We start from the raw sequence: 57,671 nt of genomic DNA on the forward strand, positions 1-57,671 counted from the left end.
ACAAAGAAAATTGACGTTCAAACATTTAACGGAGATATTGATACGTATTTAAAAGGAGAGCGCATTGAAAAAGTATTTTTCAAAACGACTACAGGGAGCATTACGCTCTATACGCCGCCCCACCTCTCCGTCGATGGAGATTTGAAATCTAACTTTGGCAATTTTACATGTACACTTCCTGAGATGGAAATAATAGATGAGAAAAAAGAAACGGTGATGAAACAACTTCGTTTCAAAGCCAATGTCGCTTCGCCTAAAGGCTATAAATTGTTAGCGGAATCCAAAACGGGCTCAATTGTTATAAAATAGAAAACGCTTGTTTTAGTAAAAAAGAAAAGGAGATGATTAACGTGCGAAAGTTGTATCGTTCGCGAACAAATCGCAAGCTTGCGGGTGTGATCGGCGGTATTTCTCAGTATATCGGACTAGACGCTTCGCTACTGCGCGTATTGTTCATCATCAGTTTATTTTTTACAGTAGGTACCCCAGTTATTTTATATATGATTTTTGTGTTTTTAGTTCCAAATGAAGAAGGAGATTTCTAAAAATGTTATTGCGTGGAATCATTAGTATTTTAATCAATGCCCTCGTATTAATCGTAATTGCAGGTTACATTGACACCTTTCACTTGGAATCAGTCAGTGCAGCTATTATCGCGAGCTTGATTCTATCGATTTTGAATGTGTTTGTTAAGCCGATTTTAATTTTACTCACCCTGCCGGTGACGTTTCTTACGCTTGGCCTATTCCTATTCGTCATTAATGCCATTACGCTGATGATTACACAAAGTGTTATGGGAGATTCTTTTAATATTGACGGGTTTGGTACAGCGCTTTTAGCCTCAGTAATCATGTCGCTTCTAAATGCGCTTATTCAACGAGTGATTGTTGAACCGCTTCAAAATAGAAAATAACTTTCTTGCAATATTTAATTTTCTAAAAAAAGATGGGGAGGCGATGCAGCCTATGCCATCTTTTTTTCTTTTCTTTCCGTATTAATGATAAAATAAAGTGGCTAGTAGAACCAAACGCGACATAAAAGCTAGAGTTGGATATACTGTAGACATGAACAGGTATATGACTGTTTATAAAAGGAGGATGCACGGTGGTTAAAGTACGTACAAAAGACATCATTGAAAAATTTAAATTAGAGCTTATTAGCGGAGAAGAAGGAATCGACCGCCCTATTTCAACGAGTGATATTTCACGTCCAGGTATTGAAATGGCAGGTTATTTTACATATTACCCAGCAGAACGTATCCAGCTGTTAGGTAAAACAGAACTATCATTTTTTAAACAGTTAGATGAAGAACAAAAAAAAGTTCGAATGGAAAAAATGTGTACAGATATTACGCCGGCTATCATTGTTTCGCGCGAAATGGATGTACCGAAAGAACTTATCGAAGCTTCGGAGCGTGAATCAGTTCCCGTGCTGCGTTCAAGCTTTAAAACAACGCGACTTTCCAGCCATTTAACGAATTTTCTTGAAAGCCGGCTAGCACCTACTACTGCCCTGCACGGCGTATTAGTTGATATATACGGAATTGGTGTATTAATCATGGGGAAAAGCGGCGTTGGTAAAAGTGAAACAGCTCTAGAGCTTGTTAAGAGGGGCCATCGCCTAGTAGCCGATGACTGTGTGGAAATCCGTCAAGAAGATCAAGACACGCTTGTAGGAAATGCGCCTGGCTTAATCGAGCATTTGCTTGAAATTCGAGGACTAGGGATCATCAATGTGATGACACTATTCGGCGCAGGAGCTGTACGAAGCTATAAGAGAATTTCACTTGTTATTCAGTTAGAGACATGGGATCAGCAGAAACATTATGATCGCCTTGGTTTAGAAGAAGATAAAATGAAAATTATTGATACAGACGTTACAAAGATTACATTGCCAGTACGTCCGGGACGAAACTTAGCTGTTATCATTGAAGTGGCAGCAATGAACTTCCGCTTAAAGCGTATGGGTATTAACGCAGCAGAACAATTTTCTGCACGTCTAACAGATGTAATTGAAGAAGGAGACCGCGAAGATTTATAAGAAAGGGTGTTAACTTGTGGAAGCAACTATTCAGCCGTTAGATCGCGTTTTCCTTGAAATTGGCCCTCTAACGGTCTACTGGTACGGTGTAATTATCGGTGTAGGTGTTCTGTTAGGTCTTTATATTGCGACAAGAGAAAGCGTAAGAAGGGGCTTATCAAAAGATACATTTGTTGATCTTATTTTATTTGCTGTGCCAATAGCTATTATTTGTGCACGAATTTATTATGTATCCTTTGAATGGGGATACTATTCAAAGCATTTAAATGAAATACCTCAGATTTGGCAAGGTGGTATCGCCATTCATGGTGGCTTAATAGGAGGCGTATTAACTGCCGTTGTGTATTCAAAAGTAAAAAAGATTTCATTTTGGAAGTTGGCTGATATTGCTGCGCCTAGTTTAATCCTTGGCCAAGCCATTGGGCGCTGGGGGAACTTTATGAATCAAGAGGCACATGGGGGGCCGGTTACCCGTGCTTTTTTAGAAGGGTTGCACCTTCCAAATTTTATTATTAACCAAATGTATATTAACGGTACATATTATCACCCTACGTTTTTATACGAATCATTATGGGATCTTGCTGGATTTATCCTGTTGATGGTACTTCGCCGCACCAGTCTGCGAAAAGGAGAAATTTTCTTATCTTATTTAATCTGGTACTCAGTTGGACGCTTCTTTGTAGAAGGGCTTCGCACGGATAGCTTAATGCTGACGCATACACTCAGAATCGCTCAAGTTGTTTCACTTGCACTGATTGTCATAGCCATTATTTTAATTATTATCCGCCGCGTGACGGGAATGAGTAAACAGAAATACTTAGAGAATGAAGAAGCACAATCTAAGGCGTAAATGAAGAAAAGCTACAAGGTTTACACAAACCTGATTTGACGCAAGGGAAGGAAATGAATGATGACGATTAATACGGTTTTGTTTGATTTAGACGGTACGTTAATTGATACAAATGAATTAATTATTGCCTCATTTACTCATACGCTTAATCACTATTATCCTAAACAATATACTCGTGAAGATATTTTACAGTTCATGGGCCCGCCTTTATACGACACGTTTGTAGAAATGGATAAAACGAAAGTAAACGAAATGATTGAGATGTATCGCACGCATAATCTAGCTAATCATGATTTGCTTGTTAAAGAATTTGAAGGCGTACTTGAAACAGTTAAATGGCTGCATGAGCAGAAGTATAAACTAGGTATTGTCACAACAAAGCAAAGAAATACGGTCATGATGGGGCTTAAGTTAACAAAGCTAGATCAGTTCTTTGATACGATTGTTGCAATTGAAGATGTAACAAATGCAAAGCCGCATCCTGAGCCGGTAGAAAAAGCACTGAAGCTGCTCGATGCTAAACCTGAAGAAGCGCTAATGGTGGGAGATAATCATCACGACATCGTTTCTGGCCAAAGAGCTTATACGAAAACAGCTGGAGTTGCTTGGAGTGCAAAAGGAAGAGATCATATCGCTTCTTATAACCCCGATATTATTTTAGAAAATATGACGGATTTAATTGATATATTAAAAGGAGAACGTCAGTGAGAAAAACGACGCGCTATCCGGTTAAAGGAGCTAACTCCCTTTGGCATGTCTATAAGACCGTGCCTTTTTGGAAAGTAGTGCGCAACTTCCTTATCATTCAATGCGCTCGTTATACGCCTTTTCTTTCAATGAAAAACTGGCTGTATAAAGCGTGCTTAGGGATGAAGGTAGGACCCCAAACATCCTTTGCCCTTATGGTGATGCTCGATATTATGTTTCCTGAAAAAATACAAGTAGGACGCAATACCGTCATTGGATACAATACAACTATTCTCGCTCATGAATATCTGATAACGGAATATCGTCTTGGAGATGTCATCATTGGGGATGAAGTGATGATTGGAGCAAATAGCACCATCCTTCCAGGTGTAACAATCGGCAACGAAGCGGTTGTAGCGGCTGGAACGGTGGTTCATAAAGATGTAGCACCCGGTTTCTTTGTTGGAGGTAACCCTATGCGTGTCATCTATACAAAAGAAGAAATGGAAAAGCGCAGGGAAGCAGAACCTAAAGCCACAACTTAGCAAGAACTAAGCTGTGGTTTTTTTTGTAAATTTGAACAGCTGGCGGTTGACGGCTGACTTTATCGGGTGTAAACTATCAATAACTTTAATTTGTTATTTCGCTAATACATTAGTGTGATAAAGTGAAACCAACCTATCAATGGTTCCTTAATAGATAAAATCAAGCTTAAAGGACGTGTCGGAATGTCAAAGTTATTTATGTTTGAAAAACCCCTTGGAATGAGAGATACCCTGCCGGCTCTTTTTGAAAGAAAAAAACAAGTTCGCAGTCAGCTGGCAGATGAAATCAGCAGCTGGGGCTATCAATATATGGCAACGCCTACTGTGGAATACTACGAGACGGTAGGAAGCGCATCAGCTATTTTAGATCAACAATTGTTTAAACTTTTAGATAAAGAAGGGCATACGCTTGTGCTACGACCGGATGTAACAACGCCATTTGCACGTGTGGCCGCTTCAAAACTTTTAAATAATTCTCCTTTGCGCTTAGCTTATGAAGCAAATGTATTCCGAGCTCAGCAGCGTGAGGGTGGCCGCCCGGCGGAGTTTGAACAAATAGGCGTTGAGCTAATTGGAGATGCTACGATGAGCAGCGATGCTGAAGTCATTGCTCTCATGATTGGTGCATTAAAAAGAGCGGGACTTAAATCATTTAAAGTCGCAATTGGCCACATCGGGTTCGTTAATTCGCTTTTTTTAGAAATTGTCGGAAATGAAGAACGTGCTAACGTGCTTCGCCGCTTTTTATATGAGAAAAATTACGTGGGCTATCGTAATCATGTAAAAGATTTGAATCTATCTTCTATTGATAAACAGCGTCTCCTTCAGCTGCTTAACCTGCGCGGAGATGAAAAGAAGATTGAAGAAGCGGTTGAACTAGTTGAAAACGAAGCTGGTAAAAAAGCAGCCGGTGATTTGAAAAAGCTATGGAATATGCTTGATGCGTACGGTGTAACGGATGAAATTAAAATTGATTTTAACTTAGTCAGTCATATGAGCTATTACACAGGTATTTTATTTGAAGTCTTTGCTGAAAACGTTGGTTTCCATATCGGTAATGGAGGACGTTATGACCAGCTTCTTGAAAAATTTGCGTCTAAAACACCAGCTACAGGATTTGGAATTCAGCTCGACCGCTTAATTGAAGCGCTGGGTGAAGAAGGATATGAGCCTTCAGCAGTATACGGCATATTATATAGCCAGGAGCGTTTAGATGAGGCGTTAGCTTTAGCTGCTGAACAGCGCAAGCAAGGATATCGGGTAGTGACTCAGGAAATTGCAGGCGTTGATGATGTTGATGTATTTACTGCACAGTTTGAAGAAGTCACGTTTCTAATTGGAAAACGAGGCAAGGGGGGACAATAATGAGTGAACTATTAACAATTGCAATGCCAAAAGGACGTATTTTTGAAGAAGCAGCTGAACTTTTACGTCAAGCAGACTTTCAATTGCCGCCAGAATTTGACGATTCGCGCAAGCTGATTGTAGACATTCCTGAAGAGAACATGCGCTTTATTTTAGCGAAACCAATGGACGTTACTACTTATGTAGAATACGGAGTAGCGGATCTTGGCATTGCAGGTAAAGACGTAATGTTAGAAGAAGAACGAGATGTCTATGAGCTGTTGGATTTAAATATTAGTAAATGTCACCTGGCCGTTGCCGGTTTGCCTAATGCTAAAAAATCAGAAATTGCTCAAAAAGTGGCAACTAAATATCCAAATGTAGCATCTACTTATTTCAGGGAGCAAGGAGAGCAAGTAGAAATTATTAAATTGAATGGTTCCATTGAATTAGCGCCTTTAATCGGCCTGGCTGATCGGATCGTTGATATTGTATCAACGGGACAAACACTAAAAGAGAACGGACTTGTTGAATTGGAGCACATTGAAGATATTACATCGCGTTTGATTGTGAACCCTGTGAGCTATCGTTTAAAAGACGAACGAATTGATGATTTAGTGAATCGTTTAGCCCAAGTGGTTCAACCTGTATAAAAGAGGTGACATACATTGAAAATTACACGTGTAACAGAACAAGTGAGCTTAAAGCGTACGATTGATCAAGGGACGAGTGCTCAAAGAGAAATTGTCGTAAATATTTTAAAGCAGGTGCAAGAGCAAAAAGACGAAGCTTTAAAAAGGTATACAGCCCAATTTGACGGCGTTGAGCTTTCTTCTTTACTTGTGACAGAACAAGAAAAGAAGCGTGCTTACGAGCTGGTTGATGCAGATATGCTGTCAATCATTCGTGAAGCGGCTGACAACATTCGTGATTACCACGAAAGAATGGTCGAGCAGTCTTGGATGACAACAAAAGAAGACGGCACCATTTTAGGGCAGAAAGTAACGCCTTTAGATGCAGTAGGTGTTTATGTACCGGGAGGCCTTGCGGCGTATCCTTCTTCCGTTTTAATGAATGTTATTCCTGCTCAAGTGGCAGGGGTAAAACGTATTGTGATGGTTTCACCTCCAGGAAAAGACGGCGCGCTACCTGCTGGAGTAGTAGTAGCAGCGAATGAACTTGGGGTCAAAGAGATTTATAAAGTAGGGGGAGCTCAGGCAGTAGGAGCGCTTGCCTACGGAACAGAAACAATTCAACCCGTCGATAAAATTGTAGGGCCTGGTAATATCTTTGTTGCATTAGCGAAAAGAGAAGTATATGGCTTAGTAGACATTGACTCAATTGCTGGACCTAGTGAAATTGTCGTACTAGCAGACGATACGGCTAAGCCGAACGAAGTGGCCGCTGATTTATTGTCTCAAGCAGAACATGACAAATTAGCTTCAAGTATTTTAGTTACGCCTTCTATGAAGTTAGCCGAAACTGTTAAAGAAGAAGTGGAAAGAAAAGTAGAATCTTTACCGCGTAAAGAAATTGCAAGACCTTCTATTGATAACCATGGCGCTATTTATGTGACCGGGTCATTAGAAGAAGCGATTGAAGCTGTTAATCAATTAGCTCCCGAGCATTTAGAAATTATGACTGAAAGTCCGCTTGAACTTTTAGGTTCCATTCGTCATGCCGGTGCTATTTTTCTAGGAAGATATAGCTCAGAACCTGTTGGTGATTATTTCGCTGGACCAAACCATGTTCTTCCAACAAATGGGACAGCAAAATTCTCAAGTCCTTTATCAGTTGATTCATTTGTGAAGAAGTCTAGTATTATTTCATACAGCCAACAAGCCCTGCAGAAAAATGTCTCGAAAATTGCAGCGTTTGCTCGTTTAGAAGGGCTAGAAGCACATGCAAGGGCAGTTGAAGAACGCTTTAAAAAATAAGGTGGAGATTAAAAGAAAAGAGTAGAAATGTGCTTTTCTTTACTTATTACATGTACAGTTGAAAGGAGTTTCACAATGAGAGAGTCAAGTATTAAACGTACAACAAACGAAACGGATATTGCATTAGCGATTGGAATCGATGGAGAAGGAAAAGCGAACATTGATACAGGCGTTCCTTTTTTAAATCATATGCTCGATTTGTTTACAAAACACGGACAGTTTAACCTCGATGTAAAAGCAGATGGAGACACGGAGATTGATGATCACCATACAACGGAAGATATCGGTATTTGCCTTGGTCAAACGTTCAAAGAAGCGCTCGGTGATAAAAAAGGAATTAAACGCTATGGAAATGCTTTTGTACCAATGGATGACGCGTTGGCTCAAGTCGTAGTAGATTTAAGCAATCGTCCTCATTTTGAATTTAAAGGTGACATTCCCGCGTCGCGCGTCGGTACATTTGATACAGAGCTTGTGTATGAATTTTTATGGAAATTTGCATTGGAATCTCGCATGAATGTACATGTAATCGTACACTACGGTAAAAATACACACCACATTATTGAAGCGGTATTTAAGGCATTAGCACGTGCTTTAGACGAGGCGGCAACCATTGATCCGCGTGTTAAAGGTGTGCCTTCGACGAAAGGGATGTTGTAAATGATTGGGATTATTGACTATGGGATGGGAAACTTGTACAGCGTAAGTAAAGCTCTTGAACGATTAAACTATGACTATATTATCTCCGCAGATCCTGCAGAACTAAGAAAGGCAAAAGGGTTGATTCTTCCTGGAGTTGGAGCATTTAAAGATGCGATGGAACAGCTGAATCAAACAAAGCTGACGGACTTTATTAAAGAAGAAGTAGCAAAAGGAATGCCTTTGCTTGGAATTTGTTTAGGTATGCAGCTTTTATTTGAAGAAAGCGATGAGAACGGCGTAACAAAAGGGCTGGAACTGTTAAAAGGGAGAGTAGAACGCATTCCCGGCATTACTGCCGAAGGACAGACATATAAAGTTCCGCATATGGGCTGGAACTCTTTAGAGTTTCACCAGCAGTCTGCTCTGCTTGATGGAATCAGTGAAGGTCACGTGTACTTTGTTCACTCTTATTACGTAAAAACAAATGACCAAGACGTGCTTTTAGCAACAAGTCCTTATGATGTTGAAGTTCCAGCAGTTGTTGGAAAAGAAAACGTATTTGGCACTCAATTCCACCCTGAAAAAAGCAGTGCAATCGGAATGCACATGCTGCAAAATTATGCAAACTTCGTAGAGAAAAGGAGCCCATCGTATGAGCAAATTTGAAATATATCCAGCCATTGATATGCGCGGAGGAAAATGCGTCCGTTTGCTTCAAGGAGATTACACAAAAGAAACAGTATACGGAGATTCTCCGGTAGATATGGCCACACAATTCGCAAGTGAAGGCGCTCAGTGGATTCACATGGTTGATTTGGACGGGGCAAAAGCGGCTAAGCGCGTGAATGATGAATTTGTGCTAGGCGTGAAAAAGAAATTAGATGTACGTGTGCAAATTGGAGGAGGCATTCGCTCAGAAGCTGACGTTGCTTACTATTTAGAAAGCGGAATTGACCGCGTTATTTTAGGAAGTGCAGCTATTTCTAATCCTGAATTTGTGAAAAAAATGCTGAAGGAATATGGTGCGCGTATTGCTATTGGTATTGATGCACGTGATGGCTATGTTGCGACAGAAGGCTGGGTGGAAACATCTACAATCAAAGCAACAGAACTAGGAAAAGAATTGGCTAATGCTGGCGCGGAAACATTTATTTTCACGGATATCTCTACGGATGGTATGCTGTCCGGTCCTAATGTGGAAGGAATTGTTGAAATGGCTAAGGCTACTGGAAAAGGTGTGATTGCATCAGGGGGAGTTAGTAAACTTGCTGATCTAGATGCACTAAAGAAATATGAAGCTGACGGCGTTATTGGTGCGATTGTAGGGAAAGCACTTTATACAAATAAGTTTACAGTAGCTGAAGCACTTCAAGAGGTGAAAGCGTAATGATTACAAAACGAATCATTCCTTGTTTAGATGTAAAGGACGGCCGTGTGGTAAAAGGAGTTCAGTTTGTGGAACTTCGAGATGCAGGAGATCCTGTAGAGTTGGCGAAATTTTACGATGAGGAAGGCGCAGACGAATTAGTCTTTTTAGATATTTCTGCTTCTCATGAAGGACGCAAAACGATGGTACATGTTGTAGAAGAAGTAGCATCTCAGCTAGCGATTCCTTTTACGGTGGGCGGAGGAATTAATGCATTAGAAGATATGAAGAGAATGCTTCGTGCTGGTGCAGACAAAGTGTCATTAAATACAGCGGCCGTACTCAATCCAGCACTGATTACAGAAGGTTCCGACTTTTTTGGAGCTCAGTGTATTGTGGTAGCAATCGATGCTAAGTACGATGAAAGCTTACAATCATGGCGAGTCTATACACACGGAGGCCGCAACGCGACGGACTGGGAAGTAATCGACTGGGCAAGAGAAGCAGTGAAGCGCGGTGCCGGTGAGATCTTGTTAACGAGTATGGATAAAGACGGTGAAAAGTCAGGGTTTGATTTAGCGTTAACCAAAGCAGTCAGTCAAGCGGTGAGCGTTCCTGTTATTGCTTCTGGCGGCGCGGGAAATGGTCAAGATTTTGTCGATGCGTTTGAAAAAGGAGAAGCTGACGCGGCTTTGGCGGCTTCGATCTTTCACTATAAAGAAACATCTGTAAAAGAAATTAAAAGCTATGCAAAACAACAAGGAGTGAGCATTCGATGACGATTGAAAACATTAAATTCAACAGTGATGGACTTGTGCCAGCTATTGTACAAGATGCTGTGAGCAAAGAAGTTTTAACATTGGCTTATATGAACGAAGAATCACTTCAAAAATCAATTAATACACGTGAAACATGGTTTTACAGCCGTTCTCGACAAGAATTGTGGCACAAGGGCGCAACCTCTGGGAACACACAAAAAATTGTGAGCATGGCATATGACTGTGATGCTGATTCTCTTGTTGTAAAAGTGGAGCCTCAAGGTCCTGCTTGTCATACGGGGACTTACAGCTGTTTTAATGAAACAATTCTTGGCGAAAATAAACAAAACGATAATCGGTTTGCTATTATTAATGAGCTAGAAGAAGTAATCGCTAAGCGTGAAGCTGAAATGCCAGAAGGAGCTTATACGACGTACTTATTCGATAAAGGCGTAGATAAAATCCTCAAAAAAGTAGGAGAAGAAGCTGGTGAAGTAATTATTGCAGCAAAAAATCGTGACCATGATGAGCTGAAGTGGGAAGTTGCAGATTTACTTTACCACGTACTTGTTTTACTTCGTGAGCAAAAGTTGCCTTTAGACGATGTCTTATCAGTATTAAAGGAACGTCACTCTAGCTAATAGCTATATAGTGAAAGGAGAGAAGGAGTTGTCTCATTTTAGATAAAAGAGGCAAAACCTTCTCTTATTTGCGTCAAGAAACGACTGCTTGCAGGCTCCTTTTTTGAATAGAGGTATTAAACTTCTTGGCAAATGTGATATACTACGAACGTCGAAATTATCAACTTATTTGGAGGGCTTAATGGAAAAACACTCAAAAGTAATTCAAAAAATGGCACAAGTAATTCCATTTTCGCAAACGGGTGACTTCTATTTCGAAAAAGCGCTGCAGGCGTTTGAAGAAGAGGAGTCAGATAAAGCGCTCAAGTATTTAACGCGTGCAAACAAAGAAAATGCCCGTAATCCACAGCTTCTTACAGAAGTTGGAGTAGCTTTAACGGAGCGGGGGGATTATCAAGATGCCAACGAGCTTTTTCTCCATGTGATTCATCATATGGACGATACATTAGGAAGCTGTTACTACTACATAGCTAACAGCTATGCGCATCTTGGACTGTTTGAAGAATCAAAAAAATACGCGATGTATTACATTGAGCATTTTCCAAATGGTGACCTCTTTCGATCGGCTACAGATCTGTTAGATTTACTATCAATTGATGTGGATGAAGAAGATGAAGAGCCTAAAAATCAGCTAGGCGACATGCTGATTATAAAACAAGAACAAGCAAAAAGACTGCTTGAAGCAACGAATTTTGAAGAAGCAGTGGATTTGTTAACTGAAATAATTGATGAGTATCCAGAATTCTGGTCTGCATATAATAATTTAGCGTTAGCTTATTTTTATTTAAATAAAATTGATGAGGCAATGGATTTGCTGAATGAAGTATTGGAGAAAAACCCTGGAAATCTTCATGCGTTATGTAATCAGCTGATTTTCTATTATTATTGCCATAAGCATAAAGAAGTTGAAGAGCTTACAGACGGGCTTAGCCGCGTTTATCCGATGTCATTTGAACACCGCTATAAGCTTGGAGCGACATTTGCGTTGATTGGTCAATACAAACTATCATACAGATGGTTAAAAAAGCTTTATACGCAAGGTTTTCAAGGAGACAACTCATTTCATTATTGGCTTTCATACGCCTCTTACTATACTGGACATGAAGCCTTCGCTAAAGAAATGTGGAAGCTGGCATTGGAAGAAGTTCCTGATAAAGAAGGAGAGGAGCCTTGGCGCATCAGTCAAAAAGCTGCGAAGGTTTTTCAATCGAAAGTGGATGTTACAGCGAAAAAGAAGTGTGCAACAAAAAATGTTCACGATCAGCTTTACAGCTTGTATATGGCAAAAAAGCTTCCTGAACAGCAGCGTCTGCTTCTTTTAGAAGAAATCAAGTCGTCCATACATATGAGTACACTTTTGGATGAAGTATATACGTATGTATGGCAGGATAAACAACATGTGATTTTTGAGGTGGCAGATGTTATTGAACTGGAGATGGAGTCGCAGACTGAAAGTGATGCCCAGGATCTTTTAAGCTTTTGGTTTTATGTATATGTACAGGTATATAAACAATCCTATGATTTTCAGCATGTGAACGTAAATGCATGGGCTGCAGCCGTCACATATATATGGGCGAAAGAAAAAAGCCAGGCTATTACTCAAGCCGATGCGGCAAAACAATATTCCATTTCCGCTGCAACAGTTAGAAAGTACAGTAAAATTGTGAATACGTTATTAAATTGAGCAAAAAAATAGACGATAATAGGAAGAACATATTAGGATAGTGGTAACGAAATAATTATCCATAAATTTGGAATCAACTACGAAGGAATTTCCTAAAAGGAGTGTAAAGCAATGACAGAAGAAAAAATTTATGATGTCATTATTATTGGAGCAGGTCCAGCAGGTATGACTGCTGCTGTATATACATCTCGTGCAGATTTATCAACACTAATGATTGAACGCGGAATTCCAGGCGGTCAAATGGCTAATACGGAAGATGTAGAAAACTATCCAGGTTATGATCATATCCTTGGTCCTGACCTTTCTAACAAAATGTTTGAGCATGCAAAAAAATTCGGTGCGGAATATGCGTACGGTGATATTAAAGAAATCATCGACGGAGAAGAATACAAGACAGTTCGTGCAGGCAGCAAAGAATATAAAACACGTTCAGTGATCGTTGCTACTGGTGCTGAATATAAAAAATTAGGCGCGCCAGGAGAAAAAGAACTAGGCGGCCGCGGCGTATCTTATTGTGCTGTATGTGACGGCGCATTCTTTAAAGGTAAAGAGCTAGTCGTTGTAGGCGGTGGAGACTCTGCGGTTGAAGAAGGCGTATATTTAACACGCTTCGCAACAAAAGTAACAATTATTCACCGACGCGATGAGCTTCGCGCGCAGAAAATCCTACAGCAGCGTGCATTTGACCACGAAAAAGTTGATTTTATTTGGAATACAACGGTCAAAGAAGTAAATGAAAAAGACGGTAAAGTAGGCAGCGTAACGTTAGTAGACACAAAAACAGGTGAAGAGCGCGAGTTCGGTGCGGACGGCGTATTCATTTATGTTGGAATGGTTCCACTAACAAAACCATTTGAAAGCCTAAACATCACGAATAAAGAAGGATATATTGAAACGAACGAGCAAATGGAAACAAAAGTACCAGGTGTGTTCGCAGCTGGAGACGTTCGTGAAAAGGCTCTTCGTCAAATTGTAACAGCTACAGGTGATGGCAGCATTGCTGCTCAAGCGGCTCAGCACTATGTAGAAGAGTTAAAAGAAAAGTTAAAAGCTATTCAGCAATAAGGCTGAAATCAATCTTTTACAAAACGTAATTCCGTTTTAACTGTTCTGTAACACCTGTGAAACATTGATGGGGTACTATATAGATAGTAATTGACCCCCTTTTATAAAATATATGTATGTCGGGCATAGGACGTGTTCCTATGCCTCTTTTTTGTGACTATAACAGATTGAATTTACGTATATAACAGCAATGTTTTATTTTCAGAAAATTTAGTAATAGTTAGTTCATCTCCGTTGTGAGAGAAGTTTGTTTCGTAGTATAATAAAAGAAAATGTCAGTATACATATGATGAGGTGGAAAACATGCAAAGGGTCACAAATTGTGTATTAATGAAAGACGATAAAGTATTGTTGCTTCAAAAGCCACGAAGAAACTGGTGGGTGGCCCCTGGTGGGAAAATGGAGCAAGGAGAATCTGTAAAAGACTCTGTTGTAAGAGAATTTCGTGAAGAAACAGGAATTTATTTAAAAAATCCCACTGTAAAAGGTATCTTTACTTTTACGATGAAAGAAAACGATCAAATTTCATCTGAGTGGATGATGTTTACTTTTTTTGCTACAGATTTTGATGGGACAAATGTGCTAGAATCAGAAGAAGGCAAACTCGGATGGCATAATTTGAGTGAAGTAAGTGAATTGCCGATGGCACCGGGAGATCATCACATTATCGATTATGTAGCAAAAGGGTCGGGTGTTATTTATGGCAACTTTACGTATACAACGGATTTCGAGTTATTATCTTATCGAATTGATCCTTGTTAATGATGAATAGACATGTATGCATAGATTGAGGGGGATGGAAAATGAGTACTGGGTCTGTAAGCGATATTCAATTAGTGATTATTACTGGAATGTCAGGTGCAGGAAAAACAGTAGCAATTCAGAGTTTTGAAGATTTAGGGTTCTTTTGTGTAGATAATTTACCCCCTACATTGCTACCGAAATTTTTAGAACTCATGAAAGAGTCAGGGAATAAAATGAATAAAGTTGCTCTTGTTATGGATTTGCGAGGCAGAGAGTTTTTTGAAAGCCTATTTGAAGCATTGGATAACATGAGTGAAACAACGTGGGTCACGCCACAAATTTTATTTTTAGATGCAAAAGATTCTGTACTGGTGACGCGCTACAAAGAAACGAGACGTTCGCATCCGCTAGCTCCTTCGGGTTTACCGTTAGAAGGAATTGGTATGGAACGGGAGCTGCTTGAGGAGTTAAAAGGAAGAGCTCAGCTTATTTATGAGACATCAGAGTTAAAGCCAAGAGAGCTTAGAGAAAAGATTTTAACTCAGTTTTCTTCTCACGCTTCACAAGTTTTTACTGTTAATGTGATGTCATTTGGTTTTAAATACGGGGTGCCTATTGACGCTGATTTAGTCTTTGATGTGCGCTTTTTGCCAAACCCTCACTACATTGACCATATGCGTCCCAAAACAGGGCTTGAAGAAGAGGTTTCTTCTTACGTATTAAAATGGACGGAAACTCAAAAGTTCATTGAAAAAGTAGTAGACCTACTGTCGTTTATGCTTCCACAGTACAAGCGAGAAGGTAAAAGCCAGCTGGTCATCGCTATAGGGTGTACAGGCGGACAGCATCGCTCCGTCACATTAGCTGAATATTTAGGTCACCATTTCCAGAATGAATACAAAACTCATATTTCTCATCGTGACATTGAGAGGAGAAAGGAAAATCATAGATGAGCAGTGAACAGCTTCCAAAAGTTGTCGTCATTGGGGGAGGAACGGGTTTACCAGTGCTGTTAAGAGGGTTGAAGGAATACCCTCTTGATCTTACAGCCATCGTAACCGTAGCAGACGACGGGGGAAGTTCTGGCCGATTGCGCGATGAACTTGAAATCCCTGCTCCTGGTGATATTCGAAATGTGCTAGTTGCTTTATCTGATGTAGAGCCACTAGTTGAAGAGCTTTTTCAGCATCGATTTGATACAGGAAATGAGCTTACAGGCCATTCTCTTGGCAATTTGTTGCTTGCAGCTATGACGTCTATTACTGGCGATTTTGTGCATGCTATACGAGAAATGAGCAAAGTACTAAACGTCAGAGGGAAAGTGCTTCCGGCAGCTAATCAAAGTGTTGTGCTGCATGCGGAGATGCAAGATGGATCCATCGTAACAGGTGAATCTAAAATTCCAGAAGTTAATAAAAAAATTAATAAAGTATTTTTATCGCCTGCCGATGTGAAACCGCTTGTCGAGACAATAAAAGCTATTCGACGCGCTGATTTAATTGTATTGGGGCCCGGAAGTCTTTATACAAGTATTTTGCCGAATTTACTGGTGCACGATATTTGTAATGAGCTTTGTTCGACAAAAGCAAAGAAAGTGTACGTATGTAACGTGATGACGCAGCCGGGTGAGACATTGGGTTTTAAGGCAAGTGATCATATTAAAGCGCTTTACAACCATATGCCGTGTGCGTTTTTAGATGCGATTATCGTCAATAATGCACCTATTCCAGCACCTTTAAAAAAGAAATATCAAGTAGAGCAGGCTCAGCCTGTGGAATATGACCGTGAAGTATTGCTAAAATTAGGTTTAGAAGTGATTGAAGATCAAATTATTCAGTATGACGGCAGCGTAATTAGGCATGATACAAAAAAAGTAGCAAAGCTTGTGTATTCTATGCTGACATCGCTGCAAGGTAAAGCGAATACGGGTGTTTAACACTATTTCCGTATGTAGATTGGAGGTGAAGTTATGTCATTTGCATCAGAAACAAAAAAAGAGTTAACGAATTTAGAAGTCAAAGATTGCTGTGCAAAAGCAGAGCTCTCTGCATTAATTCGAATGAATGGTTCACTTTCTTTTTCGAATAAAAAATTCACAGTTGATGTTCAAACTGAAAACGCAGCGATTGCTCGACGCATTTATGTCTTGCTCAAGAAAAATTATGATGTGTCAGTAGAACTGCTTGTGCGTAAGAAAATGCGGCTGAAGAAAAACAATGTGTATATTGTTCGATTAGTAGAGAAAACGAGAATGCTTTTGGAAGACTTGAAAATTGTAGAAGAAGGATTCACTTTTACACATCGTATTTCACCAGAGCTAGTACAAAAGAAATGCTGTAAGCGATCCTACTTAAGAGGCGCATTTTTAGCCGGCGGCTCTATTAATAACCCGGAGACATCATCGTACCATCTTGAAATCTTTTCATTGTATGAAGAGCACAACGAAGCTTTATGCAATTTAATGAACGAATTTCAACTGAATAGTAAAACATTAGAACGGAAAAAAGGCTATATTAACTATTTGAAAGAAGCTGAGAAAATTACGGAGTTTCTAAATATTATTGGAGCCCATAACGCTCTTTTACGGTTTGAGGATGTAAGAATCGTCCGAGATATGCGAAATTCCGTTAATCGCTTAGTTAATTGTGAAACAGCTAACTTAAATAAAACGATCGGAGCGGCCATTCGTCAAGTGGAAAACATTCGTTATATTGATGAAACAGCCGGATTAGATATCTTACCAGAAAAGCTAAGAGAAATTGCTCGTTTGCGTGTGGAATATCAAGACGTTACGTTAAAAGAGCTTGGCGAGATGGTATCTGGAGGTCAAATTAGCAAATCGGGCATTAACCATCGGCTGCGTAAAATTGACCAAATAGCAGACAAGCTTCGCGCCGGTCAGCCAGTCACATAAGGGGAATTGCAAGGGGGAGGATTTTATCATGGAAAAACAAGTAGAAGTGAAATTAAAAACGGGATTACAAGCTCGTGTTGCGGCACTATTCGTGCAAGAAGCAACTCGTTTTACATCTGATGTGTACTTGAAGAAAGATGAGAAAGTAGTCAACGCTAAAAGTATCATGGGGTTAATGAGCTTAGCGATTAATAATGGTTCTCTTATTACGCTCATTGTTGAAGGGGTAGATGAAAAAGAAGCAATGGATGCGTTAGTCGCTTACGTAGAGAACGATGCATAAAAAAGCCTTTCCCAAAGTGGGAAAGGCTTTTTTCTTATTTAGGGTCGTTTTCTAATACTTTGTCAATTAGACCGTATTCTAAAGCGCGTTCAGCAGTCATGAAATTATCACGATCTGTATCACGTTGTAGCACCTCTAACGGTTGACCTGTACGCTCAGCTAAAATTGAATTTAGTTTTTCACGTAAGAATAGAATACGTTTTGCCGCAATTTCGATTTCAGTAGCTTGTCCTTGAGCACCACCAAGAGGTTGATGAATCATTACTTCGCTGTTTGGAAGAGCAAAACGTTTGCCCTTTTCACCAGCAGCCAGTAAGAAAGCACCCATTGATGCAGCCATACCGATACAAATTGTAGAAACTTTTGGCTTAATGAATTGCATCGTATCATAGATAGCCATTCCAGCTGTAATAGAGCCACCTGGGCTGTTGATATAAAGTGAGATATCTTTTTCTGGGTCTTCAGCAGCTAAGAATAGAAGCTGAGAAACGATTGAGTTAGCTACGTTATCGTCAATAGCACTACCTAAAATAATAATGCGGTCTTTTAATAAACGTGAATAAATGTCATAAGCACGTTCACCACGGTTTGTTTGTTCAATAACTGTAGGAATTAAGTTCATATTAAATTCCTCCTTAACAAGAATAATTTGTTATGTACCTATAATACACGTATGGTCAATAAAGGTCAAACAAAAGAACCTCTACTACACATATTCGCTTAAAAGGCTATGTATTCCTCTTTGACATTATTAAAATTTTTCCCCCTTCTAAAAAAAATAAACGTAGTATCCTATTGAAAAGAGAAGTTTTCTCTCCTATAATGGAAGTTGTGACAAATATGCCCTCGTAGTGTAGTGGATAGCACAAGAGATTCCGGTTCTCTTAGGGTGGGTTCGAATCCTGTCGAGGGCGTCTTAAAACGTTGCGGATTACGCAACGTTTTTTATTTTGAGTAAAAAGGCTCACCTTCTCAAAAAATAATATTTATTTTCCTCCTATAACCCTTTATACGCGTAAGGAAGCAAGAAATTAATTCCATTGTACCGGTTGCGGAATTTGTCAGAATACTATAAAACAGTATATAAGGAAAAGAAACACGGAGGAGGAATAAATATGAAATATATGAACAAACTTTTCATTGTCAGTGCATCGGTAGCACTATTGCTGTCTGCATGCGGGACGAACGAAGATTCTGCTCAGCCGAAGTCTAATGATCAAGCAGAAAATGTTCAGCAGGATACAGCTTCTAAATCTGATCAAACATCAGGTGCTGCAAAAGAAGAGTCGAAAAAAGATGGGGATTCTTCTGAGGTCTCAGCCAAACCTTCAGGAAGTCAATCATCAACTAGCGAAACAGCGAAAGATGGACAGTCAACGTCTTCTTCAGAAACAAAGCTAACAAAAAGTCCAGAACAAGATTATTCTATTCAAGTAATGGACGGTTATAAACTAACGGGTGAAGAACCAGGAAAAGATGCGTTAGTATTAACTTCAGATGATTCTCAATTTATGCGTATTGAAATGCTTTCATCAGAAGCATCGCTGGACGACGCTGCTCAATCTGTTAAACAAACGGCAACAGCAGTTAATAAAAATGCAGCAGAGAAAAAGAATCTTGAAGAAAATGGAATCTTCAAAGATTCTGTCTGGTATGAAGCCACGTCTGGCGATCATACGGTAAACGCCGTGTTAGTTAAAGGAAAGAAACCAATGAAGCTAACCATCTTTACGAAAAATGACGAAGAAAACTTAGACAAGTTTATGCAAATGGCACAAACTATTGAATAAGCAATTCTTCTATATAGTATACACATGCAGAAAATTCGACATGACGGAGAAAACGTCATGTCGGATTATTACTCGGATCATGTGGTTGGTGCGAATTATAATGAAAAGTTATAAAGGTGTATAGCTCTATTACTTTTTTGATGGCTAGTAATTAAAAATAGGATGAACCGCTTCGTTAACAAAGGTTGACGGAGATTTTTTGATGAAAAAATTACATATAAAAAATAGTTACATGCTCTTTGAAAGCGTTTTTATAGTAAAATAGATGAAGGGGAGGGGAGAAATAATGGAGATTGGATTATTTCAGCAGCAGTCGTTAAAGCTGACGATGTCAAAAGAATTATCGCAAGCTATTTCTCTTTTACAATATTCATCGATGGATATTGTAGCGTTTTTACATGAGCAGGCGCTTCAAAATCCGCTTATAGATTTTTCAGAGCTGCCCGTCTATACATCTCACAATCAAAAAAATCATGCAACTTCTGATTCAACAGATTATATGAGCAGTATACCAGCTCCTAAAGAAACGCTGTACGAACATTTAATGAATCAATCCGCATTATTAAAATTAGATGAATGTGAGCAGGCAGCCGTTGAGTTTGTTATTCATAGTCTGGATGATGCTGGCTATTTGCACGATGAGTTAATTATACTTGCTAACCAGCTTGGCCAAGGTCAAGAGCAGGTTGAAAAGGCTCTTCAACTTGTGCAGCAGATGGATCCGGCAGGAGTAGGGGCGAGAAGTTTACAAGAGTGCTTAATGCTTCAATTAAAAAGAAGTAATCAATGGACAGAAAAAATAGAGCAAATTTTGACACATCACTTTGAGGAATTTGCGTATAAAAAATGGATGAAAATCTCAAAATTATGTCAAATCTCACTTGAAGCTCTTCAACAATTACATGAACAGATTAAAAAATTAAATCCTCGTCCTGGATCATTTTATATGAAGTCCAATGAACGATTCATTGTACCGGATTTTATTGTAAAAATTGAAGATGGAAATGTCGTTGCTTATGCAAATGAGGATTTGGAACCTCGTCTTTCAGTGAATGAACAATACAAACTTCAGCTGAAAAATAGGCAGAACCAAGAAATGTTTTCTTATTTGCAAGAGAAATATCGTGAATTTCAATGGATTATGAAAAGTTTACACACACGCAAAGACACATTAAACGCATTAATGAATACCTTACTCGTTGAACAAGAAGCATTTTTTAAAAAGGGTCCTTCGTATTTGAAGCCGTTAACAATGAAGGAAGTAGCAGAACAAACGTCTGTGCATGAATCAACGATTAGCCGTGCTACTCGGCACAAATATATTCAAACGCCTTTTGGCACCTTTTCAATGAAATCTTTTTTCTCAACTAGTATTCAACTGGGCAACAACGAAGCGACTTCTACAACTCACGTAAAGGAACTGCTTAAAAAGCTAGTATCAGAAGAAAACAAACAGCGTCCGCTTTCAGATCAGCAGTTGGCTAACGTCTTGCAAAGCAATTATAACGTTACTATTTCAAGAAGAACGGTAGCCAAATATCGAGACCAATTAAATGTTCTGCCATCCAGTCAACGAAAACTTTTTGTCACGCAGTAAAGGAGTGAGAATGTGGAAGTCATACTGTATACAAAAAACGGCTGTCACTTATGCGATGATGCAAAGAAGCTGCTTGCAGAGATGCAGTCTGAGTTTCCCTTTCAGCTTATTGAACGGGATATTTACAAAAACGATGAGTGGTTGGAAAAGTATCACCTTGCGATTCCTGTAGTAGAAATGGACGGAGAAGAAGTGGAATATGGAAAAATAACGGGTATTCCGTTAAGAAAACGCTTACTTTTAAAAATAGGCAACACATGAGTTGAATAAAGGATTCACTCCTGTTAGAATAGATTTTGTAGCAGGGTGAATTTTTTTTACGCAAGGTGGGACATAATATGTCTATACGGGACAAAATATGTCCAGCGAGTTTATGCCTTAAGGGGATTTTAACATGCGTTCTTTAATAGAAGTACAACGAAAATTATTACCTGAACTTCTCTCAGTTATGCAAAAGCGCTATCAAATCTTGCAATACATACGTTTAATGCAGCCGATTGGTCGCAGAAACTTAGCTGTAAGCCTTGGGCTCACAGAGCGTGTGTTACGAAGCGAAGTAACATTCTTAAAAGAACAAGATTTGATTGACATTTACCCTAGTGGGATGACGCTTACAAACGAGGGAGAACTACTTCTAGCTGAATTAGAAGAAGTAATGAAGGAAGTTTCAGGACTTCGATTATTGGAAACAACATTAAAAGAGGCGTTTTCTTTATCAGAAGTTGTTGTTGTATCTGGAGATAGTGATCAGTCTCCTTGGGTCAAAAATGAAATGGGTCGAGCATCTGTTTCGTGTATCAAGGAGCGCCTTGTTGGTGAAAAAAATACCGTTGCTGTTACAGGTGGTACAACGCTTGCCGCCGTTGCCGAAATGATGACACCTGATTCAAAACACCCTGATGTACTTTTTGTACCTGCTCGCGGAGGGCTAGGTGAAAATGTACAAAACCAAGCAAATACGATTTGTGCTAAGATGGCTGAAAAGTCCATGAGTCACTATCGCTTGCTTCATGTTCCAGATCAGCTTAGTGATGAAGCATACCGATCCATTATCGGTGAGCCATCTATTAAAGACATGCTTCATTTAATCAAGTCCGCTGGTATGGTTGTTCACGGAATAGGAGACGCTATGACAATGGCAGAACGCCGTAAAACACCACAAGCTGACTTAGAAAAAGTGAAAAATGGACATGCTGTAGGTGAGGCATTTGGATACTATTTTAATCATCAAGGCGAAGTTGTTCATAAAGTTAAAACAGTTGGCATACAACTCGATGATTTAAAGAACAATAAATGTGTTATTGCTGTTGCAGGAGGTTCATCCAAAGCAAAGGCAATTAAAGCGTTTATGCAACAAGCGCATGATTCGATTCTCATTACAGATGAAGGCGCCGCAAAAGAGTTAGTAAGGGATTTTAATTAATCCCTCATATAAAAAAATACTTTTTACATTCAAGGAGGAAATACCCATGGCAGTAAAAATTGGTATTAACGGATTTGGTCGTATCGGCCGTAATGTATTCCGCGCAGCTTTAAAAAATGATAACGTTGAAGTAGTAGCAATTAACGACTTAACAGATGCTAACATGCTTGCTCACCTTCTAAAATATGATTCTGTACACGGAAAATTAGATGCAGAAGTAGTAGTAGATGGTAGCAACTTAGTAGTAAACGGTAAAACAATCGAAATCTCTGCTGAACGTGACCCAGCTCAATTATCTTGGGGCAAACAAGGCGTAGAAATCGTTGTTGAATCTACTGGATTCTTCACAAAACGCGCTGACGCTGCAAAACACTTAGAAGCAGGAGCTAAAAAAGTAATTATCTCTGCTCCAGCATCTGATGAAGACATCACAATCGTAATGGGTGTTAACGAAGACAAATACGATGCAGCTAACCACAACGTAATTTCAAATGCTTCTTGTACGACTAACTGCTTAGCGCCATTTGCTAAAGTGTTAAACGACAAGTTCGGTCTTAAACGTGGAATGATGACAACAGTTCACTCTTACACAAACGACCAACAAATCTTAGACTTACCACACAAAGATTACCGTCGTGCTCGTGCAGCTGCTGAAAACATCATCCCAACTTCAACTGGTGCTGCTAAAGCTGTATCTCTAGTATTACCTGAATTAAAAGGTAAATTAAACGGTGGAGCTATGCGTGTTCCAACTCCAAACGTTTCTTTAGTAGACTTAGTTGCTGAACTTGACAAAGAAGTAACTGTTGAAGATGTAAACAACGCTCTTAAAGAAGCTGCTGAAGGCGATCTTAAAGGCATCCTTGGTTACAGTGAAGAGCCACTAGTATCTGGTGACTACAACGGTAACATCAACTCTTCTACAATCGATGCATTATCTACAATGGTAATGGAAGGTAACATGGTTAAAGTTATCTCTTGGTACGATAACGAGAGCGGATATTCTAACCGTGTAGTAGACCTTGCTCAATACATCGCTGCTAAAGGACTATAAGAATAACTTAAAATTCGCTTCTATTTTATTCAATAAGACAGAAATCGACTAGACTTTCCTTTTTTATTGGATATCTGAAAATAGAACGACTATAATAAGACTTGCTAAGGAAGAGAGGGGCATACCCCCTCTTCCTTGATTTATGTATTGGCTTCTACATGAAAAAGCGTCATAAACAGTTAACTGGAGTTTCACTTTATATAGAAAGGCGCCAATATATAAAATGAAATGTCCGTTGGTTTGTGGATTGATGATTACATAGAAGCCTACTTGCTTAGTACCATAAATACTTAAGGAGGCCTTTTAACGATGAACAAAAAAACGTTGAAAGACATCGATGTAAAAGGAAAGCGAGTATTTTGTCGCGTAGACTTTAACGTACCAATGAAAGACGGAAAAGTAACAGACGAAACTCGTATTCGTGCAGCTGTTCCTACTATTCAATATTTAGTAGAACAAGGTGCAAAAGTAATTTTAGCTAGCCATCTTGGACGTCCAAAGGGCGAAGTTGTTGAAGAATTACGTCTAAATGCTGTTGCAGAACGTTTACAAGCTCTTCTTGGTAAAGACGTTGCAAAAGCTGACGAAGCTTTTGGTGAAGAAGTAAAGAAAACAATCGACGGCATGAGCGAAGGCGATGTTTTAGTACTTGAAAACGTACGTTTTTACCCAGGCGAAGAGAAAAACGATCCTGAATTAGCAAAAGCGTTTGCTGAATTAGCAGATGTATACGTAAACGATGCATTCGGTGCAGCTCACCGTGCGCATGCTTCAACAGAAGGAATTGCTCAACACATTCCAGCAGTAGCAGGTTTCTTAATGGAAAAAGAGCTTGATGTGCTTTCAAAAGCATTATCGAACCCAGAACGTCCATTTACTGCAATCGTTGGTGGAGCAAAAGTTAAAGACAAGATCGGTGTAATTGACCACTTACTTGATAAAGTAGATAACTTAATCATCGGTGGAGGACTTTCTTACACATTTATTAAGGCACTAGGCCATGAAGTAGGTAAATCACTTCTTGAAGAAGACAAGATTGAACTTGCAAAATCTTTCATGGAAAAAGCTAAGAAAAACGGAGTAAACTTCTACATGCCAGTGGACGTGGTAGTAGCAGATGACTTCTCAAATGATGCTAATATTCAAGTTGTATCAATTGAAGACATTCCAAGCGATTGGGAAGGCTTAGATGCAGGACCGAAAACGCGTGAAATCTATGCTGACGTAATCAAAAACTCTAAGTTAGTTATTTGGAACGGACCAATGGGTGTGTTTGAATTAGACGCATTTGCTAACGGAACAAAAGCAGTAGCAGAAGCTTTAGCAGAAGCAACTGACACATATTCAGTAATTGGCGGAGGAGACTCTGCAGCAGCTGTTGAAAAATTCAACCTAGCTGATAAAATGAGCCATATTTCTACAGGTGGCGGTGCGTCACTAGAGTTTATGGAAGGTAAAGAACTTCCAGGCGTAGTTGCACTAAACGATAAGTAAGTTTATGTTTCAGTAAGACGGAGGACCGACCTGACGACTGATAATATAAATAATTATCAAGCAGCGAAGAAGGATGGCCAAGAGATAAAAGGGACCGAATCACTTTTAACAGCACCCTCTTGGACATCTAACGCGTGAAGGGAAAACCCACAATAAACAAAGGACGGTGTTACACATGCGTAAACCAATTATTGCAGGAAACTGGAAAATGAACAAAGTACTTTCTGAAGCAACTAGCTTTGTTGAAGAAGTAAAAGGAGCAGTACCATCTCCTGAAAGCGTAGATTCAGTAGTATGTGCACCTGCACTATTTTTAGATCGCTTAGTAGAAGCGACTAAAGGCACAGACTTAAAAATTGGTGCACAAAACATGCATTTCGAAGAAAACGGTGCGTTCACTGGAGAAGTGAGCCCTGTTGCATTAGCAGACCTAGGTGTGAACTACGTAATTTTAGGACACTCTGAACGTCGTGAAATGTTTGCTGAAACGGACGAAACAGTAAACCAAAAAACAATTGCTGCATTCAAACACGGTTTAACACCAATCGTTTGCTGCGGTGAAACAAACGAAGAGTATGAACAAGACCAAACAAAAACAGTTGTAGCTAATCAAGTACAAAAAGCATTAGCTGGTCTAACTGATGAGCAAGTAAAACAAACGGTTATCGCATATGAGCCAATCTGGGCAATCGGTACAGGTAAATCTTCAACTGCTGAAGGTGCAAACGAAGTTTGTGCATACATCCGTAGCGTTGTTGCAGAACAATTCTCTCAAGATGTTGCAGATGCTGTACGTATTCAATACGGCGGTAGCGTAAAACCTGCTAATATTAAAGAATATATGTCTCAATCAGACATTGACGGAGCTTTAGTAGGTGGAGCAAGCTTAGAAGCAGATTCTTTCTTACAGCTTTTGGAGGCTGGTAAGTAATGAGTAAAAAGCCAGTAGCATTAATCATCTTAGATGGTTTTGCATTACGCGATGAAGATAAAGGTAATGCGGTAACACATGCAAAAAAACCAAACTTCGACCGTTTCTGGAACGAGTATCCTCATGCTACACTTCAGGCGTCTGGAGAAGCTGTAGGCTTACCAGAAGGCCAAATGGGTAACTCTGAAGTAGGTCACTTAAACATCGGCGCAGGCCGAATTGTGTACCAAAGCTTAACTCGTGTAAACGTAGCAATTCGTGAAGGCGAGTTTGAACAAAACGAAACGCTTGTAGCAGCTGTAAAGCACGCAAAAGAAAAGGGTACAAACCTTCATCTTTTCGGACTTTTATCTGATGGCGGTGTACACAGTCATATCGAACATCTTTATGCATTATTGCGTCTAGCTAAGAGTGAAGGCTTAGAAAAAGTCTACATTCATGGCTTCTTAGATGGTCGTGACGTAGCACCTCAATCTGCTGAAACGTATTTAAAAGAACTTAATGAAAAAATTGAAGATTACGGCGTTGGTGAAATTGCAACACTTTCAGGACGTTACTACTCAATGGACCGCGACAAACGCTGGGAGCGCGTAGAGAAATCATACCGCGCAATGGTGTACGGTGAAGGTCCATCATATACAAGCGCTGAAGAGTGCGTAAAAGATTCATATGAAAATGGAATCTATGACGAATTCGTTTTACCTTCTGTTATTACAAAAGAAGACGGATCGCCAGTTGCGACAATTCAAGACGAAGATGCAGTCATTTTCTACAACTTCCGTCCTGATCGCGCAATTCAAATTTCAAATACGTTCGCAAACGAAGATTTCCGCTCATTTGATCGCGGTGAAAAACATCCGAAAAACTTACATTTTGTATGTCTAACTCACTTCAGCGAAACAGTTGACGGATATGTAGCCTTTAAGCCAATTAACTTAGATAATACGCTTGGTGAAGTATTATCTCAAAATAACTTAAAGCAGCTTCGTATTGCTGAAACGGAAAAATATCCTCACGTAACGTTCTTTATGAGCGGTGGACGTGAAGCAGAGTTTCCTGGTGAAACACGTATCTTAATCGATTCACCAAAAGTAGCAACATATGACTTGAAACCTGAGATGAGTGCTTATGAAGTGACGGACGCGTTGCTTGCAGAAATCGAGGGCGACAAGCAGGACGCTATTTTATTAAACTTTGCAAACCCTGATATGGTAGGTCATTCAGGTATGTTAGAACCAACGGTAAAAGCGATTGAAACAGTAGATGAGTGCTTAGGCAAAATTGTAGATGCAATTTTAGCTAAAGGCGGTACAGCAATTATCACAGCAGACCATGGTAATGCTGATGAAGTGATTACACTTGAAGGTAATCCAATGACGGCTCATACAACGAATCCTGTTCCAGTAATTGTAACAAAACAAGGCTTAGAGCTTCGTGAAGACGGTATTCTAGGGGATCTAGCTCCTACAATGCTTACTCTTCTAGATGTAGCACAGCCAAAAGAAATGACAGGTAAAACATTAATTAAATAATTAATTATAAAGGAGAGTTTTAAAATGCCAACAATTCTTGACATTTATGCACGCGAAGTATTAGATTCTCGCGGTAACCCAACAGTTGAAGTGGAAGTATATACTGAATCAGGCGCTTTCGGACGCGCAATCGTACCAAGTGGTGCTTCTACTGGTGAACACGAAGCAGTAGAATTACGCGATGGTGACAAATCTCGCTACCTAGGTAAAGGTGTATTAAAAGCAGTAGAAAACGTAAACGAAATTATCGCTCCTGAATTAGTAGGTATGGACGCAACTGATCAAATCGGTATCGACCGCCTTATGATTGAGCTAGATGGTACGGAAAACAAAGGTAAATTAGGTGCTAACGCTATCCTTGGTGTATCTATGGCAGTAGCTCACGCAGCAGCTGACTTCGTAGGTCTTCCATTATATCGTTACCTTGGTGGATTCAACGCGAAGCAATTACCAACTCCAATGATGAACATCATCAACGGTGGTTCTCATGCTGATAACAACGTTGATTTCCAAGAGTTCATGATTTTACCTGTAGGAGCTCCTACATTCAAAGAAGCAATCCGTATGGGTGCTGAAGTATTCCACGCGTTAAAATCTGTTTTATCTGCAAAAGGCTTAAACACAGCTGTAGGTGACGAAGGTGGATTCGCTCCAAACCTTGGTTCTAACCGTGAAGCATTAGAAGTAATTGTTGAAGCAATCGAAAAAGCTGGCTACAAAGCTGGTCAAGACATCCAATTAGGTATGGACGTTGCTTCTTCTGAATTCTTCAACAAAGAAACTGGTAAATATGACTTAGCAGGCGAAGGCCGTACAGGCGTAACTTCTGCTGAAATGGTAGATTTCTACGAGCAGTTAGTTAACGAATTCCCAATCGTTTCAATCGAAGACGGTTTAGACGAAAATGACTGGGATGGTCACAAGTTATTAACTGAGCGCATTGGCGGAAAAGTACAGCTTGTTGGTGACGATTTATTCGTAACAAACACGAAAAAACTTTCTCAAGGTATCGAACAAGGCGTAGGTAACTCTATCCTTATCAAAGTTAACCAAATCGGTACATTAACTGAAACGTTCGAAGCTATTGAAATGGCTAAACGTGCTGGTTACACAGCAGTAGTTTCTCACCGTTCTGGTGAAACTGAAGATGCAACAATCGCTGATATCGCTGTTGCAACGAATGCTGGCCAAATCAAAACTGGTTCTATGAGCCGTACAGACCGTATTGCGAAATACAACCAATTACTACGCATCGAAGACGAGCTAGGTGTTCTAGCTGTATACGATGGCGCTAAATCTTTCTACAACTTAAAAAAATAAGTTGAAATCATAAAAAACGGATGACGATTGTCATCCGTTTTTTTATGTTAAAATCCAGTGTATTTCGCTGTCATTACTTGTATGAGAGGGTTTTTTATGATAAATTAGCCTTAGCGTAGTGCGCGTACTTTATCCCCGGTAATGCCAATCAGAAGGGATGAAGAAACCCCGCTGATTGACTATTACTTGGTGTAGGAGGTGTGTCTTAGTGCATACATTGCTGATTACTTTGCTAGTGATTGTTTCAATTGCATTGATTGTTGTGGTCGTTTTACAATCAAGCAAAACTACTGGATTATCTGGAGCTATTTCCGGTGGAGCTGAAACGTTATTTGGAAAACAAAAAGCACGTGGAATTGACTTAGTTTTACACCGTTTGACAGTAGTGTTATCTATCTTATTCTTTGCGTTAACACTTGCTGTATCTTATTTCAAACTTTAATATGTTACTGGATAGACTGCCACCTAATGCATACGTACTTGGTGTATACCAACTTATGTATGCATTAGGTGGCTTTTTTAATGGGCGTGTTGAATACTTTAATTTCATTTTTAAGTAATGATATAATATAGCTTTAGAAAAAAGTACTAAATATAGTATAAAAGCGTAAAAGTTGACGGACACATCTCTTGTTATGTGATGATCGTCACATAAATACATGTTTTTTTCTAGTATGACTGCAGATATTATAACTAAAAGGAGTTAAATGAGATATGAAAATTGCACAACCAAAGCCATTTACATTTGAAGGCGGCGAAAAAGCTGTTTTATTACTTCACGGTTTTACCGGAAATTCTGCTGATGTTCGTATGTTAGGTCGTTTTTTAGAGAAAAAAGGATACACATGCCACGCACCTCACTATAAAGGACATGGTGTAGCGCCTGAAGAGCTTGTTCATACTGGTCCCGAAGATTGGTGGAAAGATGTCATGGAAGGCTATGAGTTTTTGAAAAGCAAAGGCCATGAAAGTATTGCCGCTGTAGGTCTTTCACTAGGTGGCGTATTTTCACTGAAATTAGGTTACACTGTACCTATAAAGGGTATTGTGCCTATGTGCGCGCCTATGTATATAAAGAGTGAAGAAGTCATGTATGAAGGTGTTTTAGCGTATGCACGCGAATATAAAAAGCGTGAAGGTAAATCATCTGAACAAATTGAACAAGAAATGGAAGAGTTCAAACAAACACCAATGAACACATTAAAGTCTTTACAGGAATTAATCGCTGAAGTGCGAAATTCAGTTGATATGATTTATGCACCGACATTTGTTGTACAAGGTCGTCATGATCATATGATTAATACAGACAGCGCCAATATTATTTATAATAGCGTCGAGTCTCCTACAAAAGATATAAAATGGTACGAAGAATCTGGTCATACCATTACCTTTGATAAAGAGCGTGATCAGCTTCACGAGGATGTATATGCATTTTTGGAATCACTTGATTGGTAATAGAGATAATACGAATAAAGAAAAAGGAGGGACATGATGTGAAAGAAGAAAATCAGCCCTATATGAATGAAATACTGGATTTTATGAAAAGGGATAATTACAAACCTTTGACTGTCCAAGAGCTTGCAAAAGAATTTAATACTGAGGATGCAGAGTCATTCAAAGAGTTTGTTAAGGCACTTGTTATTATGGAAGAGAAGGGTTTAATTATCCGAGCAAGAAATGACCGCTACGGGCTGCCGGAACAAATGAATTTTGTTAAAGGGAAAGTAAGCGGACATGCAAAAGGGTTTGCGTTCGTAGTTCCTGAAGAAAAAGATGCGGGTGATGTATTTATTCCCCCTACTGAAACAAACAATGCTATGCACGGAGATATTGTGCTTGCAAGAGTGTTATCAGAATCATCAGGTGCTCGTCGTGAAGGAACCATTGTAAAAATCTTAGAACGAGGCACCCAGCAAATTGTAGGTACGTATACGCAAAGCAAGAATTTCGGCTTTGTGATTGCGGATGACAAAAAAATTGCAGGTGATATCTTTATTCCCAAAGCAGCAAGAAACGGTGCAGTTGAAGGCCATAAAGTAGTAGTAGAGCTGACAACCTATCCGGAAGGCCGCATGAATGCAGAAGGAAAAGTCGTTCAAATTCTTGGACATAAAAACGATCCGGGGATCGATATCATTTCTGTTATCCATAAGCACGGTCTTCCTCAAGAATTTCCTGCTGACGCTTTAACGCAAGCAATTGATACACCTGAGACAATTGATGAAAAAGATATCGGTAGCCGCCGCGATCTTCGTGATCAAGTTATTGTAACCATTGACGGAGCAGATGCAAAAGATTTGGATGACGCTGTAACGGTTACAGAGCTTGAAAACGGAAACTACAAATTAGGCGTTCATATTGCAGATGTAAGTCACTACGTTAAAGAAGGTTCTCCGATTGATGTAGAAGCGGCAGAGCGCGGAACAAGCGTCTATTTAGTAGACCGAGTTATCCCGATGATTCCTCACCGTTTATCTAACGGAATCTGCTCATTAAATCCAAAAGTTAACCGTTTTACACTTTCTTGTGAGATGGAAATTAATCCACAAGGTGAAGTAGTAAAACATGAGATTTTTGAAAGTGTCATCAAAACGACAGAACGAATGACGTATTCAGATGTGAACAAAATCTTAGTGGATAAAGATGAAGAAGTGTTAGAACGCTACGAGCCAATCGTTCCGATGTTTGAGCGTATGGAAAAGCTGGCAGCTATTCTTCGTAAAAAGAGAATGGATCGCGGTGCCATTGATTTTGATTTCAAAGAAGCAAAAGTATTGGTAGATGATGATGGACATCCTCACGATGTTATTTTGCGTGAACGTTCAGTTGCTGAAAAGCTAATCGAAGAATTTATGCTGGCGGCGAATGAAACAGTAGCAGAACATTTTCACTGGATGAACGTACCGTTTATTTATCGTATTCATGAAGATCCAGATGCAGAGAAGCTTACTCGTTTCTTAGAGTTTATTACAAACTTTGGTTATACAGTGAAAGGGACAGGCAATGATATTCATCCGCGTGCGCTGCAAGATATTTTAGAAGAAGTAAAAGGTACGCCTGAAGAGATGGTTATTTCAACTGTTATGCTTCGTTCGATGAAACAAGCGAAATATGAAGCAGAAAGTTTAGGCCACTTTGGTTTATCAGCTGAATTCTATACGCATTTTACGTCTCCAATCCGTCGTTATCCAGATTTAATCGTTCATCGTCTCATTCGTACGTATTTAATTGAAGGAAAAACAGATCAGCAAACGCAAGAAAAATGGCGCGAGCTTCTGCCTGATGTTGCTGAGCATTCTTCTAATATGGAACGTCGTTCAGTTGACGCTGAGCGAGAAACGGACGATATGAAAAAAGCTGAGTTTATGGCTGATAAAGTTGGGGAAGTATTTAATGGTATTATTAGCTCTGTTACAAACTTTGGAATGTTCGTGGAGCTAGAAAATACGATTGAAGGGTTAGTTCATGTTAGTGACTTAACGGATGACTATTATCGTTACGACGAACGTCATTATGCGATGATTGGAGAAAGAACGGGCAACGTCTTCCGAATTGGAGACGAAATTGAAGTGAAAGTTGCCGATGTGAATAAAGACGAGCGTTCAGTGGACTTTGTTATTGTGGGAATGAAAGAAGGCCGCAAACGCTTATCTAAAGATCGTCCTAAAGTGATTAAGGCAAAACAAAAGTCACGCAAAGATGATAAAGGAAAAGGTCGAGAGGGCAGCCGAAGCAAAAATGAAGAGTGGTCTACTCAAAAACCAAAGAAGAAAAAGAAAAAAAGATTCTTCGAAGGCGCTCCAAATGTTAAGCGCAAAAAGAAAAAGCGCAAATAATCGACAGCAGTGAAGCAGAAGGGTAGTCCTTCTGCTTCAAAACAGCTCTATTAAACGTTTTAGTTGTTGTTTAGATTTCCATACAGTAAAATGATACATAATATCATACATATACGTAAGTACGGCTGAAGGGAAGGAACGTTTTATGCCAAAAGGTGAAGGGAAATTAATTGCACAAAACAAAAAAGCCCGCCACGACTTTTTTATTGAAGAAACATATGAGACGGGTATTGTTCTACAAGGAACGGAAATCAAATCAATTCGTAATGGCCGTGTGAATTTAAAGGACTCTTTTGCTCGTGTGCAAAACGGAGAAGTATTTTTACACAATATGCACGTTAGTCCTTACGAACAAGGAAATCGATACAATCATGAGCCACTTCGTACACGAAAGCTATTGCTGCATAAACGCGAAATCAGCAAGCTAATTGGCTATTCAAAAGAAACAGGTTATTCGCTAGTTCCGTTAAAAGTGTATTTGAAAAATGGATACGCAAAGGTTTTACTAGGGCTTGGTAAGGGTAAAAAGAAATATGATAAGCGTGAAGACTTAAAGCGCAAAGAAGCCAAGCGTGATATCGAACGAGCATTTCGTGATCGTCAAAAGATGTAAAGTTACAAAATCTTACAATTGCAAAATACTCATTTTGTGATATAATAAATATTGTTATCAGTTAGATTTCATTCTGCACACTGAAGTCGCTATCTGATGTAAGAGTTTTTCTTACACATTCCGACTCCCTTTTATATGGGGACGTTACGGATTCGACAGGGGTAGTTCGAGCTTAGGTTGCGAGTCGAGGAGATGGCCTCGTTAAAACATCAACGCCAATAATAACTGGCAAATCTAACAATAACTTCGCTTTAGCTGCATAATAGTAGCTTAGCGGTTCCTCCCTCCATCGCCCATGTGGTAGGGTAAGGGACTCACTTTAAGTGGGCTACGCCGGAGTTCGCCGTCTGAGGACGAAGGAAGAGAACAATCAGACTAGCGACTGGGACGCCTGTTGGTAGGCAGAACAGCTCGCGAATTATCAATATGCCAACTACACTCGTAGACGCTTAAGTGGCGATATTTCTGGACGTGGGTTCGACTCCCACCGTCTCCACCAAATACATATTTTTGGTGGCTTACCTTACTTATAACAGGAGCTAATCAAATGTATGATCTGCATTTGATTAGCTCCTTTTTAATTTATGATGGATGTAAAATTGAAAAAGCGGTACAAAAGTAAAAGGATGCCTCTTACACACAGAGGCATCCTTTTACTTTTGTTTAAGCTGAACAAAAAGCAGCATAAGAAAGGAGAGAAAGACGATCGAGATAACCCATAGCCAAGCGAGATTCATGTTTCCAGAGTCAATCGCGACGTAGATAGCGGTAGGAACAGTTTGAGTTTCACCTGGAATATTGCCAGCAAACATTAAAGTGGCTCCAAATTCTCCGAGTGCCCTTGCCAGACTCAATACACCTCCTGTTACGATAGCTTTAGAAGCTAAAGGAATGGAAATAAAGAAAAAGACTTTCCATTCGCTTGCACCATCTACTCGAGCTGCGTCTTCAATTTCATGATCAACGCCTTGGAAGCCCGTTTTGGCAGATTGATACATAAGGGGAAACGCAACGACAACGGATGCAATAACAGCTGCCCACCAAGTAAAAATAACGGGTTGTTGAAAGACCCATTCAATTGCTCGGCCGAGCAGGCTGTGTTTTCCGAATATGACAATCAATAAAAATCCAACAACGGACGGAGGTAGGACCAACGGTAGCATCAATGCCGTTTCAACCATCACTTTTCCCTTAAAATGTTTCCTAGATAACAGTTTTCCTATAACAGTCCCTAGAATAATCACGACAAATCCCGCTACTAATGCAATTTTGAGCGATAACTGAAGAGGAGATAAAAACTCTTGAATCATAGCAATCTCAATTCGCAGTGAAACCGTATTTTTTTAACGTGTTAAGAGCCGTCTTACTTTGTAAAAATTGATAAAAATCCTTTGCTTCTTGTGGATGTTTCGAATCCTTAATAACGCCTACAGGATATACAATCGGTTTGTGAGTGCTATGATCTGCAGTAGCTACAATCTTCACTTTTTTTGAAATCAACGCATCGGTTTTATAAACAACTCCAGCTTCAACGTTTCCTGTCTCCACATAGGAAAGCACCTGGCGTACGTCTTTTGCATAGATGGTTTTAGGCTCAACGTTTTTCCACAGATTCGTGTGTTCAAAAGTCTCTTTTGCGTACTGTCCGGCAGGAACGGATTCCGGTATGCCAAGTGCAATTTTTTGAACAGCAGGCTTTGATAAATCTTCAAAATTTTTGATAGCAGCCGAATTATTCTTTGGGACGATAAGCACAAGGTCGTTGCCAACCAAGTCAGTTCCATTTTCTTTAGAAATAGCTCCTGACTTTACCAGTGCATCAAACTTATCTTCCGCTGCTGAAAAAAACAAATCAGCCGGTGCGCCGTTTTCGATTTGCTGTTGCAGCGAGCCTGAAGCTCCAAAATTAAATTTTAAGTCGATATTCGAATGCTTTGTTTCATATTGCTTTTGAATATCAGTAAGCGCATCTTTTAAGCTGGCCGCAGCGGATATCGTTAAGCTGACGTTTTGGTGCTGAGCCGCTGATTGACTCGTATTTGTTCCGTTCGAACAAGCAGCAGTAAACATAATTAAAAATAATAGTGCGAATAAGGGTTTAAAGTATTGTTGCATCGTGTCACCTCAATTAGTTGTAGTAAAGCAATTTAGTATAACTATATCACGTTCACTTAGAAATGGACTTCCTAAAAAGAAAACAGCGACTTGAAAGGGGAAAAAACTTTCAAGTCGCTGCCTTATTTACTCTTCCAACGCTTTGCCCATTCCTTTTAAAAAGTGAAGTCCAAATCCAATTGCACGATTAACATCTGGATCGTTTAGCGCTTTTAGAAGAGCTAATGCACTTACTTTTTTTCCTGTTTTTACATATTCATTTGCTTCGTTCATACCAGCTGTTGCACTGTTCACAAGTTTAGCGGTTACCTCTGGGTCTGCCTTCATCAACCCGCTGCTTGCACCCATAAGGGTATTAATTAAATTGGTTACCGGTTCTCTAGAAATTTGATGAAGCGCAATTTTTGAGATTTTTTCTTTTGCTTGAATCATTGAATCAGCAGCTTCAAGAACACCCATGTCGTTAAGTTCTCCGACAATCCCGAGAATACGATTCAGCGCTTCTTCATTATCTGCCAGCAGAGAAGTCAAGTCTTCTAATTTTTGCTGTTTTTTTTCTTCCTCGCTTAGAAGAGGCTTTTTAATTTCTGTAATAGGTTGTGCCATCTTTTCTCCTCCTATTTACTTGTTAAATGGACGTAGCCAGGACGGTTCCATTTACGCTGAACCTCGACCCCATTTTGAGGATGACGTTTTTTGTTACGCGGATTTGTAGATGGTAAAGGCGTTTCTCCACCTTTACTTAATACTTCCATCCGTACTTTTGTTTGTTTGTAAGCCGGCGTATTTGTTCGTTGGTCGACTGCAGGTCCCGTCAAGAAGTTAATAGCCGAATCTTTATGAACGGAGTGCATCGGAAGATACAGCTCATTTGCTTTTACCCGCTCTGTAATTAATGCCTGTACTTTTACTGCTCCAAACGGTGAGATTAATCTGACAAGCGAACCTTCTTCAATTTCACGATCCTTGGCAAGCTGAGGTGAAATTTCTACAAATACTTCTGGTACTTTTGATTGAATACCGCTCGATTTATTGGTCATATTTCCTTCATGGAAATGTTCTAACATTCGTCCGTTATTAATGTGCAAATCATATTCCTCTGGAAATTCAGCAGGAAGCACCCAATCTGATAAAGCAAAGCGCGCTTTTTTATCTGGGAAATTAAACCCATCGACGTAAAGTAAAGGCGTGCTTTCCCCCTGTAAGCTCCCCCATAAGAAGCTATCCCAGCCTTCAAGGTTTTCGTAGCTGGCTTGGCTGAACAGAGGTGATAGACTAGCCATTTCTGAAAAGATGTCACCAGGGTGTGTATAGGCCCAATTTGCACCTAAGCGGTTTGCAATCTCTTGAACAATCCACCAATCCGGCTTTGAATCACCCAGCGTTGGTAATGCTTGATACAATCTTTGTACACGTCGCTCTGTATTGGTAAATGTTCCGTCTTTTTCAAGAGAAGGAACAGCAGGGAGTACAACATCAGCATATTGAGCCGTTCTTGAAAGGAAAATGTCTTGGACCACAAAAAAGTCTAGATTTGATAATATTTCGTGTACGTGATTAGCATTCGAATCGACAAGAGCCATATCTTCTCCTACAAGGTACATGGCCTTCATTTTTCCTTCATCAATTGAATGAAGCATTTGGATATTATCAAGACCCGGCTTGTCTTTAATTTTTACGCCATATGCTTTTTCAAATTTTTCTCGAGCGACTGAGTCCGTGACGTGCTGATAGCCTGGCAGCCAAGCTGGAAGAGTTCCCATATCGCATGCTCCTTGCACGTTATTGTGGCCTCGGAGCGGATAAGCGCCTGCACCAGGGCGTCGATAGTTTCCAGTAGCAAGCAATAAGTTTGAGATAGCCGCTGATGTATCAGAGCCTCCCGTATTTTGCGTTACGCCCATGCCCCACAGCACACAGGTTCCATCGGCGTCTCGAATCATTTCAGCTATTTGAATGAGCGTTGCTGCTGGAATACCCGTAATTTGTTCAGCATATTCAAGCGTGTACTTTTCAAGCAAAGAGTTAAAGTCTTCAAAATAGTTGACGTTTTCTTGAATGAATTTTTCGTTGTGCCATCCTTGGTCAATCATGTATTTTGTTACAGCCATTAGCCATACTTGGTCTGTACCTTGTTTTGGACTGATAAAAATGTCAGAGCGTTCAGCCATTTCGTTTTTGCGCAAATCTGCGACGATTAGTTTTTGGTCATGAAGCTTATGTGCGCGTTTGATACGAGTTGCTAATACAGGGTGACCTTCAGCAGGGTTAGCTCCAACGATGATAACCAGTCCAGCTTTTGCGATGTCTTTTATCGTGCCGGCATCGCCTCCCATTCCCACTGTTCGAAATAATCCATCGGTTGCAGGAGACTGACAGTAGCGAGAGCAGTTGTCTACGTCATTTGTTTCAAATATTTGGCGAGCCAGCTTTTGAATAACATAGTTTTCTTCGTTTGTAATCTTAGAAGAAGAGATAAAACCAACTGATCCATGTCCATACTGCTGATTGATAGAGCTTAACCTGCTTGCTACTAAATCGAGCGCTTCTTCCCATGACGACTCTACAAATGCGCCATTTTTTCGGATTAAAGGCTTAGTAATACGTTTTTCAGAGTTTACAAAATCCCAGCCGAATTTTCCTTTCACACAGGTTGAAATAGCATTTGCGGGAGCATCTGAGCTAGGCTGAACTTTAAGGATTTCGCGGCCTTTTGTCCACACTTCAAACGAACATCCAACTCCGCAAAATGTACAGACGGTTTTTGTTTTTTTCGTCCGAGTTTCGCGCATAGCTGCTTCCACTTCTGAAACAGCAAATATTCCGCTGTACCCCGGTTCCACTTCTTTAACTAAATCAATCATTGGATTTAAAACGCCTTTTGGAAGTCCAGTCATGAATCCAGCTTCTCCGAGCATAGATTTTTCCATTAAGGCATTACAAGGGCATACGGTTACACATTGACCGCAGCTCACACAAGAAGATTCATTGATTGCTACACCATCATCCCAGAGAACGCGGGGACGTTTCGCTTCCCAGTCGATAGAGAGCGTTTCATTAACTTGAAGATTTTGACAAACCTCTACACATTGTCCACAAGCAATGCATTGATTAGGGTCATAACGGTAGAACGGATGAGACATATCGACTTCATCCTCTGAGGCCTTTGGCGTATAGGGGTATTTTTGATGTTCAATCTCCATCATTTCGGCTGTGTTATGTAATTTACAGTTTCCGTTGTTATTATCGCAAACGGTGCAGTATAGCAAATGATTCTCTAATAAACGATCCATTGCTTCCGTTTGTGCCGCTTTTGCGGGTGCTGATTGTAATTCAATCTTCATTCCGTTTTCAGCTTTTGTAGAACAAGAACGGACTAACTCGCCATTCATTTCAACAATACACGTGTCACAAGTTTGAATAGGGTCGACTTCAGGCACATAACAAATCTGAGGATGCTCAATGCTTTGCTGGTTAATAATTTCAAGTATGGTAGAACCTGAAGCTGCCTTGTATTCGTTGCCATTTATATGAACAGTGATGGTTTCACGACTCATTTGTTTTCCTCCTTTATATAAAACAAAAAACCACCATGAATACACACGCCTAATTAAATAAGGGAAGTGCAATCATGGTGGAATAGTTTACTAGCAGGTCTTACTAATATGCCAATCCGGCCCATTTATATCGTTAAGAAAAAGTGATAGAGTAATAACAATTCATTATTATTATTATTATTATTCCATCTCGGTTATTTATAATTATATCGCTACGTTTTTAAATGCACAACTTTTTTAAATACTGAACTCTCTTCAAAAATTTTGCTGCAAAGATTTTAGGCTTTTATTTTTTGAAGTGTTGATTTATGATAAAAAAACTGTAGGAATAAAATGCACAATTTAATTTTAATCGGTGGGAGAGCGTTGATTATGTCAAAAACTATTCATGAATTTAATGATATTATTCGGAAGCTTCGAAAAGATTTATTTGGAAAAGGGCCGGAAAGAATACATACGGTTTTTGTTGAAAATATGGCTGTCTCAACACTGTATGGAAATTTAACTCCGACAGAAACATTTATTGCAAGCACTTCTGAAGGATGTGACATGGTTCATCTAGCTCGAACAAAAATGATCCAAGATGTATATGCATCGAATCCGCCGGAAGGGCTAGAAGAATTGGTAGGAGCAAAGCTGATTAATTTATTTTCAGATATGAAAATAAAAGAAAATATAGCGGTTTCCGTATTCGTTTTTGATAAAAACATTATTTAAAAAAGGAGACATCACATGAATTCGACCGTTAAGAAGCGTACAGTTCTTAAATTTAAAAATGGTGAAATGGAAAGCGTGGAAGATAAAATTGTAACGGAGTTTCCTGTGACTGTGAAAATTAACGAAGAAGAGTTTGTCACGATGGTATGTAGCCCTCAATACATTGAAGATATGGTAATTGGCTATTTAGCATCTGAAGGGGTTATTCGAGAATACAAAGACATTAAAAACATATGGGTTCAAGAAAAAGAAGGGTATGTTCATGTTACAATAGATAAATTAAACCCTTATTTTCAAAACCTTCAAAATAAACGATATATCACGTCTTGCTGCGGGGCGAGCAGACAAGGGTTTGTCTTTATAAATGATGCGCTGACTGCTAAAAAAATGAATGATATATCGGTCGAACTTTCAATTAAGGATTGTTTTCAATTGATGAATAAGCTGCAGCAATCTGCTGCTACGTTTCAAGAAACGGGGGGCGTTCATAACGCTGCCATTTGTGATAAGAATGGTTTCATGCTTAGCAGAATGGACATTGGTAGGCATAATGCTTTAGATAAACTATACGGGTATTGCTTAAAAAACCATATTTCAATTAGGGATAAAGTAGTCGTTTTCAGCGGCCGAATTTCTTCAGAAATTTTGTTGAAAGTAGCGAAGATCGGGTGTGAAATCGTTCTTTCAAAATCCGCTCCGACTGAACTTGCTTTAAATCTAGCAGAAGAATTGAGAATCACAACGGTAGGATTTATTCGAAATGATTCGTTGAATATTTATACATGTCCGGAAAGAATTTTAAGAGAAAGTTAATCTGCTGTGGAGAAGCTGACAGCTAGAGAGAGGAGAGATGAGACAGATGTCATACGACGCTATAGTTGATACGTTAAAGCGTCCTTTGCGAGACTTGCGTTTGTCCGTAACAGACCGCTGTAACTTTCGCTGTCGATATTGTATGCCTGAAGAAATTTTTGGGGCAGACTATCCATTTTTACCTGCCGAAAACATTCTTTCGTTTGATGAATTAGAGAGACTCACTAGATTATTCGCATCGCTAGGAGTAAAAAAAGTGCGTATAACTGGAGGAGAGCCACTGCTAAGAAAAGGCTTGCCAGATCTAATCAATCGTCTGAAGCAAATTGAGGGGATAGATGATATTGCCATAACAACAAACGGCTCACTGTTAAAGAAGCATGCAGAAGCCTTATCAAAAGCGGGGTTATCAAGAGTAACCGTCAGCCTAGACTCGCTTGATGAAGTGAGATTTCAAGAGTTGAATGGAAACCGAGGAAGCGTAAAGCGAGTATTAGAAGGAATAGAGGCAGCAGCTCTTGTAGGAATTTCAGTCAAAATAAACATGGTTGTCCAAAAAGGCAAGAACGAGCAGGATATCCTTCCGATGGCTCAATATTTTAAAGGCAAAAAACATACGCTGCGCTTTATTGAATACATGGATGTGGGAAATTCCAACGGATGGAAAATGGATGAGGTTATAACAAAGAAACAAATTCTTGATATAGTTGGACAAGAAATGCCTCTTGAAGAAATTCCGCCTCATTATAAGGGAGAAGTAGCCACCAGGTATCGGTATGTCGGGACAGAAGAGGAAATTGGTATCATTTCATCTGTCACAGATTCATTCTGTTCCACTTGTTCACGCGCAAGAGTATCGGCTGAAGGAAAGCTCTATACCTGTTTGTTTGCGTCAAAAGGGTACGACCTCCGGAAACTGATACGATCAGAAGCATCTGATCATACTGTTTGTGACACCATTTCTGATATCTGGAATCATCGGAAAGATCGTTATTCAGATGAGCGAGCTAACGGAAGAAAAGTCCAAGGTGCTGAGAAAGTGGAAATGTCTCATATTGGTGGATAATTCAAAAAAGCTTTATACATGCCAATCACTGCGGTGATTCACATTTATAAAAGTGGGATCTTCTGCTGAAAAAGGCACGCGAAGGACGTTTGCTTGGTTTAACAATTGTGTAAGCCTTCTTTCACCTTGTGTAACGAGTTGTTCAATAAGAGGAAGCGTTCTACGGTGATAGAGTGCTAGAAGCGGGTGAATGTGATCAGGCTGAACAGGAAGAACAATGTCAGGTGAGTCCGTTTGAGTCAGTGTGATCATGTGATGAACAAACTCAGCATTAATAAAAGGAATATCACAAGAAAGAATAAAGAACCATTCAGCACAGCAATCGATGGCAGTTAAAGCATGATGAATTGCATACAAAGGTCCTTGATACGGGCATTTTTCAACTGTAAATGCAACATCTTTTCTTTGAAAATAAGGGAGTAAATCTTGGTTGGTAGACACAAGTATAGGTGTGACGTGATTTTCTTTTAATGCATCTATACTATATTCGTAAAATGATTTCTTGTTATAGGTTTCAAACATTTTTGGTTGACCGTAGCGAGAAGATTTTCCTCCTGCTAATACAATGCCGGCAATGGACATTTATTAAATACCTCCATCAAAATATATTTGTATATTTATGCACGTAAGCATCCGTAAAGCAGCTTAGCTTTATGTGTATAATAGCATGTTTTTAAAGAAATATCTTTGACGAAGGAATAGATAGTGAAGTCAGAGATTGAATGAGAAAGGGAGAGAAAAGAGTGACAGAACGTTATTCACGTCAGCAGCTTTTCCAGCCCGTTGGAAACAAAGGGCAGCAGCAAATTAGAAGTAAGCATGTTTTAGTTGTAGGTGCAGGGGCTCTAGGCAGCGCCAGCGCAGAAGCTCTCGTGCGTGCTGGAATTGGAAAATTGACGCTTGTAGATCGCGATTATGTAGAATGGAGTAATCTACAGCGTCAGCAGCTTTATACAGAACAAGATGCGCAAAACAAACTACCTAAAGCTGTAGCAGCAAAAAATCGTTTGCGTCAAATAAACACAGAAGTGAAGATTGAAGCGCTGGTGATGGATGCTCAGCCTGCTAATTTAGAAAGTATCGTCCAAACAGCTGATGTGATCATCGATGCGACAGACAATTTCGACATTCGCTTTATTTTAAATGATTTGTCACATAAGCATGAGGTGCCTTGGATATATGGCTCATGTGTGGGCAGCTATGGCACCACTTATACGATTATCCCAAATGTAACACCTTGCCTGCACTGTATACTAAAAAAGATCCCTATGGGAGGAGCAACGTGTGAGACAGCAGGAATTATCAGTCCAGCTGTTCAAATCGTGGCAGCCTATCAAATAACCGAAGCATTAAAAATTTTAGTAGGAGATGTTGAAGCTTTGCGACAGACATTCCTAACCTTTGACGTCTGGAATAATCAGCACGCTGAATTTAAGACGGGTAAAATGAAAAGTCATGAATGTTCTTCTTGCGGATCGACCCGAACATATCCGTACTTAGCGTATGAAAACCAGCTTAAAACAGAAGTTCTGTGCGGCAGAGAGACGGTTCAAATCAGACCCTCGCAGCGCCATTTGTACAACTTTGATGAATTGGAAAAACGATTAAAAAACCAAGGGAAAGTAGACCGCAACCCATATCTTCTGTCATGTCAGCTTCCAGAGCAGCGCTTAGTTATTTTTCAAGATGGCCGTGTATTTATTCATGGAACGAATGATATTCAATTTGCGAGAAGCTTATATTATCGTTTATTAGGTTGAGTAAAGGAGTGAAAAAAATGAGAGAAAAGCGAACTCCTATCCCTGTCGGAGAATGCGTTGGGCGAGTGATGCAGTATGTCAAAAGCGGAAAGCAAGAAATTATTGCGCTTGAAGAAGCTCACGGCAGATTTTTAGCAAAAGATTTAATGGCAGATCATGATATTCCTGCTTTTAATCGTTCTCCATACGATGGTTTTGCCATTCGGTCACAAGATACAAAGAAAGCATCATCACTTCATCCAGTAGAACTGGATGTTCGAGGAGAAATAGGAGCGGGTTCTGTTTTTGAACATACAGTCAACGCGATGCAGGCTGTGCGTATTATGACAGGAGCTCCTATTCCAAAAGGCTGCGATGCGGTGGCAATGCTTGAAGTAACAAAAGAATATACAAAAGACAACCAGCCGATCGTTCAAATCAAGCGTTCGTTTAACAGCGGAGATAACATTTCTTTTCAAGGGGAAGAAACAACAAAAGGGACCGTGTTAGCTTCAAAAGGAACGTATATCACTCCAGGAGTAGCTGCTCTTTTAGCCACGTTTGGCTATAGTAGCGTAGCTGTCTTCAAAAAGCCTGTAGTTGGATTACTTGCAACGGGAAGTGAACTAGTGGAAGTACGTGATCCTGTTCAGCGAGGAAAAATTCGTAATAGCAATGCTCATATGCTTCGTGCGCAAATTGAAAAAGCCGGAGGAGAAGTAAACTATTTTGGTATTATGCCCGATGATTTAAGTCAGTGCTACAGCGCGGTAAAAGCTGCGCTATCAGAAGTGGACATGCTGATTACAACGGGCGGTGTTTCAGTAGGAGACTATGATTATCTACCAGAGGTGTATAAGCAATTAAAAGCGGAAGTTCTTTTTAACAAAATAGCGATGAGACCAGGCAGTGTAACAACGGTTGCTCGTATGGAAGAGAAGCTTTTATTTGGCCTATCGGGAAATCCTACAGCGTGCTATGTCGGTTTTGAACTTCTGGTTCGTCCGGTAATTAGTACATATGCGGGTAAAAGCACCCCTCATCTTCGGAAAGAAAAAGCTTTGTTAGGAAAAGACTTCTTAAAGCCAAACCCTTTTATGCGATTTGTATCTGGCAGGCTTTCATACAGGGAAGGACAGCTGATTGCTTCTCCATTAGGCTTTACAAAATCTAGTGCGGTTTCTTCCTTAGCTCATGCGGATACGTTAATTATATTTCCCGGAGGGACGAGGGGATACAAAGAAGGAATGCTGGTTGACGTCTTATTGCTAGATGACGTGCGGGGAAGTGAATGGCCTTGGTAGCAAGTTGCACTGTTTTACAAGTAGTTGGATTTCAAAACAGCGGAAAAACTACTTTAGTGGAAAAGCTAATTAAAAAAGCGAAACAATTCGATCTACGTGTAGGTTCTATTAAGCACCATGGACACGGCGGACCTCCAGATAGCAGCAGTGAGCTAAAAGACAGTCATCGGCACCAGCAAGCAGGTGCCGATGTGGCGGGTGTAGAAGGAGGTGGAATCCTTCAGCTTACGGCAAACAGTAAAGACTGGAGCCTAAAAAAGCTGATTGATTTTTATCAATTTTTCTCGCCAGATGTCATTTTTGTTGAAGGATATAAAAAAGAATCCTATCCAAAAGCAGTCTTGATTCGAAGTGAAGAAGATCTTTTTCTACTTTCCTCTCTAACCAATATTATATGCGTGATTAGTCACGTTCCGCTTAAAAAAGAAGTGCAGCGAGCATATCCAATGTTTCACTTACAAGAAGACGAGCTTTATCTTAATTTTTTATTGAAAGAAGTGGGGGAAATACGATGAACCAACACTTATTTGAAGTAGTAAATCAGCCAATTGCCGTAGATGAAATAATCAAAAAAGTTTCTAGAAGAGACGCGGGAGCTATTACGACATTTATTGGAACGGTAAGAGAATTTACAAAAGGCAAGAAGACGCTCTCTCTTGAATATCAAGCCTATGTGCCAATGGCAGTGAAAATGCTTAGCCAAATTGGTGACGAAATTCAGGAAAAGTGGCCCGATGCATTGACAGCTATTACTCACCGAATCGGAAAGCTTGATATAACAGAAGTTGCAGTAGTTATTGCCGTTTCTTCTCCGCACCGCAAAACAGCTTATGAAGCAAACGAGTATGCTATTGAACGTATTAAGCAAATTGTGCCGATTTGGAAAAAGGAATTTTGGGAAGACGGAACAAAATGGATTGGAGATCAGTTAGAAACGAAAGAATATCCTGAAGGAAAGCCATTAAAGGAGATGTAAAAATGATTAACGTCTTATTTTTCGCTGCTATACGTGAAGAGGCTGGAGTGGAACAAGTAACAGTTGATAAGCAAGATATAACAGTGAAGGAATTAAAGGAATATGTGCAAAAAACATATAAGCTATCCTCTCTGAATCAAACGATGACAGCAGTCAACGAAGAGTTTGTAACAGATGAAGAAACCATTGGAGCGGGAGATACCGTTGCATTTATTCCGCCCGTTAGTGGAGGATAAAAAAGGTGCTGAATACACAGCACCTTTTTTTATTATCTAAATTGAGCTACTTTTTCGATTGGTAAACGTACAGACGGGTAACCGCTATTTGCTGCTTTGCCGATTGAAAGTAACATAACCGGTGCATAGCGCTCTTTGTCTAAACCGAATGCTTCGGCAATTTGATCTTTTTCATAACCGCCGATAGCATTTGTATCGTAACCGTGAGCACGTGCAGCTAGCATTAACTGCATGGATACTAAACCCCCGTCAATTAATACTGTTTCTTTATTTAATTCTTCAGAAGCAGCTGCGTAGTGCGCTTTGATTTTAGGAATTTGCATGTCTCTAATTTCTTCTGGCATATAGCCTAGTTCAACAGCTTTATCGTAAATTTCATCTAAATTTTCTTCACTTTTTAAATCGCCGAATATCGCAATAACAGCTGCTGATGTTTCTACTTGTGATTGATTAAATTTAGCAAGCGGAGCTAATGTTGCTTTTCCTTCAGGGCTATCAATTACTAGAAAGCGCCACGGCTGTGCATTAACAGAAGATGGAGCTAGCGTCGCTTCTGTTAAAATTTCTTTCATTTCTTCACGGCTGATTTTGACAGATGGATCGTAATAACGAATAGATCTGCGCCCTGTAATAATATCTTGGAAATCATTATTTAGTGTTTTTGTTTGTGTCATGATGAACTCTCCTTTATGTTAAAAATGTTATGACCGTTCAATGGCCGAAATGTTTACTTTTAAACGCTCAAGCATTTTGGAAAGCAGCAGCTGTTCTTCTTCGCTGAAATCTTTAAATGCTTCATCAATAAAGCGAGCTTTTTCGTTTCGAAATGCACCGATTTTTTCATGTCCGCTTTTCGTAAGCTTTACAAATGTTACGCGGTTGTCATCAGGGTTTTTACGGCGTGATACAACATCTCTTTCTTCGAGCTGCTTTAAATGCCTTGTAATTGCAGCATTGTCAATGTTTACTTGCTGTTGAAGCGCCTTTTGACTCATTTCACCTGTTTCATAAAGCTGATGTAAAATATCAAGACGTGATTGGCTAACACCGGTACAATGCTCAAACTTTTGATTAATTTGTTTATTAACTTCTTGCAGAGCATACAGAACATTTGCTTTTTCAGAACATGAATGTGACAAGAAAGTCGCTCCCTTTTTCTATAATATTTATTGATTGAATTAATATTTGATACATCAATGTTTGATACATCAACTAATATAAAATAAATAAAAGTGAAAGTCAAGAAAGTGAACGCTCTTTTTTTACAAATAATAAAGAGAGATTGAGACATAATGAAATCAATTCAATCTAAAGAAGAACATATGGGATAAGGGAGCCCGTATGGACTGCTTGTGACACGGCAGTTGATTTCCGTGCAGGGCTCCGCTTTCTGCGGGCGGCCGGTGAGCCTCCTCGTTTCTTGCGCTCTAATCAACTGCTGGAAGGAACGAAACAGATAAAATCGACGTTCACCGTAACAAAAAAAACGAACCACTAATCAAACAGTTTGATTAGTGGTTCGTTTTTCACTTCCGCTAAACTATTTTTGTCTCAGCCTCTTTAAGCTGAATGATTTTTTTTACTGATTTGTTCATGCGTATAAGGAGACAGAAAGGGAATACGCTTGATAATCACATCGTGAATCCAGAATAATCGCTGGATAAGAGGAGCTGTTTTATCTGAAAGATAGATAACAAAGCAGCTGATAGCTCCCGCAATTACCATGCCTCCAAGTACATCTGCTGGATAGTGGACACCTACGTAAATGCGTGAAAGACCGGAGATGACAGCCCATATAAAAATGACGCTTCTCCATTTGTTTTTTCGTAACCACATGATCCAAGCAGCAGAAAAGACTAAAATCGAATGATCACTGACAAAAGATGAATTAGCCGGATGCGGAATCAGCTTATGAACATGATGAGTCACAAACGGACGCGGGTGGTAATACACCAGGTGAATGACTTCATTGATACATAGAGAAAGTACAATTGTAAACAACATGTATAAAGCCGTATAACGGTGATAAATTGTTCTTTCTGTTTTTCCGCTAAACCAAAGCAAAAGCAAACAGGCCATTATAAAATAAGGAACGCTATTCGTAATCATAACCATTACAGAATCCATTGCGCTGGATTTACCAGCAAATGAGTTAATCCATTGAAACACTTCGTAATTAAGGTTCATTTGTTTTCTCCTTATGCAGTACTTTTCACTCTTAGTTTAGATTGACACTCTAAAAAAACGATGAATTTCACATTAAAAATCAATTAAAATCCGAAATTTAAGGGCATTTAATGATATAAAAAAAGAGAGGAAGAAACTGCTTTTAGAACAGGAGATGAAACAGTTGAAAAAAGTTTTATTTTTACCTCTTCTAAAAATGCCTTCTGGCCATCATCAAGTGGCAGAGGCGTTAATGGATATATTGGAAAGAAGAACAACAAATATTTGTTATAAAAAAATAGATTTATTAAGTTATACAAACGAACTATTAGAAAAAGTGGTCACAGGCACGTATTTGAAATGGATTCGTTATGCTCCAGAAACGTATAATATGGCATACAAACATCTCTTTTATGAACCGCCTGTTCATTCATTCAAATGGTATCATCACGTATTCGCGAAAAAAATGGAGCACTTAGTTAAAGAAGAAAATCCGGATTTAATTATATGCACACATGGATTTCCTTCTTATTTGCTCAGTCAATTAAAAGCAAAAGGCAAGTGTGATGTTCCTATTATAAATGTCTACACGGATTTTTTTATTAATAATTTATGGGGAAAAGAAGAGATTGACTTTCACTTTCTCCCTAGTGAAGAAGTAAAAAAAGGACTTCGTGCTCAAAGTGAAATTCCACTTCAAAATATGATGGTTACAGGAATACCGGTACATGAAGAAATAACAAAAACAAGAACCGCTAAGCATCATAGTAACCGAAATATTTTAATTGCTGGAGGCAGCAGCGGCTTAGGCAATATTATGGATTTCTACAATGATTTAAAAGACGCGCACCATTTTCATTACTTTGTCTTATGCGGCAAAAATCAAAAGTTATATGAAGAAATCAAAGGGTGGGAACTACAGCACGTTACACCAATTCCGTACATTTCATCACGTACAGAAATGAATGAACTTTATGAACGAGTGGATGCTATTGTAACAAAGCCAGGTGGTATCACGGTTAGTGAAGCTCTTCGTAAGAGTTTACCAATTTTTGTTCACTCCGCTTTACCAGGTCAAGAAGAAGTGAATTTACGCTATTTAACAGAACGAAACTTAGTTCAAGAACTAAAGGCGGATCAATCGTTAGAAAACCAGCTGCAGACAGTGCTGCAGGATGCTGATAAAATGAGCACATTATATAACGCGATTGCTGCTTACCATAAAGAAATCGAAGCACAAACACCTGAAGAACTTTTAGCAGTAGTCAATTGGATTCTAGGTGAAAAGCAAACGATTGGTCTTCATGCGTAAAACATTCATGTTTACAAACAATAAGGATAAGCTAAAGAACAAGTATGTTGAAAAAGTAGGGTTTAGATAAAAAAAAACAAACATCTTTTGAAAAAGGTGTTGTTTTTTTATCTAAAGAAGCTATTCTTTCACTTAAGACACGTGGTGAGAGGTGCATAATATGAAAGAGAAAATTTTAATTGTGGAAGATGAAGCGCAAATTGCGAAAGTGTTAAAGATTGAATTGGAATTTGAAGATTATGAAGTAGATGTTGAGTACGACGGGAAAGCGGGGTTAGAGACGGCAATATCCTCTCAATATGACCTCATTTTACTCGACGTGATGCTTCCAAGTCTGAGCGGTATTGAGGTGTTAAGAAGACTTCGGAAAGCGGAAGTATTTACCCCAGTTATTCTATTAACTGCCCGAAATACGACGCTAGATAAGGTAATGGGATTAGACCAAGGGGCTAATGATTATGTTACAAAACCGTTTGAAATTGAAGAGCTGTTAGCGCGAGTTCGCTCTTGTATTCGCTATCGTTCGCTCGTAGAAGCATCAGGGACGAAAGATGCTGAAGCAGAGCTCTTAACGATCAGTGATTTGACCATTAATCTTGAAACACGGGAAGTCCTAAGAAACAATGAATCCATTACGTTGACACCGAAAGAGTATGATTTAGTCGTGTATTTGCTTACGAATAAAAATAAAATTGTCACGAGAGAAGGAATTCTCACAAACGTTTGGGGCTATGAATATGAAGGAGAAACCAACGTAATTGATGTGTATATTCGCCACTTAAGAAAAAAAGTAGATGAAGGTTTTTCTACTTCTCTCATTCATACGGTGCGGGGCGTAGGATATATGATGAAAGAGGAGAAACATGAAGATCACGACGAAGATTAATTTGCTGACAACAGCATGGCTAGTGGTTATTTTATTAATCATGAACATCGTTGTTTTTTTTTCCTTTACTAAATCTACGGTGAATATGGAACAGGACATTTTATTCGAAAAAGCACGCGAGATTATTCAAAAAGGTCAGCAAGATCATTCCGTGGAGCTCTCGCCGGAGTTACTAAAATTTTATTTGACCAACCATTCATTTATCCGAACAGTCTCAGAAAATTCTACGGTCATTAACCAGGTATCAAATGATCCTCATCTGGTGAAAATTAAGCCCGAGTTTTCAAAGAAAAAAAAGGTGAAGCTTCGCAAAATTAGAGAAAAGCAAGTATTGGTTATTCGCATGCCTGTCAAAGTCAATAATCAAGTCGTTGAAACGCTTGAGATTGGTGAACTCCTGACTGGTTTTGAAACCCGTAAAGATATTTTGCTATCAATTTTGATTTTTTGTTCGCTTGTGTCCATTTTACTGTCTCTTTTAGGAGGAAGATGGTTATCACGCGTCATTATGCATCCTATTAAAAATATGGTCACAACGATGAAAGAGATCGAAGAGAGCGGTGTTCCTAAAAAAGTCCTCATTCAAACGGAAACGAGAGATGAACTGCAGGGTATGACCGTTACTTTTAATCATATGATTGACCGCTTGCGAGAAAATATTGAAAAGCAAAACCAGTTTGTTTCCGACGCTTCTCACGAATTAAAAACCCCTCTAACCGTTATTCGCAGTTATTCTAATTTATTAAGAAGAAGAGGGATTAAAAATGAAGAAATTACGCTCGATGCGATCGACACCATCTATGCGGAAGCAACCAAAATGCAAAAAATGATTGAAACGCTGCTTGATCTGGCAAGTGTGGAAAAAGAACAAACGCTTGATATGAAGCAAACAGATCTTGTTCTTATTTTTGAACAAATCGTTAAGCAGCTGCAGCAGGTATACAAAAGAGAATTAGTTCTTCATTATGATCAAACGCCCATTATGATTGAAGTAGATGAACTAAAAATGAAGCAAGTGTTGATTATTTTGCTTGATAATGCAATTAAATACAGTACGGATAAAATTGAAGTGACCGTGGAAAAAAAGCAGGAAGATGTCATTATCAAAGTAAAAGACTATGGAATCGGCATTCCAAAAGAAGATCTTGCACATATTTTTGAACGCTTCTATCGAGTTGATAAAGCTAGAAGCAGAGCCACGGGAGGAACGGGGCTTGGACTATCGATTGCGCAAACTATTGTTCGTCAGCATAAAGGCGAGATTTTTATTAAAAGCGAAGAAGAACAAGGGACGGAAGTTGTGATTCATCTTCCCGTTTCATCTATAAACTGAAAAAGCCGCCATTAGGCGGCTTTTGTGTGATTATGATGCTGATTTTTCTCAGACTAAAGTATGAAAGTATTTCATTATAAAGTCGTTCGAAACGCAAGGACAAAGCGAATAAAATAAGAGTATCAACAATCAGTGGAGGTTTTAGTATGAGTTATACTCTTTTTATAAAAGCAAATGACAGATCGGCAAGTGAAGCGGTCAGCGTAAAATTATATGATGCGTTTTTAGAAAGCTATCAACAATCGCACCAAGGTGAAGAAATAATAGAGCTGAATTTGTTCAAAGAAGAACTTCCTTATTTAGGTGCTGACATGATAAACGGTCAGTTTAAATTAGCAAGAGGGCTAGAAGTGACGGCAGCGGAAAACAAAGCAGCAGAAATTGCTAATCGTTACCTAGAACAATTTTTGAAAGCTGATAAAATTGTCATTGCCTTTCCGCTTTGGAATTTTACCGTGCCGGCCGTGCTTCATACGTACTTTGATTATTTAAATCAAGCAGGCAAAACGTTTAAGTATACGCCAGAAGGCCCTGTGGGATTACTAGGCGATAAAAAAGTGATGTTATTAAACGCGCGAGGCGGAGTGTATTCAGAAGGTCCAGCAGCTGCGGTCGAAATGGCCGTTAAATATGTCAGCAGCGTACTTCAATTTTTCGGGGTCACGGATGTGAACTCTATTATTATTGAAGGACACAATCAGTTTCCAGAGCGTGCTCAAGAAATTATTGAAAGCGGCTTAGAGCAAGCAGCACAAGCAGCTAAAACATTTTAAATAATAGTAGTAAAAGAAGACGGGACAGAAGTATTTTAGGTGAAGGTATATCCGAACGATGAATCGTTCGGATTTTTTGCTGTATATCTTAAAAGTTAATAGGTAAAATGAATAAATAAGATAAAAGATATTCGCTTTATCTATAGGAGGAGTAGAGATGGATATTCGTCAGCTTAATTATTTTTTAGAAGTCGCTAAATTAAGGAGCTTTACTAAAGCATCTCAAAGTCTTCATATTTCACAGCCGACTTTGAGCAAAATGGTGAAAAACTTAGAGGAAGAATTGGAAGTAGAATTAATTGATCGGTCCGCAAGACAGATTAATTTAACGGATGCCGGGGAAGTTGTGTATGCGCAAGGACAAAAAGTTATGGCATCAATTGATGAGCTATCGACTTATTTATATGATGTGATGAATCTGAAAAAAGGGATGATTAAAATTGGAATTCCTCCATTGATTGGAGTACTGTTCTTTCCAAAGATTATTAAAGAGTTTCAGCAGCTCTATCCAGATATCACAATTAAACTTATTGAATACGGAGCCAACCGTGTTCAAAAAGCAGTAGAAAAAGGAGAGCTAGACTTAGGTGTAGCGGTGCTTCCAGTAAATGAACATCTTTTTGATATTAATCCATTTATCTCGGAAAAAATGCTTTTATATGTTCACCATTCTCATCCTTTGGCCTCTAAAACTCATGTGGAAATTAATGAACTAGCCCAAGAGAAATTTATTTTATTTAATGAAGATTTTACGCTTCACGACCGGCTTATTCAGGCGTGTCAACAGGCCGGGTTTGAACCTAACGTAGCTTACGAGAGCTCTCAATGGGATTTTATTGGTGAAATGATTGCGGAAAACTTAGGTGTATCTATCTTTCCACAGTCCATTGCAGCAAAAGTGGATTCTGCTATCGTAAAAGCAGTTCCTATTACTAATCCTTCAATTTCATGGGATTTAGGATTAATTTTAAAAAAAGATAAATATATTTCATATGCCTCTAAACAATTTCTCCACTACATGAATGAACAGTATTCTGTTTTATATAGATAAAATGCATATGTTGTATTGAATATATGTATTTTACGAAAGAAAGAATGTGCGTTAAAGTAAATAGTGTAGAAAACATACAAGAAAACAAACATTGATTCCGCGCGGTGTCAGTAAAAAAACACGGAGGCTGATTTTACATGGCACAAGATAGTTATCAAAAAGGTTTAGATAAATTAATGGAATATACATTAACGAGTAACGATGATATTTCGACTCATTTAAAAATTACGGAAGATTTAAAAAACCTAGCTCCTGACGTTGGGAAATATATTATTGAATTTGCCTATGGAGACATTTATTCACGACCAGGTTTAACGAATAAGCAGCGAGCATTAGTTACCATTTCGTCATTGGTTACTCAGGGTACAGAGCCTCAGCTTGAGCTGCATCTAAACACAGGTTTAACAGCTGGACTAGAGCCGAATGAAATTGTGGAAAGCATCATTCAATTAATTCCATATACAGGTTTCCCTCGCGTGTTAAATGCTTTAAGCGTAGCCAAGAAAGTATTCGCTCAGCGCGACGTGGAAGTAGAGACAGGCGAAAAAGAGCTAGTAGAAAATAAATAATAAGCACGAAAAAGACGCTCTAAAAGAGCGTCTTTGTTTATGCGAGCTGCTTTTGTTTGGTTTCTTTTCCTAGAAAAACAATCGAACCAACACCGATTAAAATAGCTGCACAAAAGATTGAGAACGTAATGGTTAAAGACGCACCTTGGGTTGACATATACCCAACTAACAGCGGTCCTAAAATTCCTCCAATTCGTCCAAAAGAAGCTGCCATTCCAGCTCCTGTGCCTCGAATAGATGTCGGATATTGCTCAGGTGTATACGCGTATAAAGCTCCCCAAGCACCTAAGTTGAAGAAAGACAACAGCATACCTGCTGTTAGCAGCAGCCAAAGTGACTCCGCATTTCCGAAGATATATGCGCTGGCAGCCGTACCTAACAAGTATGTGACCAATACAAATTTTCGGCCCATGCGTTCAATAAACCAAGCAGCCGTATAATAGCCAGGCAGTTGAGCTAATGTCATAATCAATACGTATTCAAAGCTTTTGATTAAGCTAAATCCTTTAATGACCATGACGCTAGGTAGCCATAAAAACATGCCGTAATATGAAAATACAACGCAAAACCACAGAACCCACAGCATAATGGTAGATTGACGATAAGGCTTAGACCACACGCTTCTTACATTGTCCGCAATCGACGGTTTCTTTTCCTTTGTCGCTTCCACAAACTGAGGAGAATCGGGCAGTTTAATGCGCAAATAAATGGCATAAAACGCTGGGATAGCCGTTAGGATAAGAGCTAGCTGCCACCCGTAAGCTGGGATTATAAAGTAAGAAATAAGCGCTGCCAGTAGCCAGCCGAACGCCCAAAAACTTTCTAACAGCACGACCACTTTACCGCGTTTTTCCGGCGCTACGGTCTCAGAAACAAGTGTAGAAGCAACAGGCAGCTCTCCTCCTAAACCCATTCCAATTAAAAATCGAAATACTAAAAAAGCAGCAAGGGTAGTAGTAAGAGCCGAAAGGCCGCTTGCCACTGAAAAAAGAACAAGAGTCACAATAAAAACGGTTTTTCGCCCAATTCGATCAGCCAGCAACCCGAATACTAGAGCTCCAACGGCCATTCCGATCGAGTTAACGCTGCCTATCCAACTCATTTCGGTAGGGGAAAGTCCCCATTCAGCGTGAAGAGCTGCAATGATAAAAGACAAAATGCCAACATCCATTGCATCGAAGAGCCATCCGAGTCCTGCGATGCCAAGCAGCTGACGTTCTGATAATTGTTTTGTTTTCATGTCTTCCTCCTAGAAGCAAAGAATTTTGCTTTAAGTTTACACCTGTCTTGACATAATGTCACGCCTATTTTAAAGAAAAAGTTCAAACGGAAAAGCTCTATACCTTATGGGATAGAGCTAATTTTATTCTCACATTTTATCGTAAAGCATTTTTCTAGGCCATGTATACGCCATATGACCGCCGTCTACTGTAATGCAATCACCCGTTACATATGAGCTGTCATCAGATGCTAAAAATAATACAGCACCGGCTACTTCTTCGGGTTTGCCTAAACGGCCCATCGGATTGACCCATTCATATGCTTTTCTGAATTTTTTTCCTTCTTCAGCGCCTGATAAATCATCAAGAAGAGGTGTTTCGATTGTTCCAGGAGCAATTGAGTTAACGCGAATACCTTCACGAGCGTAGTCGATTGCCGTAGTTCTTGTTAAGTTGGTAATAGCGCCTTTTGCCGCGTTATAGCCAGAACGGTCTAAGTCTGCTGCCAGTCCGGATACGGATGAATTATTGATAATCGATCCGCCATTTTCTAACATCAGCGGAATAACGTATTTGCTTACAAGAAATGTTCCGCGTAAATCTACCGACATTAAGCGATCCCAGAGTTCTACTGGATATTCGTGAAGCTTGCCGCCCTCTGTGTCTGTACCCGCATTATTAAAAAGAATGTCCACTTTTCCAAATTTCTTTTCAATTTCCGCTGTGAACTCTTTTACTTTTTCTTCTTCAGCTACATCGATATAGTAGGCGTATGCTTCACCGCCAGCGTCTTTAATTTCTTGCGCTGCTTTTTTCACACCGTCTAAATTAATATCGGCACAAATAACAACCGCTCCTTCTGTCGCAAAGCGCTCAGCAGTTGCTTTTCCTATACCAGAGCTTGATCCTGTAATAACAGCAATTTTTGATTCTAAACGTCCCAATTGTACCCCTCCGAAAAAATAAATATATAAGTATGTATGTTCATGTACCCATCTATTATTTTGATAAAACGTTGCCAGTTTATACATATATGAATAGAAATAAAGAGACGCAGCAAAACAAATCCATTGTATAATGAACAGCAGTATGTCAGAAAAAATGAGGTGTTTGCATGAAAGCAATCATAAAAAGTTTTATTAATGGACTCTTAACGATTGTCCCTATTATCCTTGTTATTTATATTTTGGTAAGAGTGTTTAATTTTTTAGACAGCATTTTAGGAAACGTATTGAAGCCCTATATGAAGGAGGATTATATACCGGGGGTTGGGATCTTAGCAACTCTTGTCTTAATTACGTTCTTAGGATGGTTATCTACTCGTTTTTTCGCTGGGAAAATCATTAACTTAATTGATCGATTGTTAGAAAAAATACCGCTTGTTAAAACGCTATATAGTGTTATTAAAGACACGTTTCAATCTTTTCTTGGAGAGAAAAAGTCCTTTTCAAAAGTCGCTTTAGTGACGATGCCCGGCACGTCAATGAAAGTCATAGGGTTTGTTACCTCTGAAGAAGTAGAAGAGGTGATTCATTCATTAAAAGACCACGTGGCCGTCTATATTCCGCAAACTTTTCAAGTAGCGGGTTTTACTTTTTTGATTCCAAAAGAAGAAATTGAATGGTTAGATATTAAGCCGGAAGAAGCAATGAAGTTCGTGTTATCTGGGGGAGTATCTAGTTCAAAAGCAGAAAAATAACAGAAGGCTTGTTGAAGCCTTCTGTTATTTTTGTTGGAGTAGGGCTGTTAGAAGATTAAGTGGTTCTTCCAACGGTTTAAGTTCCGTTAAATTTCCAACCATACCTTTTACAATAGCAGCGGTAGGCTTATCTTTTTTTAGCTCCATTTGTAAAATGTGAAAGCTGTCTGTGTGCTCATCAGAAATATGATCCCTGGTGTCCAACAGATGTTTAATCTCCTTAAGAGCTTGTTGTACCTGCTCATTTTTACTTAGAAAAGTTGTTCGTTCCTTTCCGTATATATCTTCACCAAAAGAAGCCGGAATAAGGGGACGAGGTTTTCTAGCTAATAAATCTTCTACTAATACATCAACTCGGTCCATTATGTACTGCGCTACTTCTTTAAAGGTAAGCTCGTATTGATTGAAGATAATAATTTCTAAAAAGGAATGATGAATACCTTCAATCATTTTCGTTAAATCCGAGATATAAGGAGTTACGTCTTCTCCGTATACGCTAACTAGGCTTTTACGATGAAAGTAAAACGTTTCTCGCTGCATTTTATGAACAAAGGTCTCCACTTCTTTGTTAAATGGAATCGATTTTTCACGGATTTGCATGATAATAAAATCTCTGTGCTCCGTAATAAATTCATAGAAATAGATGAGCTGATTCATATAGCGGCTGCGGGCATCGTTTACTTCCTCGTCGAGAGCATAAACAGAGCTAAAGAGCTTTTCATAGTAAAAGTTTAGAATTGATAATAAAAGTGCATCCTTAGATTTGAAGTGCAGGTAAAACGCGCCTTTAGAAATATTGCATTCATCTACAATTTCTTGTACAGAGGTAGCATTAAATCCTTTCTTTGCAAAAAGCTTAATGGAAGCTTCAATTATTCTTTTTTCTTTTTCTTTCATGTATTCTACCTCCTTTATTGAACAATTTGGCTATTCATTTCGTTAGATAATAGTATCATACACTAAAAAAGATAAAGGTATATATCAAAGTTAAGACCGGGAGTCAGTTCCTTTAAAAAACGATGTATCGGAAATATGTCTTTATTATGAAT

General features: G+C 39.3%; 62 protein-coding genes, 1 tRNA gene and 1 other RNA gene (1 of these 64 cut by a window edge). 52 read left to right on the forward strand and 12 right to left on the reverse strand.

The annotated features are described in order from the left end of the window. From SB717_RS20110 to SB717_RS20215, 22 genes are all read left to right on the forward strand, one after another. Nucleotides 1-309, forward strand: the final stretch of a protein-coding gene (locus tag SB717_RS20110; RefSeq protein ID WP_029714381.1) for a DUF4097 family beta strand repeat-containing protein. The gene continues 783 nt to the left of window position 1, outside the view; only the last 309 of its 1,092 coding nucleotides appear in the window; its start codon lies off the left edge, out of view; its stop codon occupies nt 307-309. Between the two features lie 41 nt (nt 310-350). Then, nucleotides 351-545 carry a PspC domain-containing protein gene (locus tag SB717_RS20115; RefSeq protein ID WP_029714382.1) on the forward strand — a complete coding sequence of 65 codons (195 nt, stop codon included), beginning with the start codon at nt 351-353 and terminating at the stop codon, nt 543-545. 2 nt (nt 546-547) lie between these two features. Further along, entirely contained in the window at nt 548-913 is a 366-nt protein-coding gene (locus SB717_RS20120) for a phage holin family protein (RefSeq protein ID WP_029714537.1), read from the forward strand. Between the two features lie 191 nt (nt 914-1,104). Continuing rightward, a complete protein-coding gene (gene hprK / locus SB717_RS20125) occupies nt 1,105-2,040 on the forward strand; it encodes an HPr(Ser) kinase/phosphatase (RefSeq protein ID WP_028412040.1) in 936 nt (311 codons plus the stop codon). Nucleotides 2,041-2,056: 16 nt separating this feature from the next. After that, nucleotides 2,057-2,890, forward strand: coding sequence for a prolipoprotein diacylglyceryl transferase (lgt, locus tag SB717_RS20130; protein ID WP_410904551.1), 834 nt, complete (start codon nt 2,057-2,059; stop codon nt 2,888-2,890). Nucleotides 2,891-2,950: 60 nt separating this feature from the next. Then, complete coding sequence (gene ppaX, locus SB717_RS20135; protein WP_029714535.1) at nt 2,951-3,598, forward strand: pyrophosphatase PpaX; 648 nt, start codon at nt 2,951-2,953, stop codon at nt 3,596-3,598. Continuing rightward, entirely contained in the window at nt 3,595-4,122 is a 528-nt protein-coding gene (locus tag SB717_RS20140; protein ID WP_013059723.1) for an acyltransferase, read from the forward strand. The genes ppaX and SB717_RS20140 overlap by 4 nt, the downstream gene beginning before the upstream one ends. A 183-nt stretch (nt 4,123-4,305) precedes the next feature. Then, nucleotides 4,306-5,487 carry an ATP phosphoribosyltransferase regulatory subunit gene (locus tag SB717_RS20145; RefSeq protein ID WP_074681744.1) on the forward strand — a complete coding sequence of 394 codons (1,182 nt, stop codon included), beginning with the start codon at nt 4,306-4,308 and terminating at the stop codon, nt 5,485-5,487. Next, complete coding sequence (gene hisG, locus SB717_RS20150; protein ID WP_013059721.1) at nt 5,487-6,119, forward strand: ATP phosphoribosyltransferase; 633 nt, start codon at nt 5,487-5,489, stop codon at nt 6,117-6,119. The genes SB717_RS20145 and hisG overlap by 1 nt, the downstream gene beginning before the upstream one ends. A gap of 15 nt (nt 6,120-6,134) precedes the next feature. Next, nucleotides 6,135-7,403 (forward strand): histidinol dehydrogenase, encoded by a 1,269-nt coding sequence (gene hisD, locus SB717_RS20155; RefSeq protein WP_410904552.1) that lies wholly within the window; start codon nt 6,135-6,137, stop codon nt 7,401-7,403. 75 nt (nt 7,404-7,478) lie between these two features. Continuing rightward, a complete protein-coding gene (gene hisB / locus SB717_RS20160) occupies nt 7,479-8,063 on the forward strand; it encodes an imidazoleglycerol-phosphate dehydratase HisB (protein ID WP_410904554.1) in 585 nt (194 codons plus the stop codon). Then, nucleotides 8,064-8,711: an imidazole glycerol phosphate synthase subunit HisH gene (hisH, locus tag SB717_RS20165; RefSeq protein ID WP_029714532.1), complete on the forward strand. Its 648-nt coding sequence runs from the start codon at nt 8,064-8,066 to the stop codon at nt 8,709-8,711. Beyond that, a complete protein-coding gene (gene hisA / locus SB717_RS20170) occupies nt 8,698-9,432 on the forward strand; it encodes a 1-(5-phosphoribosyl)-5-[(5-phosphoribosylamino)methylideneamino]imidazole-4-carboxamide isomerase (protein WP_029714531.1) in 735 nt (244 codons plus the stop codon). Before hisH ends, hisA begins: the two co-directional genes overlap by 14 nt. After that, nucleotides 9,432-10,190, forward strand: a complete 759-nt coding sequence (gene hisF, locus SB717_RS20175; RefSeq protein ID WP_025752585.1) for an imidazole glycerol phosphate synthase subunit HisF — start codon at nt 9,432-9,434, stop codon at nt 10,188-10,190. Before hisA ends, hisF begins: the two co-directional genes overlap by 1 nt. Continuing rightward, nucleotides 10,187-10,810, forward strand: a complete 624-nt coding sequence (gene hisIE, locus SB717_RS20180; RefSeq protein ID WP_074681738.1) for a bifunctional phosphoribosyl-AMP cyclohydrolase/phosphoribosyl-ATP diphosphatase HisIE — start codon at nt 10,187-10,189, stop codon at nt 10,808-10,810. Before hisF ends, hisIE begins: the two co-directional genes overlap by 4 nt. 181 nt (nt 10,811-10,991) lie before the next feature. Then, a complete protein-coding gene (locus SB717_RS20185; protein WP_029714529.1) occupies nt 10,992-12,494 on the forward strand; it encodes a tetratricopeptide repeat protein in 1,503 nt (500 codons plus the stop codon). 111 nt (nt 12,495-12,605) lie between these two features. Further along, entirely contained in the window at nt 12,606-13,559 is a 954-nt protein-coding gene (trxB, locus tag SB717_RS20190; protein ID WP_029714528.1) for a thioredoxin-disulfide reductase, read from the forward strand. Between the two features lie 303 nt (nt 13,560-13,862). Next, nucleotides 13,863-14,321: an 8-oxo-dGTP diphosphatase gene (locus tag SB717_RS20195; RefSeq protein WP_013059712.1), complete on the forward strand. Its 459-nt coding sequence runs from the start codon at nt 13,863-13,865 to the stop codon at nt 14,319-14,321. Nucleotides 14,322-14,362: 41 nt separating this feature from the next. Further along, a complete protein-coding gene (gene rapZ / locus SB717_RS20200; RefSeq protein ID WP_013059711.1) occupies nt 14,363-15,256 on the forward strand; it encodes an RNase adapter RapZ in 894 nt (297 codons plus the stop codon). After that, nucleotides 15,253-16,239: a gluconeogenesis factor YvcK family protein gene (locus tag SB717_RS20205; RefSeq protein WP_410904555.1), complete on the forward strand. Its 987-nt coding sequence runs from the start codon at nt 15,253-15,255 to the stop codon at nt 16,237-16,239. Before rapZ ends, SB717_RS20205 begins: the two co-directional genes overlap by 4 nt. A gap of 33 nt (nt 16,240-16,272) precedes the next feature. Beyond that, a complete protein-coding gene (gene whiA / locus SB717_RS20210) occupies nt 16,273-17,217 on the forward strand; it encodes a DNA-binding protein WhiA (protein ID WP_013085390.1) in 945 nt (314 codons plus the stop codon). A gap of 28 nt (nt 17,218-17,245) precedes the next feature. Next, nucleotides 17,246-17,500 (forward strand): HPr family phosphocarrier protein, encoded by a 255-nt coding sequence (locus SB717_RS20215; protein WP_013059708.1) that lies wholly within the window; start codon nt 17,246-17,248, stop codon nt 17,498-17,500. Between the two features lie 34 nt (nt 17,501-17,534). On the opposite strand, the gene clpP is transcribed toward SB717_RS20215, so the two are convergent. Further along, nucleotides 17,535-18,122 (reverse strand): ATP-dependent Clp endopeptidase proteolytic subunit ClpP, encoded by a 588-nt coding sequence (gene clpP / locus SB717_RS20220; protein ID WP_013059707.1) that lies wholly within the window; start codon nt 18,120-18,122, stop codon nt 17,535-17,537. A gap of 220 nt (nt 18,123-18,342) precedes the next feature. Between clpP and SB717_RS20225 the strand changes: the two genes are divergently transcribed. The 15 genes from SB717_RS20225 to ssrA all read left to right on the forward strand — a co-directional run bounded on the left by SB717_RS20225 (nt 18,343) and on the right by ssrA (nt 33,589). Further along, nucleotides 18,343-18,414: transfer RNA gene (locus tag SB717_RS20225), tRNA-Arg, on the forward strand. Nucleotides 18,415-18,615: 201 nt separating this feature from the next. Further along, nucleotides 18,616-19,290, forward strand: a complete 675-nt coding sequence (locus SB717_RS20230) for a hypothetical protein (protein WP_410904556.1) — start codon at nt 18,616-18,618, stop codon at nt 19,288-19,290. Between the two features lie 286 nt (nt 19,291-19,576). Further along, a complete protein-coding gene (gene rpoN / locus SB717_RS20235) occupies nt 19,577-20,887 on the forward strand; it encodes an RNA polymerase factor sigma-54 (protein WP_074681734.1) in 1,311 nt (436 codons plus the stop codon). 12 nt (nt 20,888-20,899) lie between these two features. Then, complete coding sequence (locus SB717_RS20240; protein ID WP_074681732.1) at nt 20,900-21,148, forward strand: glutaredoxin family protein; 249 nt, start codon at nt 20,900-20,902, stop codon at nt 21,146-21,148. 133 nt (nt 21,149-21,281) lie between these two features. Continuing rightward, on the forward strand, nt 21,282-22,310 hold the full coding sequence (locus SB717_RS20245) for a sugar-binding transcriptional regulator (RefSeq protein ID WP_014457838.1): 1,029 nt from the start codon (nt 21,282-21,284) through the stop codon (nt 22,308-22,310). A gap of 46 nt (nt 22,311-22,356) precedes the next feature. Beyond that, on the forward strand, nt 22,357-23,364 hold the full coding sequence (gap, locus tag SB717_RS20250; protein WP_013059702.1) for a type I glyceraldehyde-3-phosphate dehydrogenase: 1,008 nt from the start codon (nt 22,357-22,359) through the stop codon (nt 23,362-23,364). A gap of 309 nt (nt 23,365-23,673) precedes the next feature. Beyond that, complete coding sequence (locus SB717_RS20255) at nt 23,674-24,858, forward strand: phosphoglycerate kinase (protein ID WP_014457840.1); 1,185 nt, start codon at nt 23,674-23,676, stop codon at nt 24,856-24,858. Nucleotides 24,859-25,033: 175 nt separating this feature from the next. Then, nucleotides 25,034-25,789, forward strand: a complete 756-nt coding sequence (gene tpiA / locus SB717_RS20260; RefSeq protein ID WP_013085385.1) for a triose-phosphate isomerase — start codon at nt 25,034-25,036, stop codon at nt 25,787-25,789. Next, on the forward strand, nt 25,789-27,321 hold the full coding sequence (gene gpmI / locus SB717_RS20265; RefSeq protein WP_410904557.1) for a 2,3-bisphosphoglycerate-independent phosphoglycerate mutase: 1,533 nt from the start codon (nt 25,789-25,791) through the stop codon (nt 27,319-27,321). The genes tpiA and gpmI overlap by 1 nt, the downstream gene beginning before the upstream one ends. A 24-nt stretch (nt 27,322-27,345) precedes the next feature. Continuing rightward, entirely contained in the window at nt 27,346-28,641 is a 1,296-nt protein-coding gene (gene eno, locus SB717_RS20270; protein WP_028412055.1) for a phosphopyruvate hydratase, read from the forward strand. Nucleotides 28,642-28,849: 208 nt separating this feature from the next. Beyond that, nucleotides 28,850-29,083, forward strand: coding sequence for a preprotein translocase subunit SecG (gene secG / locus SB717_RS20275; protein ID WP_014457843.1), 234 nt, complete (start codon nt 28,850-28,852; stop codon nt 29,081-29,083). 272 nt (nt 29,084-29,355) lie between these two features. Continuing rightward, nucleotides 29,356-30,096 (forward strand): alpha/beta hydrolase, encoded by a 741-nt coding sequence (locus SB717_RS20280; RefSeq protein WP_029714523.1) that lies wholly within the window; start codon nt 29,356-29,358, stop codon nt 30,094-30,096. A gap of 38 nt (nt 30,097-30,134) precedes the next feature. After that, a complete protein-coding gene (gene rnr / locus SB717_RS20285) occupies nt 30,135-32,477 on the forward strand; it encodes a ribonuclease R (protein ID WP_074681728.1) in 2,343 nt (780 codons plus the stop codon). 145 nt (nt 32,478-32,622) lie between these two features. Further along, nucleotides 32,623-33,090 (forward strand): SsrA-binding protein SmpB, encoded by a 468-nt coding sequence (gene smpB, locus SB717_RS20290; RefSeq protein ID WP_013059694.1) that lies wholly within the window; start codon nt 32,623-32,625, stop codon nt 33,088-33,090. 137 nt (nt 33,091-33,227) lie between these two features. Then, nucleotides 33,228-33,589: a transfer-messenger RNA gene (gene ssrA / locus SB717_RS20295) on the forward strand. Between the two features lie 154 nt (nt 33,590-33,743). Here the strand turns inward: ssrA and modB are convergent. From modB to fdhF, 4 genes are all read right to left on the reverse strand, one after another. Further along, the gene (gene modB / locus SB717_RS20300; RefSeq protein WP_029714520.1) at nt 33,744-34,400 is read right to left on the reverse strand and encodes a molybdate ABC transporter permease subunit; all 657 of its coding nucleotides are present in this window, start codon (nt 34,398-34,400) and stop codon (nt 33,744-33,746) included. Between the two features lie 7 nt (nt 34,401-34,407). Then, on the reverse strand, nt 34,408-35,205 hold the full coding sequence (gene modA / locus SB717_RS20305) for a molybdate ABC transporter substrate-binding protein (protein WP_410904558.1): 798 nt from the start codon (nt 35,203-35,205) through the stop codon (nt 34,408-34,410). Nucleotides 35,206-35,331: 126 nt separating this feature from the next. Then, nucleotides 35,332-35,811 carry a helical membrane plugin domain-containing protein gene (locus tag SB717_RS20310; protein ID WP_029715133.1) on the reverse strand — a complete coding sequence of 160 codons (480 nt, stop codon included), beginning with the start codon at nt 35,809-35,811 and terminating at the stop codon, nt 35,332-35,334. Nucleotides 35,812-35,822: 11 nt separating this feature from the next. Further along, the gene (fdhF, locus tag SB717_RS20315) at nt 35,823-38,762 is read right to left on the reverse strand and encodes a formate dehydrogenase subunit alpha (RefSeq protein ID WP_410904559.1); all 2,940 of its coding nucleotides are present in this window, start codon (nt 38,760-38,762) and stop codon (nt 35,823-35,825) included. Nucleotides 38,763-39,134: 372 nt separating this feature from the next. Here fdhF and SB717_RS20320 point away from each other — a divergent pair, with 372 nt between their 5' ends. The 3 genes from SB717_RS20320 (at nt 39,135) to moaA (ending at nt 41,358) form a co-directional block, all read left to right on the forward strand. Beyond that, nucleotides 39,135-39,479, forward strand: coding sequence for a Na-translocating system protein MpsC family protein (locus tag SB717_RS20320; RefSeq protein ID WP_045291644.1), 345 nt, complete (start codon nt 39,135-39,137; stop codon nt 39,477-39,479). A 66-nt stretch (nt 39,480-39,545) separates the two neighbouring features. After that, nucleotides 39,546-40,292, forward strand: a complete 747-nt coding sequence (gene fdhD / locus SB717_RS20325; protein ID WP_372491912.1) for a formate dehydrogenase accessory sulfurtransferase FdhD — start codon at nt 39,546-39,548, stop codon at nt 40,290-40,292. A 46-nt stretch (nt 40,293-40,338) separates the two neighbouring features. Beyond that, entirely contained in the window at nt 40,339-41,358 is a 1,020-nt protein-coding gene (gene moaA, locus SB717_RS20330; protein WP_335538037.1) for a GTP 3',8-cyclase MoaA, read from the forward strand. Nucleotides 41,359-41,370: 12 nt separating this feature from the next. Here the strand turns inward: moaA and mobA are convergent, their stop codons facing one another. Further along, nucleotides 41,371-41,940, reverse strand: coding sequence for a molybdenum cofactor guanylyltransferase (gene mobA / locus SB717_RS20335; RefSeq protein ID WP_074681718.1), 570 nt, complete (start codon nt 41,938-41,940; stop codon nt 41,371-41,373). A 161-nt stretch (nt 41,941-42,101) separates the two neighbouring features. Here mobA and SB717_RS20340 point away from each other — a divergent pair, with 161 nt between their 5' ends. Genes SB717_RS20340 through moaD form a run of 5 tightly spaced genes read left to right on the forward strand, consistent with a single transcriptional unit; the run spans nt 42,102 to nt 45,613 of the window. After that, nucleotides 42,102-43,118: a molybdopterin-synthase adenylyltransferase MoeB gene (locus tag SB717_RS20340; RefSeq protein ID WP_410904560.1), complete on the forward strand. Its 1,017-nt coding sequence runs from the start codon at nt 42,102-42,104 to the stop codon at nt 43,116-43,118. A 17-nt stretch (nt 43,119-43,135) separates the two neighbouring features. Beyond that, nucleotides 43,136-44,401, forward strand: a complete 1,266-nt coding sequence (locus tag SB717_RS20345) for a molybdopterin molybdotransferase MoeA (RefSeq protein ID WP_410904561.1) — start codon at nt 43,136-43,138, stop codon at nt 44,399-44,401. Further along, the gene (gene mobB, locus SB717_RS20350; protein ID WP_114896963.1) at nt 44,389-44,916 is read left to right on the forward strand and encodes a molybdopterin-guanine dinucleotide biosynthesis protein B; all 528 of its coding nucleotides are present in this window, start codon (nt 44,389-44,391) and stop codon (nt 44,914-44,916) included. The genes SB717_RS20345 and mobB overlap by 13 nt, the downstream gene beginning before the upstream one ends. Beyond that, nucleotides 44,913-45,377, forward strand: coding sequence for a molybdenum cofactor biosynthesis protein MoaE (locus SB717_RS20355; RefSeq protein WP_025752620.1), 465 nt, complete (start codon nt 44,913-44,915; stop codon nt 45,375-45,377). The genes mobB and SB717_RS20355 overlap by 4 nt, the downstream gene beginning before the upstream one ends. A 2-nt stretch (nt 45,378-45,379) precedes the next feature. Further along, nucleotides 45,380-45,613, forward strand: a complete 234-nt coding sequence (moaD, locus tag SB717_RS20360; RefSeq protein ID WP_045291632.1) for a molybdopterin converting factor subunit 1 — start codon at nt 45,380-45,382, stop codon at nt 45,611-45,613. Between the two features lie 32 nt (nt 45,614-45,645). Here the strand turns inward: moaD and SB717_RS20365 are convergent, their stop codons facing one another. The 3 genes from SB717_RS20365 to SB717_RS20375 all read right to left on the reverse strand — a co-directional run bounded on the left by SB717_RS20365 (nt 45,646) and on the right by SB717_RS20375 (nt 47,800). Beyond that, nucleotides 45,646-46,287: a nitroreductase family protein gene (locus SB717_RS20365; protein WP_410904562.1), complete on the reverse strand. Its 642-nt coding sequence runs from the start codon at nt 46,285-46,287 to the stop codon at nt 45,646-45,648. A gap of 27 nt (nt 46,288-46,314) precedes the next feature. Then, nucleotides 46,315-46,752 carry a MarR family winged helix-turn-helix transcriptional regulator gene (locus tag SB717_RS20370; protein ID WP_013085370.1) on the reverse strand — a complete coding sequence of 146 codons (438 nt, stop codon included), beginning with the start codon at nt 46,750-46,752 and terminating at the stop codon, nt 46,315-46,317. 421 nt (nt 46,753-47,173) lie between these two features. Next, nucleotides 47,174-47,800 (reverse strand): undecaprenyl-diphosphatase, encoded by a 627-nt coding sequence (locus SB717_RS20375; protein ID WP_045291631.1) that lies wholly within the window; start codon nt 47,798-47,800, stop codon nt 47,174-47,176. Between the two features lie 154 nt (nt 47,801-47,954). On the opposite strand from SB717_RS20375, the gene SB717_RS20380 reads away from it, so the two are divergent. From SB717_RS20380 to SB717_RS20405, 6 genes are all read left to right on the forward strand, one after another. Continuing rightward, nucleotides 47,955-49,091 (forward strand): MGDG synthase family glycosyltransferase, encoded by a 1,137-nt coding sequence (locus SB717_RS20380; protein WP_264134543.1) that lies wholly within the window; start codon nt 47,955-47,957, stop codon nt 49,089-49,091. 160 nt (nt 49,092-49,251) lie between these two features. Then, nucleotides 49,252-49,977 (forward strand): response regulator transcription factor, encoded by a 726-nt coding sequence (locus tag SB717_RS20385; protein ID WP_074681700.1) that lies wholly within the window; start codon nt 49,252-49,254, stop codon nt 49,975-49,977. Continuing rightward, nucleotides 49,955-51,310: a sensor histidine kinase gene (locus SB717_RS20390; RefSeq protein ID WP_045291627.1), complete on the forward strand. Its 1,356-nt coding sequence runs from the start codon at nt 49,955-49,957 to the stop codon at nt 51,308-51,310. Before SB717_RS20385 ends, SB717_RS20390 begins: the two co-directional genes overlap by 23 nt. A gap of 146 nt (nt 51,311-51,456) precedes the next feature. After that, complete coding sequence (locus SB717_RS20395; RefSeq protein WP_410904563.1) at nt 51,457-52,083, forward strand: FMN-dependent NADH-azoreductase; 627 nt, start codon at nt 51,457-51,459, stop codon at nt 52,081-52,083. Nucleotides 52,084-52,240: 157 nt separating this feature from the next. Next, nucleotides 52,241-53,134, forward strand: a complete 894-nt coding sequence (locus SB717_RS20400) for a LysR family transcriptional regulator (protein ID WP_410904564.1) — start codon at nt 52,241-52,243, stop codon at nt 53,132-53,134. 137 nt (nt 53,135-53,271) lie between these two features. Beyond that, nucleotides 53,272-53,703 (forward strand): carboxymuconolactone decarboxylase family protein, encoded by a 432-nt coding sequence (locus SB717_RS20405; protein WP_088049201.1) that lies wholly within the window; start codon nt 53,272-53,274, stop codon nt 53,701-53,703. Between the two features lie 37 nt (nt 53,704-53,740). On the opposite strand, the gene SB717_RS20410 is transcribed toward SB717_RS20405, so the two are convergent. Beyond that, nucleotides 53,741-54,943, reverse strand: a complete 1,203-nt coding sequence (locus SB717_RS20410; RefSeq protein WP_410904565.1) for an MFS transporter — start codon at nt 54,941-54,943, stop codon at nt 53,741-53,743. A gap of 129 nt (nt 54,944-55,072) precedes the next feature. Beyond that, the gene (locus SB717_RS20415) at nt 55,073-55,867 is read right to left on the reverse strand and encodes an SDR family oxidoreductase (RefSeq protein WP_410904566.1); all 795 of its coding nucleotides are present in this window, start codon (nt 55,865-55,867) and stop codon (nt 55,073-55,075) included. A 170-nt stretch (nt 55,868-56,037) separates the two neighbouring features. Between SB717_RS20415 and SB717_RS20420 the strand changes: the two genes are divergently transcribed. Next, on the forward strand, nt 56,038-56,622 hold the full coding sequence (locus SB717_RS20420) for a DUF502 domain-containing protein (RefSeq protein WP_098621242.1): 585 nt from the start codon (nt 56,038-56,040) through the stop codon (nt 56,620-56,622). A gap of 24 nt (nt 56,623-56,646) precedes the next feature. Here SB717_RS20420 and SB717_RS20425 read toward each other — a convergent pair whose 3' ends face one another. Continuing rightward, nucleotides 56,647-57,519 carry a TetR/AcrR family transcriptional regulator gene (locus tag SB717_RS20425; protein WP_074681686.1) on the reverse strand — a complete coding sequence of 291 codons (873 nt, stop codon included), beginning with the start codon at nt 57,517-57,519 and terminating at the stop codon, nt 56,647-56,649. Nucleotides 57,520-57,671: the final 152 nt, after the last annotated feature.

The sequence above is a fragment of the Priestia sp. SIMBA_032 genome (genome assembly GCF_046535215.1).
GTDB lineage: Bacteria > Bacillota > Bacilli > Bacillales > Bacillaceae_H > Priestia > Priestia aryabhattai.

Coding starts and splice junctions, on each gene's coding strand:
- SB717_RS20120 (WP_029714537.1), top strand. CDS start 548: ATGTTATTGCGTGGAATCATTAGTATTTTAATCAATGCCCTCGTATTA.
- ppaX (WP_029714535.1), top strand. CDS start 2,951: ATGACGATTAATACGGTTTTGTTTGATTTAGACGGTACGTTAATTGAT.
- SB717_RS20145 (WP_074681744.1), top strand. CDS start 4,306: ATGTCAAAGTTATTTATGTTTGAAAAACCCCTTGGAATGAGAGATACC.
- hisG (WP_013059721.1), top strand. CDS start 5,487: ATGAGTGAACTATTAACAATTGCAATGCCAAAAGGACGTATTTTTGAA.
- hisB (WP_410904554.1), top strand. CDS start 7,479: ATGAGAGAGTCAAGTATTAAACGTACAACAAACGAAACGGATATTGCA.
- hisH (WP_029714532.1), top strand. CDS start 8,064: ATGATTGGGATTATTGACTATGGGATGGGAAACTTGTACAGCGTAAGT.
- hisA (WP_029714531.1), top strand. CDS start 8,698: ATGAGCAAATTTGAAATATATCCAGCCATTGATATGCGCGGAGGAAAA.
- hisF (WP_025752585.1), top strand. CDS start 9,432: ATGATTACAAAACGAATCATTCCTTGTTTAGATGTAAAGGACGGCCGT.
- hisIE (WP_074681738.1), top strand. CDS start 10,187: ATGACGATTGAAAACATTAAATTCAACAGTGATGGACTTGTGCCAGCT.
- SB717_RS20185 (WP_029714529.1), top strand. CDS start 10,992: ATGGAAAAACACTCAAAAGTAATTCAAAAAATGGCACAAGTAATTCCA.
- trxB (WP_029714528.1), top strand. CDS start 12,606: ATGACAGAAGAAAAAATTTATGATGTCATTATTATTGGAGCAGGTCCA.
- SB717_RS20195 (WP_013059712.1), top strand. CDS start 13,863: ATGCAAAGGGTCACAAATTGTGTATTAATGAAAGACGATAAAGTATTG.
- rapZ (WP_013059711.1), top strand. CDS start 14,363: ATGAGTACTGGGTCTGTAAGCGATATTCAATTAGTGATTATTACTGGA.
- SB717_RS20205 (WP_410904555.1), top strand. CDS start 15,253: ATGAGCAGTGAACAGCTTCCAAAAGTTGTCGTCATTGGGGGAGGAACG.
- whiA (WP_013085390.1), top strand. CDS start 16,273: ATGTCATTTGCATCAGAAACAAAAAAAGAGTTAACGAATTTAGAAGTC.
- SB717_RS20215 (WP_013059708.1), top strand. CDS start 17,246: ATGGAAAAACAAGTAGAAGTGAAATTAAAAACGGGATTACAAGCTCGT.
- clpP (WP_013059707.1), bottom strand. CDS start 18,122: ATGAACTTAATTCCTACAGTTATTGAACAAACAAACCGTGGTGAACGT.
- SB717_RS20230 (WP_410904556.1), top strand. CDS start 18,616: ATGAAATATATGAACAAACTTTTCATTGTCAGTGCATCGGTAGCACTA.
- rpoN (WP_074681734.1), top strand. CDS start 19,577: ATGGAGATTGGATTATTTCAGCAGCAGTCGTTAAAGCTGACGATGTCA.
- SB717_RS20245 (WP_014457838.1), top strand. CDS start 21,282: ATGCGTTCTTTAATAGAAGTACAACGAAAATTATTACCTGAACTTCTC.
- gap (WP_013059702.1), top strand. CDS start 22,357: ATGGCAGTAAAAATTGGTATTAACGGATTTGGTCGTATCGGCCGTAAT.
- SB717_RS20255 (WP_014457840.1), top strand. CDS start 23,674: ATGAACAAAAAAACGTTGAAAGACATCGATGTAAAAGGAAAGCGAGTA.
- tpiA (WP_013085385.1), top strand. CDS start 25,034: ATGCGTAAACCAATTATTGCAGGAAACTGGAAAATGAACAAAGTACTT.
- gpmI (WP_410904557.1), top strand. CDS start 25,789: ATGAGTAAAAAGCCAGTAGCATTAATCATCTTAGATGGTTTTGCATTA.
- eno (WP_028412055.1), top strand. CDS start 27,346: ATGCCAACAATTCTTGACATTTATGCACGCGAAGTATTAGATTCTCGC.
- SB717_RS20280 (WP_029714523.1), top strand. CDS start 29,356: ATGAAAATTGCACAACCAAAGCCATTTACATTTGAAGGCGGCGAAAAA.
- smpB (WP_013059694.1), top strand. CDS start 32,623: ATGCCAAAAGGTGAAGGGAAATTAATTGCACAAAACAAAAAAGCCCGC.
- modB (WP_029714520.1), bottom strand. CDS start 34,400: ATGATTCAAGAGTTTTTATCTCCTCTTCAGTTATCGCTCAAAATTGCA.
- modA (WP_410904558.1), bottom strand. CDS start 35,205: ATGCAACAATACTTTAAACCCTTATTCGCACTATTATTTTTAATTATG.
- SB717_RS20310 (WP_029715133.1), bottom strand. CDS start 35,811: ATGGCACAACCTATTACAGAAATTAAAAAGCCTCTTCTAAGCGAGGAA.
- fdhF (WP_410904559.1), bottom strand. CDS start 38,762: ATGAGTCGTGAAACCATCACTGTTCATATAAATGGCAACGAATACAAG.
- SB717_RS20320 (WP_045291644.1), top strand. CDS start 39,135: ATGTCAAAAACTATTCATGAATTTAATGATATTATTCGGAAGCTTCGA.
- fdhD (WP_372491912.1), top strand. CDS start 39,546: ATGGAAAGCGTGGAAGATAAAATTGTAACGGAGTTTCCTGTGACTGTG.
- moaA (WP_335538037.1), top strand. CDS start 40,339: ATGTCATACGACGCTATAGTTGATACGTTAAAGCGTCCTTTGCGAGAC.
- mobA (WP_074681718.1), bottom strand. CDS start 41,940: ATGTCCATTGCCGGCATTGTATTAGCAGGAGGAAAATCTTCTCGCTAC.
- SB717_RS20345 (WP_410904561.1), top strand. CDS start 43,136: ATGAGAGAAAAGCGAACTCCTATCCCTGTCGGAGAATGCGTTGGGCGA.
- mobB (WP_114896963.1), top strand. CDS start 44,389: ATGGCCTTGGTAGCAAGTTGCACTGTTTTACAAGTAGTTGGATTTCAA.
- SB717_RS20355 (WP_025752620.1), top strand. CDS start 44,913: ATGAACCAACACTTATTTGAAGTAGTAAATCAGCCAATTGCCGTAGAT.
- moaD (WP_045291632.1), top strand. CDS start 45,380: ATGATTAACGTCTTATTTTTCGCTGCTATACGTGAAGAGGCTGGAGTG.
- SB717_RS20365 (WP_410904562.1), bottom strand. CDS start 46,287: ATGACACAAACAAAAACACTAAATAATGATTTCCAAGATATTATTACA.
- SB717_RS20375 (WP_045291631.1), bottom strand. CDS start 47,800: ATGAACCTTAATTACGAAGTGTTTCAATGGATTAACTCATTTGCTGGT.
- SB717_RS20380 (WP_264134543.1), top strand. CDS start 47,955: ATGAAACAGTTGAAAAAAGTTTTATTTTTACCTCTTCTAAAAATGCCT.
- SB717_RS20385 (WP_074681700.1), top strand. CDS start 49,252: ATGAAAGAGAAAATTTTAATTGTGGAAGATGAAGCGCAAATTGCGAAA.
- SB717_RS20390 (WP_045291627.1), top strand. CDS start 49,955: ATGAAGATCACGACGAAGATTAATTTGCTGACAACAGCATGGCTAGTG.
- SB717_RS20395 (WP_410904563.1), top strand. CDS start 51,457: ATGAGTTATACTCTTTTTATAAAAGCAAATGACAGATCGGCAAGTGAA.
- SB717_RS20400 (WP_410904564.1), top strand. CDS start 52,241: ATGGATATTCGTCAGCTTAATTATTTTTTAGAAGTCGCTAAATTAAGG.
- SB717_RS20405 (WP_088049201.1), top strand. CDS start 53,272: ATGGCACAAGATAGTTATCAAAAAGGTTTAGATAAATTAATGGAATAT.
- SB717_RS20410 (WP_410904565.1), bottom strand. CDS start 54,943: ATGAAAACAAAACAATTATCAGAACGTCAGCTGCTTGGCATCGCAGGA.
- SB717_RS20420 (WP_098621242.1), top strand. CDS start 56,038: ATGAAAGCAATCATAAAAAGTTTTATTAATGGACTCTTAACGATTGTC.
- SB717_RS20425 (WP_074681686.1), bottom strand. CDS start 57,519: ATGAAAGAAAAAGAAAAAAGAATAATTGAAGCTTCCATTAAGCTTTTT.